Here is a 57,671-nt window from a genome sequence, read left to right as displayed (position 1 = left end):
GACCATCCACGACCGCGCCGACGGCGACCGTTTCCACCTGACCCAGTCCGATATCGCCGGCATGCTGGGCGTGCGCCGCGCCACCGTCAGCGAAGTCGGCGGCGAACTGGAGGACAAGGCTCTGATCCGGCGCGGACGCGGCTGGGTCGAGGTGCTGGATCGTCCGGCGCTGGAGGCCGCGTCATGCGGCTGTTACGACGTGATGCGCCGGGTAATGAAAGACCTTGGCGTGCCCCGTCCCCGCACCGGCCAGTCCTGAGACCGCAGCCTAGGCTGGGTCCTGAACCATCTGCATCCCCAGCCATTCGGCGATCAGGGCGGGCTTTTCAGAGCCTTCGATCTCGACGGTGACCTCGTGCTTGATCAGCCAGCGGGTCACGCCGCCGTCCGAGCCCTTGTTGTCGGCCGAGACCAGTTTGAACCGGCCCCGCACCTTGGACCCCGCCCGCACCGGCGACAGGAAACGCAGCTTGTCGAAGCCGTAGTTGACGCCCATCACCGTGCCGTCCAGCGGCGGATTGGCGTCATAGGTCATGGCCGACAGCAGCGACAGGGTCAGGAATCCGTGGGCGATGGTCCCGCCGAACGGGGTCTGTTTCGCCGCCTCGGGATCGACGTGGATGAACTGCCAGTCCTCGGTGGCGTCGGCGAAGGCGTCGATCCGCTTCTGATCGATCTCGATCCATTTAGAGAGCCCGACCTCGGTCCCGATCATGGCCGCCAGATCCGTCGCCTTGGTCATGTCTCTCTCCCTTGATTGCCCTGGAGCCTAACCGCCTTCCCCAAAGGCAGGCCAGCCCCGTCTGTGTCACGCCATCCCGGGGAAACGCCCCTCGATGATGTCGGCGAACAGGGCCGGATCGACATTGCCGCCCGACAGGACGATGGCCGTGGTCAGCCCCTTCGCCTCGATCTTTCCCGCCAGCAGGGCCGCCAGCGACACCGCCCCGCCCGGCTCGACCACCAGTTTCAGGACGCGGAAGGCGTAGCGCACAGCTTCGGCCACCTCGGCGTCGGTGACGGTAAGGATATCGGCCAGCCGCCGGTTGATCGGAAAGGTCAGTTCGCCCGGCCGGTCGGTCATCAGGGCGTCGCAGATGGTGCCGCCCGCCGGGGCATGGGTCAGGCGCTCGCCCTGAGCCAGCGAGATCTGGGTGTCGTTGTAGTCGGCGGGTTCGACCCCGTGACAGACGGTGTCCGGCGACAGCGCTGCCATCGACAGGTTGATTCCGGCCATCAGCCCGCCGCCCGAGGTGCCGCACAACAGCTGATCAATGGTTGATGGGCCCGCCTGTTCGACGATCTCCAGCCCGGTCGTGCCCTGGCCCTCGATGACGAAGGGATCGTCGAAGGGGCGGACCAGGACCGAGCCCTTCGAGGCCGCGATCTCCTCGCCGATGGCCTCGCGGCTCTCGGTGTAGCGGTCATAGAGGCGGACCTCGCCGCCAAAGCCGATGACCCCCTCGACCTTCACCTTGGGACTGTCGGCGGGCATGACGATGATGGCCGATGTCCCGACCATGCGGGCCGCCGCGGCGACCGCCTGGGCGTGGTTGCCCGACGAATAAGCCACGACGCCACGCGATTTCTCAGCCTCGGTCAGGCGGCTGATGCGGTTATAGGCGCCGCGGAATTTAAAGGCCCCGGCGTGCTGCAGGTTTTCCGCCTTCATCAGCACCCGCCCGCCCAGCCGGTCGTTCAGGGCCGGGCTCTCGATCAGGGGGGTGCGCACGGCGACGCCGGCGATCTGGCGCGCCGCATCGCGGACGCCGTCGAAGGATGCAGTGTGGGTCATGGGCAGGGTTTAGCTGTCCACCCTGCTTTCGTCATCCTCCGGCGAGCCCCGCGAGACCGGGGGACCCAGCGGCGCGCGCGAGCGCGAACCTGTCGCGGATTCCGACGTCGGGCATTATCAATGAACAGATCGCCTTCGGCGCCGCTGGGTCTCCCGGTCTGCGCCGCAAGCGCGGCTTGCCGGAGGATGACGAAAGATAGGAGGCATTTGGCTTCCCCGCCGTCACCGTCCTACACATTGGGAATGACGAAACTGATCCTCGCCATCGACCAGGGCACGACCTCCAGCCGGGCCATCGCCTTCGAGGTTTGTGAAGACAAATCGCTGAAGTCGGTCGCCATCTCGCAGATCGAACTGGCTCAGCATTTCCCCCATTCCGGCTGGGTCGAGCATGACGCCGCCGAGATCTGGTCCGCCACCCTGCAGACCTGTCGCGAGGTGGTCAGGAAGGCCGGCGGGATCAACCGTTTCGCCGCCATCGGCATCACCAACCAGCGCGAGACCGCCGTCCTGTGGGACAGGGCGACCGGCGAGCCCCTGCACCGCGCCATCGTCTGGCAGGACCGGCGTACGGCGGATGTCTCCGCCCGGATGATGCAAGACGGCCACGAGCCCAGGGTCCAGGCGGCGACCGGCCTGATCCTCGACCCCTATTTCTCGGCGACGAAGTTCGCCTGGCTGCTGGATGCGGTGCCGGGCGCACGGGACCGGGCGGCCAGGGGCGAGGTGCTGCTGGGGACCATCGATTCCTGGCTGGTGTGGAAGCTGACAAACGGCGCCAGCCACGTCACCGACGCCACCAACGCCAGCCGCACCTCCCTGATGGACCTGAAGACCGTGGCCTGGCGCGACGATCTGCTGGACCTGTTCAAGGTGCCCAAGGCCGCCCTGCCCCGCATCGTCGGCTGCGCCGAGGTGAGCGGCCACAGCGATCCCGCCCTGTTCGGCGCAGCCCTGCCCATCGCCGGATCGGCGGGCGACCAGCAGTCGGCCCTGGTCGGGCACGGCGCGCTCAACCCCGGCGACGCCAAGATCACCTATGGTACGGGCGCCTTCCTGGTCGCCAATGTGGGGGCCGAGCCGGTGGCCTCGTCGAGCCGGTTGCTCGGCACGCTCGGGTATTCCGTCAACGGTGTCGCCGCCTATGCGCTGGAGGGGTCGATCTTCTCGGCGGGGTCGGCGATTCAATGGTTGAGGGACGGGGTCGGGATGATCTCGGATTCGCGCCAGTCCGAGGCGATGGCCCAGGGGCTGAAGGACAATGGCGGCGTCTATCTGGTGCCCGGCTTCACCGGCCTGGGCGCTCCCTGGTGGGAGCCGGATGCGCGCGGCGCCGTGATCGGCCTGACGCGGGATTCGGGCCCCGCTCACTTCGTCCGCGCGGCGCTGGAGGCCCTGGCCTATCAGACGCGCGACCTGCTGGACGCCCTGGCGGCGGATGGGGCGCCGCGGCTCAAGGTGCTGAAGGTCGACGGCGGGGTCACGGCCAACGCCTTCGCCATGCAGTTCGTCGCCGACATCTGTCAGGTCACGGTCGAGCGCCCCGCCTTCCAGGAGATGACCGCCCTAGGCGCAGCCAAGCTGGCGGCCCTGGGTGTCGGCCTGATCGAGGATCTCGACGCCCACGTGACCGAGGCCCCCGCCGTGTGGACGCCGCGGATGGATGCGGCCGAGCGCGACCGCCTGCTGAAGGGCTGGCGCAAGGCGGTCCAGGCCGCCATCGTCGCCGCCAACTGAGAGCGTCCAAAGACGCCGCGAGGAAACGACATGACCACCGATCCGAACAGCGCCGCCCCAGACACGGGCGCCCCAGACACCGACGCTCAGGCCGCGTTTGCAGGCACGCGCGAGGTCGATCCCCGCTACGCCCTGGACGAGGCGGCGCTGGGTGCATGGCTGTCTGAAAACGTCGCGGGCTATGAAGGCCCCCTGACCATCCGCCAGTTCAAGGGCGGTCAGTCGAACCCGACCTATGAACTGGTCACGCCGGGCAAGGCCTATGTCCTGCGCCGCAAGCCGCCGGGCGTGCTGCTGCCCTCGGCCCACGCCGTGGATCGCGAGTTCACCGTCATCTCGGCCCTGTCGAAACAGGGGTTCCCCGTGGCCCGGCCCCACGCCCTGTGCACCGACGAGACGGTCATCGGCTCGATGTTCTACGTCATGGATAAGGTCGAGGGCCGGGTCTTCTGGGACCTGAAACTGCCGGGTGTCGAACCCGCCGAACGCCGCGCTATCTATGAGGCCCAGACCGACGCCCTGGCCGCCCTGCACGCCTTTGATCCCGCCGCCATCGGCCTGGGCGACTATGGCAAGCCGGGCAATTATTTCGCGCGTCAGGTCGGGCGCTGGACCAAGCAGTACCGCGCCTCGGAAATCGACCCGATCCCGGCCATGGACCGGCTGATCGACTTCCTGCCCCAGAGCCTGCCGCCCGAGGGACCGACCCGGATCGTCCACGGCGATTTCCGGCTCGACAACCTGATCATGGATGCGACCCGGCCGCAGGTGAGCGCTGTTCTGGACTGGGAGCTATCGACGCTGGGCGATCCGATGGCCGACTTCTCCTATCTGCTGATCGGCTGGGTGCTGCCGGCCAGCCTCAGGAACGGCTTGGCCGGGGCCGATCTGAAGGCCCTGGGCATCCCAACCTTGGCCGAGACCGCCGAACGCTATGCCCAGAAGGCCGGCATCGCCACGCCGGGGAACCTGGACTGGATGATGGCCTACAACCTGTTCCGCCTGGCGGCCATCTGCCAGGGCATCGCCGGACGGGTGCGCGACGGCACGGCCGCCTCGGCCCATGCGAAATCCATGGCCGCCCAGGTCGGCCCCCTGTCCGACGCCGCCTGGGGATTCGCCAAGACGGCGGGGGCTTAAAGTCCTCCCCCATCGGGGGAGGGGGACCACGAAGTGGTGGAGGGGGCCAAACCCAGCCGCCGGGAGTGGGGCTAGCCCCCTCCGTCACGGCGCGGAGAGGCGCCGCGCCACCTCCCCCGATGGGGGAGGATCTGACGACTGATCAGCCGGTTCACCGACCAGCGTAAACGGCGCCCAAAAGGCGGGGTGCCTCCATTCTGGGCGGGCGCGGACGGCGCGCATTCCGGCCTGGAGCGCGCGGGCCCGGTCGCCGATGTCGGCGCCGCCCCGCGTCGGCTGATCCAGATCGGCGAAGGCGGCGGTGATCAGGGCGGTGGTCGCGGCGTCCGACACCTCCCAATGCGACACCAGAACCGACCGCGCCCCGGCATAGAAGAAGGCGCGGGCCAGGCCCGACAGCCCCTCCCCGTCCGGCCGTCCATCCGACGCCGCCGTGTTGCAGGCCGACAGGACCACGAAATCGGCGTCCAGCCGCAGCTGCGCCACCTCCGAGGCCCCCAGATAGCCGTCGTCGGCCTCGGTCGCCTGATCGGGCGGGGTCATGACCAGGCCGGGCTCGGGCACGGTCGGCCCGGCCATCAGGCCGTGGGTCGAAAAGACGATGAAGCGGGCGCGCGACAGGGCCTGGGCGTCCCCCTGGCGCACGGCGCTCTCGGTGGCGGCGGCGCCGATGCGGATCAGGGCGGTGGGATAGCGGGCCTGAAGCGATTGCAGCTCGGCCAGCGAGCCGGGCAGAGACGGCAGGGCCCGCAGCCGTTCGACATCGGCCAGGCGGCCGGCGGGAAACAGGCCGGATGCATCGGGCGCGCTGCGCGATCCCGCCTCAGGCGCGCCCGCCAGGACCGGCGCTCCGAAGGCGGCCAGATCAAGTGTTGACGCCGCCGCCAGGGTGGCGGGCTTTCGGACCGGATGGGCCAGGTCGGGACAGGCGGGACTGCGCTCGGCCGGATCGACCACCAGATAACAGCGCAGGGCCTTCAGGCTCGAGACAGACGGCAGGGTCGCCAGCGCATAGCGGTCGATCAACCAGCCCGACTGCGCGCCTGCATCCGCATCTTCCGGTGAGGTTCGCAACACGGCCAGCGGCAGGGTGGTCAGGGGGCCGGTCACCACGGTGATCAGGGTGGACTTTCCCGCAAACACGGCCTCCACCGGCTGGATCAGTCGGGCGTAGAGTTGATGGGCGCGGGCGCGGTCGAAGACGGGGCCGACGCGACCGGCGTAGAGCAACGGGTTGCGCCCCGGATCGGCCCGCGTCCGGCGCGCGGCGGCTGTGGTCAGGGAGGCGCGCAGAGCCTCGACCGTCGCCGCCATCTCGGCCTCGCCCAGGCCCTCGGCCCGCGCCCATTCGACCCGGTCGCGCGAGACGGCCCAGACATAGGTCGCCTCGGCGTTGACCAGAACCAGCAGCAGACCCTCGTCCGGCTTCAGCAGGCCTTGCGTCTCGGCGACCGACAGGGCGCGCGGGCTGGTCAGTTCGGAATAGGCCGGAAACCGCGCCTCGATGTCGGCGTCCACCGCCTTCAGCCGGGCCAGAACCGCTTCGTATTCGGTGCGGGCGGCGGTGCGGCGGGCCAGGCCAGCTGCGTCGTCCACGGCGTAGAGCCGTTCCAACTCGCGCTCCAGCCGGTCGCGGTCGGCGATCAGGGTCTCGTGCGTCTCGGCCAGCCGCCCAAGGGCGTCGTCGCCCTGGGCGAAGCGGGCGGAGACCTTGGACAGGGCGTCGGCGGCGTCGGAGGCGATGGCCCACTGCGCCGCCTCGAACGCCTCGTCACGCAGGGCCTGGGGCGTCTCGGCGGTCTGGGCGAGGCTCATGCCGGGAACCGCCCCGACCAGCAGAGCCAGGGCGACGACCCCTGCGCTCAGAACCGACAACCGCATCAGTTGCTGAGGATCTGGACCTTGGTCCAGATCGCGCCCCGGTTGACGATGTCGATCCGCATCGGGCCGGGCCGGGCGCGGGCCACCGTGCAGACCGGGTAGTGGTCGCCGAAGCCATCCTGACAGACCAGGGCGCCGCCGGGTTCACGCACCACCATGTCGATATTGGTGTCGCCGTCGCCGATGGCTGCGACGCGCAGAACCTCGCCGCCGCGCGCCTCGACCTCGAAGCCATAGGTCTCGCGCGCCTTCAGCTCGCGCACCATGAAGATCGGCCCCTGACCGAAAGGCGAGGAGCGCACGCCGCGCACTTCGGCATCCGCTGTCTGGCCGCCGTTCGAGTTCTGGTCGCGCAGATAGGCGATGGCGTCCAGCGCTGCCTGATCGCCCATCGACAGCGCGGCCGCCTCGTCCAGCAGGGAGGCGGGGGTCAGGATGGGGTCCGCGGCGTCGGCGCCGTTCTCGGGCGCCCGCCGCACCGGCACCTCGGCCAGGATGCGCGCCGCCATGATCAGGGCCCCGGCGTCCTGATGCGACCGACCCCAGGCCGCGACATTGGCCGCAGTGACGACCTGGGCCACGCCCTCGGCCTCGGGCGACACGGCGGCGGGAGCCGTGGCCGGGTCGGAAATCTGCGCCGTCGCGGCCCCGACCGCCAGCAGGCTCGCGACCATAACCAGCCCGCACCCGAACCTTGTGGCTTTGGTCATGCTGTCCCCGCGTCCCCAAGGCGCCCGCATCGCGCGCGCGGCGTCGCGTGACACTGTGGACCCGTTCGGGATTTGGCGAAACTGACTGAACGTGATTGGCCGAACGGAGGTTGTCGCGGCAGCTCACACCCTTCGCTCAAGCAGCGAGCGACCGCGTCGTGAGCGATAGCGCGGCGGCAAAGCCGCCCCTTCTTACAAGGACGCCGCGCTGATGATGCGGCGGTCGGCCTTGGCCTGGACCATGACGACGACGGATTCGTTCGCCGAGCGGGCGTCCGGCAGGGCGTAGAGCACCGGCCGGCCGGTCCAGTCGCCCAGTTTCGTCAGGTCGCTGACCACATTAACGTGGCGCACCGACTGGCCGCGATTGTCGCCCCCGTTGACGCTGACCACCTGGGGGCCGGGCCGATAGGTCACGGCCCAGACCTCTGCGCCCCCGGCCGGCGGGCGGCCCGAACCCACGCCGACACGGTCGCCAGTCTCGCGGAACTCGATCTGGGGCGGGAAGACGCGACGGGCCGCTTCTTCGTCCACGGCGGTCTGGACGGCGGGCGGGGCGGACGCCGAGACCTGGCGGTGGCCGTCGATGACGATCTGGGGCGTATAGACGTTCCTCAGCCGCAGGGCCGACAGATAGGCGCGCTGGCGCTCGGCGAACTCGGGCCGGGCGAAGGTGTCGGGCCAGCCCAGATAGTCCCAGTAATCGACCGCATAGGTCAGCGCGATCACGCCGCGTTCCTGGGCCAGGCCCTCGACGATGCGGTTGGCGTCGGGGCATCCGGCGCAGCCCTGGGCGGTGAACAGTTCGACCACCACGGGCTCGGCGCGCACATTGGCCACGCGCGGCCGCGCCCCGGCCGGCTGGGCGGTGGATCCCACCGCCGCCGCACCGGCCAGCAACACCGCCGCCCCGATCAACACGCCCCTGAGTTTCATGAGCGCCACCGTAGCGGGGCCATGGGCCGAACGCCCCTCATATCTGCGTGAGGCGAACGCTCTCAGGCCGCTGTCAGGCCTGCATGGTCCAGCCCTCGACACCCATGGCCGCCTGTTTGACGGCTTCGGAACGGGTCGGGTGAGCGTGGCAGGTGCGGGCGATGTCTTCCGACGAGCCGCCGAAGGCCATGGCGATGCAGGCCTCGCCGATCAGTTCGCCCGCCGAAGGACCGAAGATGTGGACGCCCAGGACCTTGTCGGTCCTGGCGTCGGCCAGGACCTTCACGAAGCCCTCGGTCTCGTGGTTGATCTTGGCGCGCGAGTTGGCGGCGAAGGGGAATTTGCCCTTCTTGAAATCGACGCCGGCGGCTTTCAGCTGTTCCTCGGTCTTGCCGACCCAGGCCACTTCGGGGCCGGTGTAAATGACGCTGGGAACCAGGTCGTAGTCGACGTGGCCGGCCTTGCCCGCGATGTATTCGATCACGGCGACGGCTTCTTCTTCCGCCTTGTGGGCCAGCATCGGACCGTGGGTCACGTCGCCGATGACCCAGACGCCGGGCGTCTTGGTCTTGAGGTGGTCGTTGTCGAGGAAGCCACGCTTGTCGGTCTCGATGCCGACGGTCTCGAGGCCCAGACCGGCCGTGTAGGGACGACGGCCGATGGCGACCAGAACGACGTCGCCCTTCAGGGTTTCCGCAGCGCCGCCGGCGGCGGGCTCAAGCGTCAGCTCGACGCCGTCCTTGCCGGCCTTCGCGGCGGTGACCTTGGTCCCCATCTTGAAGGTCATGCCCTGCTTGGTCAGGCCGCGCTGGAAGGCGGTGGCGACCTCGGCGTCCATGCCGGCGCCGACCTTGTCGAGGAACTCGACGACCGTGACCTGGGCGCCCAGACGACGCCAGACCGAGCCCAGCTCAAGCCCGATGACGCCCGCGCCGACCACGATCAGGTGCTTGGGAATGGCCGACAGCGACAGGGCGCCGGTGGAATCGATGACCTTACCGTCGACGAAATCGACGCCCGGCAGGGGTGTGGGCTCCGAGCCCGTGGCGATGACGATGTCCTTGGCGCCCACGGTGGTGACGGTTCCGTCGGCGGCGGTGACCTCAACCTTGCCGGCGCCAGCGATGGCGCCCTTGCCCTTGATCCAGACGGCCTTGTTCTTCTTGAACAGGAACTCGATGCCCTTGGTCAGGCCGGTGACGCTCTCGTCCTTCTGCTTCATCATCTGAGGCAGGTTGACCTTTGCAGCGCCGATCTCGATGCCGAGGGTCGAGAATTCGGTGTTGGCGATGTCGAACAGTTCCGAGGCGTGCAGCAGGGCCTTTGACGGCATGCAACCCACGTTCAGGCAGGTGCCGCCCAGGGTGTCGCGCATCTCGACGCAGGCCACGCTCAGGCCCAGCTGGCCCGCACGGATCGCGGCGTTATAGCCACCGGGACCACCGCCGATGATGACGACGTCGTATTGGGCGGTGGCTTCGGCCATGGGGCATCCTCAGGGTGTGGCGGCGCGCAGGGAGACGCGCGGCCTGTCTAACGACCCGGTCATCAGGGTCAATCGTGCGGCCTATATAGTGAAGCCCCTATCAGGCGGCGAGATGGCCGGGCGTGCGTTTTCTGGCCCGGCGACGACTGATGGCCACAATCAGGACGCCGACCAGCAGCAGGAGCCCCAGCACTAGCCAGGTCGGATCGATCGACAGGCCCGCAGGCGCGACCGCCTCTGCCGACCGTGCGGCGATGTCGGCGCCCATCGGCCCCATGTCCGAACCCGTAGCCGACCCCTGCCGGTCGATGGCCAGACGCAGGGCCGCATCGGCCAGGAACCCCAGGAAGTAGGCTATGGCCGCCTTCGGATTGCCCGCCCCCAGCATCAGCGCGGCGACCACATAGAGGACGGCGGCGACGATCCACAGCCAGGCTCCGGACAGGTCGACGGATTCGACGGCGGCACGGGCGCTGGGGCCAGCGGTCTCGGTCGGTCCTGAGAGGAATGGCGACAGGACCGGCCAGGCCAACCACCCGGCGTAGGCCAGGACGGCCAGGACAAGGATGATACGCAGGATCTTCATCGCAGGAACTCCCATCGGTAGATTAACCTAACAGGGGTTTGGGAAGGGCGCGAGAGGCCGTCGTTTTGGCAGTCAGCATATCTCTAGTTGCTGGATAGGATATTTAAGTGGGCGCCGCCGCCGTGAGGGCTCATCGTGGGGCCATGAGCTCATCACCCTCAAGGCGACCTGACAAACAGGCCGCAAGCGGCCCCCGGATCGCCATCATCGGCGCCGGCTTCAGCGGCCTGCTGACCGCCGTCCACCTGTCGCGGCGACTACCGGAAGCCCGGCTATGGCTGATCGAAAAGGCGTCGCGGTTCGCCGAGGGCGCCGCCTACGCCACGCGCCACGCCGACCATGTGCTGAATGTCCGGTTGGGCAACATGAGCGCCTTTCCCGACGACCCTGACCATCTGTCGCGCTGGCTGGCGACCCAGCCGAACTGGTCGGCCCAGGGGCTGTTCATCACGCGCGGGGACTATGGCCGCTATCTGCGGTCGATCCTGGCCGAAGCCCTGGCCGAGGCGTCGGACGGCTCGGCCTCGCGCCTGACCCTGGTCCATGAGGAGGTCGTCGGCCTGGTCCGCGAACCCGCGGGATGGAGCGTGAGCCTGGGGTCCGGCGACGCCCTTGCGGTCGACATCGCCGTCCTGGCCCTCGGCAATCTGGAGCCGGCGCAACCGGCGGGGATCAGCGACGCGGTCGCGGCATCCGACCGCTATGTCGCCGATCCCTGGCGCGGTGCGACCCTGGAGGACCGCGCCCGCAAGGTGCTGCTGATCGGGTCCAGCCTGACCATGGTCGATGTCGCCCTGGCCCATGCCCGACCGGACCGCAGCTTCACAGCCCTGTCGCGCCGCGGCCTGGCGCCGCGTGCGCACAAGGCGGCGGATCTGGCCCTGCCGTCCCAAACCTATCGCGGATCGCCCGTCGCGGTGCTGAGACAGGCGCGCAAGGCGGCGCTGACCTCGGACTGGCGCGCCGTCACCGACGATCTGCGTAAGTCAGCGCGTGATCTGTGGCGGGCGTGGAGCGCGGGCGAGCGGCGGCGCTTCCTGATCCATTTGCGCCCGATCTGGGACGTCCACCGGCACCGGCTCGCCCCCGGCGTCGCCAACCGGATGCATGCGATGATCGCCTCGGGCGAACTGTCGATCGAAGCGGGGCGGATCGTCGAAACCCGGATCATCGAAACGGTGGGCGGGGGCGAAAGGCTCTCGGTCAGCTGGCGACCGCGCGGTCGAGCACGCAGCCGAACCCTGTCGGTGGACGCGGTCATCAACTGCACCGGCCCTCTGGGCGATGTGGCGGAGAGCCGGATTCCGCTGATCCAGGGCCTGCTGGCGACAGGTTCGGCCCGCGCCGACACCAATGGCCTGGGCCTGGACGTGGACGACGACTGCCGGGTGCGCGATGCGGATGGGGCCGGCCAAGACGAGCTCTACGCCATCGGGCCGATGACGCGGGGCGCCTTCTGGGAGGTGACCTCGGTTCCCGACATCCGCATCCAGGCCGCCGACCTGGCGGCGACGATCGCCCTGACTTCGCTCTAGGCGGCGACCGGTGGCAGGGTCACCGCGACTTCAGAGCCTTCGCCAGGCGTGCTGTCGATCGACAGGGTTCCGCCGGACTGACGGGCGAAGGCCTGGGCCTGGGCCAGACCCAGGCCGGCGGCGTGGGCCTTGGTGGTGAAGAAGGCTTCGCGGGCGCGGGCCAGGGTGTCGGAATCCATGCCGGGACCGCTGTCGCGGACGCTGAGGCGCGCGCCTTCGGCGATGGCCTCCAGGCGGACGGCGACCGAGCCTGACCCGCCCACGGCCTCGACCGCATTGGACACCAGGGCCGTGACCGCGCCTTCGAAAGCCACGGGATCGAGACGCACGGCCACCGGGGTGGAAGGCCCCTCGATCAGCAGGTCCACGCCGGGACCGGCCAGGGCGCGCAGGTTGATCTCCATGGCCCGCAACAGCACCCCGGCGTCGAGCGGCGGCTGGTCGGCCGCGCCTTCGTTCTGGGCGTCCGAGAAGGCCGACAGACGACGCGTCATGACCTCGCCGCGGCGACCAGCGGCCAGGGCCGCCTCGCCCAGACGGCGCACGCGAGACGGGTCGTCGGCCTGCTTCAGCATCATGTCGAGGGCGCTGGTCATGACGCCCAGCAGGGCGTTGAAGTCCTGGGCCACGCCGCCGGTCACGCGACCGACGCTTTCCAGCCGACGCGCCGCGTCTGCATCCATGCGCGCCTCGGCGTCGGCGCGGGCCACCTGGGCCTGGGCCTCGGCCAGTTGGCGACGGGCCAGATCGGCTTCGGCCAGGGCGGTGTCGGCGTCGGCGCGGGCGTCCACAAGCTCGCGGCTCAGGGCCTCCATCCGGGGATCCACCGTCGGCGCATCCGCGATCACGGGTTCGCCTTGAACTTCCGGTTCGGGCTCGGCAATCGGCTCCTCGTACAGATCGCCGGCCAGCAGCAGGGCGTCTGGAGCGTCGTCGTCCAGGCTCAGGGGCAGGATGCGCCAGGCCAGGGTCTGGCCGTCGGGCGTGCGGGCGATCAGGGGCTCGGCCTCGCCTGGGCGGGCGGCCAGGGCGGCGCGCAGGGTCTGGCGGCCCTCGACGCGCGCGTCCTCGGCCAGGAACTGATCGGCGAAATCGGCGCCGACGACGCCCTGGGTCCGGCCCAGGCCGTCCAGGGCCGTGCGGTTGGCCTCGCGCACCACCCCGTGGGCGGACACGACGACCAGGGCGCTGGTGGCGACCTCGAACACGCGGCGGGTCAGGTCGTCGGCGGGGGCGATGGGAGCCGGCGCTTCGGGCATGACCGGCTCTGGGATGACCAGGCCGTCGGTCTCGACCAGGACCGTCGTCGAGCCGATGACCGTGCCGTAGTCGTCCTCGATCGGCATGGCGGTGGCCGAGACGATCATCTTGCGACGCGTCGCCGGGTTGGCGATGACATGGTGGAAACCCTTGACCGTCTGCCCTCTCAGCGCACGGGCGCTGGGCAGCATGTCGGCCGGGATCGCGCGGCCATCAGGATAGGTGATGCCCCAGGTCGCCGAGTGGAAACGCAGGCCCAAGAGCTCGGCGTCGCGGCGGCCCAGCAGTTGGTGGGCGGCGCGGTTGGCGAAGACGAACTTGCCCTTGCTGTCCGTCTCCACGATGGCGACAGGCACGGAGTTCAGCGTCTGGAACAGGCGTTTGTCGGCGGACTCGGCGACCTTCTGCACCAGATCCAGCTCGCCCGAGGCGCCCACATGGCGCACGCGATTGCGAATGGCGTACCAGATGGCGACAGCCGCAACGACATGACCCGCGACCGCCAGGGTCGCGAAAATCGCCGTCCAGTTGACCTCGCCTTCCAGAAACATGGTTCGACCGTCCCAATTCGGCGCAGGGGCGCGCCACTCCCGATAGCCCTTGCAAAAGGCGAACCGAAGAGGCTGGATTCCCCAGACGCGAGAATTATGACGCCGGTCGCACGGTGTTCAAGTGGGGCCAAGGCAAAGGGGCCGGACGTTTCCGCCCGGCCCCATCACTCGCAGGATCGTCGCCTTGGATCAGAAGTTCAGCTTCACGCCGAACTTGGCCGTCCAGGAATATTCCTCGTACTGCAGCAGGCGCTGGCCCAGGGCCTGGTTCTGATAGGCGGTGTAGGTGGCGTCGTTCAGGTTCACCAGTTCGGCGAACAGCTGGACCTGTTCGGTCACGCGGTATTTGGCGCTGAGGTCGACCTGGAAGTGGGGCTTGATATAGCGATCCTCGTCCACGTCTCCGCCCAGTTCGTCGAGGTATGACGAGCGATAGGCGCCGGCGGCGCGCAGGCTGAGGGGCCCACGCTCGTAGCCCAGCACCGCGTTGAAGGTGTGCTCGGCCGAGGTCGGCAGGGGCACGGTCCGGCCCAGGACGTCGCCCTCGGCATGGGTGTAGGTGTAGTTCAGGTTGATCAGCATCCCGTCGAAGGGCGCGGGCAGGAAGGTCAGGACCTGGCCGTAGCTCAGCTCGACGCCGAACACGTCGGCCTCGTCGCCGTTGATGGGGATGATGGCCTCGCTGTAGGCGATGCCGTTGAACACGCCATCCTCGAACTCGGCGTCGACGATGAAGTCCTCGATACGCTTGAAGAAGACGCCGCCCTGGATCACCGCCTGAGGCGCGAAATAGTATTCCAGCGTCGCGTCCAGGTTCCACGCCTTGTAGGGATCCAGGTCCGGATTGCCGAACTCGCCCTCGCGATCGCCGTCCTCGTTTTCCTCGATCAGGAAGCGGGGCGCCATCTTGCCGAAGCTGGGGCGGACCACCGAGCGGAAGGCGCCGAAGCGGGCGACCACATCTTCGGAGACATTGTAGCGAACGTTCAGGCTGGGCAGCCAGTCGGTGTAGCTGCGGCTGTACGACACCGGGGTGATGGTCAGGGTCTCGGCGTCCTCGTTCAGATCCAGCCGCGAACCCGCCAGATCGACCTCGGTCTGTTCGACGCGCACGCCGCCGATGATGCGCAAGGGCCCGTTGTCGAAGCGCAGCTGGCCGTAACCGGCATAGACGTCTTCGCCGGCGGTGTAGCTTTCCGCGCTGGTGGCGAAGGCGCTGTCCAGGTCGGCGCGTTCGAAGGATCCGATATTGGTGGAGATGAAGTCGCGCACGGCGTCTAGGTCGGGAACACCGCCCAGGTCCGCCAAGCCATAGCTGGGCTGGCCCAGGACGTCGGCCAGGGTGAAGTCGCCGTCGAAGCCGTCATAGATGTCGAAGGCGAAGTTCAGGCTCTTGTCGCGCTGGCGAGCCTTGCCGCCGAACTTGAACTCCATCGCGCCGCCGGCGGCTGCGAAGTCATAGGCGGCGTCGAACTTGACCGAGACTTCCTCGTCCTTGGCGTCCTCGCGCGTGGTGCGCTCCAGGGCGTCGAACTCGTACTGGCTGGCGTCGTCGAACAGGGCCTGGCCGAAGTCGATGCTGTAGGCCGGACGGCGCAGGTCGCTGTAGTCGACCGTCACGCCCAGCTCGCCCGCATCCTCGAAATCGCGACGGAAGACCAGCGGGTCGTAGGAGTTGCGCTCGGTCTGCGAGGCTTGCGAGAAAGCCAGGTCGTAGGTGAACCGCCAGGCGCCGACCTCGGTGCGGCCGCCGGCCGAGATGGTGCGGACGTTCTGGGTCTCGCCCCGGTCCTTGATATCGCGCTCGACGCGGATACGGCCGTCGCCGGAATCGAAGCTGGCGATCGTGCCCGAGATTTCTGACGGCTCATCGAAGCCGAACACCAGGCGGGTGCGCAGTTCGGTATCGTCGAAGGTCGAATAGAGGCCGCGCAGATAGAGCTGCGTCGATTCATTCAGCGCATAGTCCAGCGTCAGGGTCGCGCCATAGCGTTCGCGCGTGACGTCATAGTCGCGGTATTCCAGGTCCTCGGCGTATTCGCCGCCGTCCTGCCAGCCGTCCACCTCGACATTGTCGGTCGAGAATTCGCGGTTGTAGTAGCTGAGGCCGCCGGCCATGCCGAAGCGGTCGTTGAAGCGGTGGACGAAGTCGACGCTGCCCTTGGGCGAGGTCTTGCCGTTCAGGTCGTTGTACGAGCCCTCGATCGAGGCGGTGTAGAGGTTGCGGCGGCGATCCAGCGAGCTGGTGGTGGCGATGTCGATCGAACCGCCGATGGTGTCGCCGTCCATGTCGGGCGTCAGCGACTTCTTGATCTCGATGGATTCGATCAGCTCGGACGGAATGACGTCCAAGGCCACGGCCCGCTCGTCGCCGCCGGTGGCCAGGACGCGGTTGCCGTTGATCGAGGCCGAGTTGAGGTTCGGATCCAGGCCCCGGACCGAGACGAAGCGGCCTTCGCCCTGGTCGTTCAGGACGTTGATGCCGGGCGCGCGGCGCAGGGCCTCGGCGACGTTCTGATCCGGGAACTGGCCGATGGCGTCGCGGGTCAGGACGGTCTGAACCGTGTCCGACGAGCGCTGGCGGGCGATGGCGCTGAGGAAGTTGGCGCGTTGACCGACGACCAGAACTTCCGAGACCGAGGTGGCGTCAGCAGACCCGGCGACCGTCAGGGGCGACAGGGCGAAATCGGCCGAGGCCACGCCCGTCTCGGAGACGGCGACCCGGCGGCTCTCCTCGCGGGCGCCGGGAAAGCGGACGCGCACCGTATAGTCGCCGGCCGGCACGCCGGTGAAGCGATAGCCGCCGTCGGCGCCGACCGTAGCGGTCTGACCCAGTTCGACCAGGGCGACTTCGGCGCCCTGAAGCGTGCGCGTGCCCGAGGCGTCGGCGACGGAGCCGCGCACGTCGCCGGCGAAGGCGGGGTTTGCAAAGCCGAGAGCCAGCGGCGCGAGGGCTACGCCCAGCAACAGCGAGAGTTTCATGTGTCAGTTCCCCTTGGACCCGGCTTTGCCGTCGGTCGATTGGGGCCGCTTAGAGGCAGGCGGCGACGCGCGAACGACGGTTTGACGACGCCGGCCTTGCGGTTTGGCCACAGGTCGATGACGGCTCGTCCGAAGGCGGATCAACCCGACCGGCTTGAAGCCTGCCTGCGTCAGGACGTCACAGCGACGCTGGACGGACTTTCGAACGGGGTGCTAGGCAAGCGCATTGTCCGGTGGACGGACTGTAGAGTGTCGCCATGTTGACCCTGCTGCTGATGCTGGCCCAGGCTGCGTCCGGACCGACCGCGGGACTGGAACCCGCCTTTCGCAACACCATCGTCTCCACCTATCCCGACGGCCGCACGGCGCGGTTGTGGCTGGAGCCGGGCGGAACCTATCGCGGCGAGGGACGACGGGGCGGAGCGACCTCCGGGTCCTGGGTCATCGACGGCGCCAACATCTGCCTGAGCCAGCGCCGCCCCCTGCCCTTGCCGATCCGCTACTGCACCCCCGTAATGCGCGGCGACGTCGGCGCCCGCTGGACCGCCAAGGCCGTGACCGGCGAGACCATCACGGTGCAGCTTGTGGCGGGTCGTTAGCGGCTTCGCAGACGTCGCCCTCCAAGCAGCGGTTGCCCTGAGAGGGGTTTGCGGGCGTAATCGGCAATGGCTCGCCTATGTCGATTCCCGATTCGCGGCCGACGAGTGCTATTCTTCTTCCATGCGGCGCGGATTTCCTCACCAGGCAGAGTTCCACCGTTGCCCGGCGTCGTGGTCGGTCTGGACGATCCATGCAGGCTGAAATCCGGAAACTGACGATACGACAGGGTCCCCCGCGTCGCCTGAACACGGTCGTGGTGATGGCGGGCGGCCTGGGCCGACGCCTGGGCGACCTGACGCGGCATCTGCCAAAACCGCTTATCCCCGTCGCCGGACAGCCGGTGATCGAACGCATCATCCACAGGCTCAAGGACCAGGGCTTTTTCAACTATGTCCTGACCACCCACCACCTCGCCGAAAAGATCCGGGACCATTGTCGCGATGGATCGGCCTGGGGCATTCATATCCGCTATGCCCACGAGGCGACGCCACTGGGCACCGCCGGCGGCCTGGCGCTGATCGGGTCCACGGGCGACGATCCCATACTGGTGTGCAACGCCGATGTTCTCACCGACATCGACCATGTGACCCTGCTGTCGCAGCATGAGCTCACCCGCGCCGACATGACGGTGGTGACGATGCCGCACCAGGTAGAGATCCCGTTCGGCGTCATTTCCACCGACCATCAGGGACAGGTCACGTCGGTGACCGAAAAGCCCGTCTTCGCCTACCGGGTCAGCGCAGGCATCTATGTCATCAATCCCGAGCTGCTGAGCCTGATTGGCCCCAGCGAGCGTATCGACATGCCCCAGGTCATGGATCGCGCCCAACTCGCCGGATATCGGGTCTGCGCCTATGAACACGACGGCTACTGGATCGATGTCGGTCAGCCTGCAGATCTGCAGCGCGCCAGCGAGGGCTTGGCCGAGATGACGGCCTGACCCGCCCGTCGGTCAGACGGGGTCCATCAGCCAGGCGCTGGACGGGATATTGATCAGGGTGTCCTCGATCCGCCGCGCCACGGTCAGGTCACCCCACACGTGGCAATGCGCAAGATATGGCAGATCCGGCATCAGACCCCAGACCGGGCGCGCCTGAATGCCGGCGGTCTTCAGCGCCTCGAGGGTCGCGTCGCGCTGTCCGCGATCCTGAACACGAATAGCCTGCAGCCAGTAGTTGGAGGTGACGCCTGCGGGTTCATGAACGAAGCTCACCCCGGGGATGTCCCGGAACAGCGCGTCATAATGATCGGCCAGGGCTCGCTTGGCCGCCAGCACCCCGTCCAGTGGCTCCATCTGCGCCAGACCCAATGCAGCATTGAGGTTTGGCAGGCGATAGTTGAACCCCATCTCGTCATGCAGAAACGACCAGTCCTGGCTGACGCGGGCGGTGGTGGTCAGATGCCTCAGACGGACGGCGAGGGCCTCGTCATTGGTGACGATGCAGCCGCCTCCGCCGGTCGTGACGATCTTGTTGCCGTTGAAGCTGATGGCGGCGGCGCGGCCGAATGAGCCCGCCGCCCGGCCGTTTCGCATGGACCCGAGGCTTTCGGCCGCGTCCTCCAGAACGATCACGCCGACGGCTTGGCAGAAGGCGTTCAGGGCCTCGACATCGATGACGTGGCCGAAGATATGCACCGGCAGGCAGACGCGGACGCGGCGATTTCCATGCCACGCCTGGCCGTCCGTGATGCGGCACTGGCCGAGAAAGGCCGCCACGGCGGGGACGGAAAGCCCCAGGGTCTCTTCGTCGGCGTCAAGAAACAGGGGCTCGGCGCCGGTGTAGAGGATGGCGTTCACCGTCGCGACAAAGGTCAGGGCCGGGCACAGAACCAGATCCCCCGGCCCGATATCGAGCGCATGGAGCAGGGCATGGAGCGCCGCCGTGCCGTTCACCGTGGCGATACCGAACTGGCAACCCGAGCGTCGCGCCACCTCATTTTCGAACAGCGTCACATAGGCGCCCACCGACGACACGAAGGTGCTGTCGAGACAGTCGAGGACATAGGCGCGCTCATTGCCCGAAAACACCGGGGTGTGGAGCGGCACATCGCCCACGAGACCGCGCTGGTCTCGCAGGAAGCGGATCAGGGCGTTGGCGGCGGGCGTGGACATGGGGGCGCTCAGACGTTGTACCGACCGGCCTTGTAGAGCCGCAGATGTTCGGGGTTGGTGAACCATTCGACGGTTTCGCGCAGGCCCTGCCTCAAGCCGTCGACGCCGCCGTATGCGGGAGTCCAGTCCAGCAGCGCCCTGGCCCGGCTGTTGTCGGCCCACAGCCGCTCGACCTCGCTGGCGGTCGGGCGAATGCGCGCCTCGTCGGTCGAGATCTGCGGCTCCACGCCGATGATCTCGCAGATTTCTCGCGCCAGGTCGCCGATCGACACCTCGAAGTCCGAACCGAGGTTGAGGGTCGCTCCGGCCGGCGCTCTGTCCATCGCCACCATCATGCCGGCAGCCGTGTCCTTGACGAAGCTAAAGTCTCGCGTCGGCGTCAGCGACCCCAGTTGGATCACGCCCGCATTGGCGATGGCCTGACTGATGATGGTGGGAATGACCGCGCGGGCGGATTGGCGCGGGCCATAGGTGTTGAAGGGGCGGCAGATGAAGACGTCCGTGCCGAACGAGCGGTGGAATGCCAGGGCCATCTGGTCGGCGCCCGTCTTGGAGGCCGCATAGGGACTTTGCGCCTCCAGCGGGTGGGTTTCCGAGATCGGGACCTGCTGGGCGGTGCCATAGACCTCGGACGTCGAGGTGTGCAGCATCCGGGCCCCTTGGGCGCGGGCGGCCTCGAGCATGTTCAACGTGCCGATGACGTTGGTCTCGACGTAGGATCGCGGCGCCGCATAGGAATAGGGAATGGCGATCAGGGCGGCCAGGTGGAAGACCGCATCGCACCCCTTCACCGCCGCCATACAGGTGGCCAAGTCTCGCACATCCCCCGCCTGGGTCTCGAAATGACCGCGCACGTCGGCGTCGCAGCTGTCCAGCCAGCCGTCCGAATTGAACGAGTTATAGAGCGTCATGGCCCGGACCTCGTGCCCGGCGCGAACCAGGGCCTCGGTCAGGTGCGAGCCGATGAACCCATCCGCCCCCGTGACGACAACCTTGCTGCTCATCCCATCCCCTCGTTCGCGTCCGCGCGCGTTTGTCGCCGCAGGCTGCGCCGGTCTTTGTGCCTATAGCATTCCGTCCTATCCATGCGCCCATGATCGGAACCGAACGCTGCATCGCCATCATCCCCGCACGCGGAGGATCAGGGAGCGTGCCGCTCAAGAACCTGCACCCGCTGGCCGGCCGCCCCCTGTTGGAATGGCCGATCCGGGTGGCCCTGGCCACGCCGGAGATCGACCGGGTGATCGTCTCCACCGACCATGCCGGGATCGCCGACATCGCGATCAAGGCCGGCGCGGAAGTGGATCGCCGTCCTGACCACCTGGCGAGCGACACCGCCTTGGTCGCCGACACCCTGCGCGACCTGATCGCCCGCCTGCGCGAGCAGGGCGAGACCGCGCGCTATGTCGTGCTGCTGGAGCCAACCTCGCCGTTCCGGTTGCCGGATGATGTCACGGCCTGCCTGACGCTGCTGCATGACGGCCAGCTGGATTCGGTGGCGACCTTCATGGAGGCCCGCCTGAACCCGCATCGCGCCTGGACGATCGAACACGGCCTGCCCCGGCCCTTCGTTCCCGGCGCCGTGCCCTGGCTGCCCCGTCAGGCCCTGCCGCCCGCCCACCAGTTGAACGGCGCCGTCTATGCCTTCGTCGCCGACGGCCTGAAGCCGGACACGCCGGCGGTGCTGTTCGGCAAGGCGGGCGCCGTCCCCATGGCCTCGGCGAGGTCGTTCGATATCGACGACGCCAATGATTTCGCCGTGGCCGAGGCCCTGTTGGCGGCCGGCGCCGTGCCGCTGGGCGATTTCGCATGACCCTGCGGTTGGGCGTCATCGGGTTTTCCGAAGGCAATGGCCACCCCTTCTCCTTCTCCGCCATCGTCAACGGCTATGACGACGCGGCGTTCGGCCTTTGCGGCTGGGACGGCATCCACGCCTATCTGCGAGCCCGGCCACCCGAAGCGTTCGGCTTCGACGGGGTCAGGGTCACATCCTGCTGGATGGCGGACCCGGCGATGGCCAGAACCCTGGCCCAGGCGTGCGGGATCGAAACCGTCTGCACGACGCCCCAGGCCATGATCGGGAGCGTGGATGCGGTCATGATCCTGCGCGACGACGCCCAGAGCCACTGGCCGATGGCCCAGCCCTTCCTGGACGCAGGCCTGCCCGTCTTCGTCGACAAGCCCCTGTGCCTGGACGTCGAGACCCTGGCGCGGTTCGAGCCGCATCTGCGATCCGGGCGCCTGATGTCCTGCGCCGGGCTGAGGTTCGCCGGGGAACTGGACGGCTGGCGCACGCATCCGGCCCCGTTCGGCGAGCTGCGTCTGGTCCGGGGCGCCGTCGTGCTCGATTGGGCGCGGTATGGCATCCATATGCTGGAAGCCGCGATGGGCGCCCTGCCCGGCCTGAGACCCGTCGCCATCCAGCGCCACGTCGCGGCGCACGACAGTTTCGCCATCCGGCTGGACGGCGGCGGGCTTTTCCTGATCGACGCCCTGGGCGCCACGGCCAAGACCTTCCGGCTAGATGTGTTCGGGACCCAGGCGAATGGCTCCGTCGAGATCAGCGACAATTTCACCGCCTTCCGGCGCGTGCTGGAGGCCTTCATCGGCCAGGTCCGCACCGGGCGACCGGCCATCGACCCGGATGAGACGCTTCTGGTGCTGCGCACGGTGATCGCGGGTCTGGGCGCGCGCGCCGGCGAAGGCGAGGTCCTGATCGACTAGGTCAGGTCGCGAAAGCGCTTGCGTCTCAGGGTCGTGAAGTCGATCCCCTCCAGTATGGCGACGATTCGCGCCCCGGCATGGCCGTCGCCCATCGGGCTGACCTGATTGCGGACGGATTGGCGGAACTCGTCGCTGAGACCCTTGGCGATGGCGACGCCTATGGCCCGCCCGTCCAGAGGCGCGTCGAGCACGCTGGGCGCCCGCAGGCGACCGGCCTGACGATCACCGATGTTGATGGATGCGACGCCATGCATCGGCGCCTCGATGACGCCGCTGGAAGAGTTTCCGACCACCGCCGCGGCCGCCGACAGGGCCCAGGCGTAGCGCTGACGCCCCAGAGACTCCATGGCGAAGACCCGGTCCGGCTGGCTCGAGGCGTGATCGGCGATGGCCCGACGGATCGCCTGATGGCCTTGGTCGGCGTTGGGCAGGGTGTAGAGGATCTTGAGCGCGGGAAAGCCGTCGAGCGCCTGTCGCAGCACCGCCATCTGATGTTCCGGGCGTTCCGTTCCGAGGGTTTCGGGATGAAAGGTCGTCAGCAGATAGCCCGGGGTCAGATCCAGGCCGAGCGCCTCGCCCACCTGCGCCACCGTGCGGACGCCCTCTGCACGCAGGTTGTCCAGCCCGGTCGAACCGACGGTGAAGACCCGATCCGGATCCTCGCCCATCTGGATGATGCGGTGTCGATAGGGTTCGGCTGCGGTGAAATGCAGGGCCGCCAGCTTGGTGATGGCGTGGCGGATGGCGTCATCGACGGCGCCTTCGGTCAGATGGCCGCCCTCCAGGTGGATGATCGGGATGCGCAGGGCCGTCGCGGCCGCCGCCGCGCCCAGCAACTCGGTCCTGTCGCCCAGCAGGACGACGGCATCCAGGGCGCAGGCGTCGAAGGCCTGGGCGCAGCCCTCGACCGCCGCCGCTATCGTCCGCGCCACCGACAGAGCGTCGTCGCCCGGCTGCTGAATCGGAACGCGGGCGGCGATCAGCTGACCGTCACGTTCGATCTCGCTGACCGTCATCCCGTGGTCCGGCGACAGATGGGCGCCGCTGACGATCAGTGCCGTCTCGAAGCGCGGCGCGGCCCTCAAGGCCGCGATGACCGGATACAGCAAGCCGTATTCCGCGCGGGTCGCGGTGAAGACGCCGATGCGAACCCGGTCCTGCGTCATGACCGACCGACGAAACCGCCGGCCTCGACATCCCGGCTCGCCACCGCACCGGCGGCGACCACGGCGTCCGGTCCAATGCGAACGCCCTGAAGCACGATGGCCCCGGCCCCGACATAGGCGCCGACCCCGATCGCGACCTCGCCGCACAGCAGGGCGCCGGGTCCGATCATGGCGTGATCGGCGATGACCGTGTCGTGGTCGATGCGGGCGCCGGTGTTGACGAGGACGTTGCGGCCCAGCCGCACATTGGGCTGCAGGATCGCACCGGCGATCACCTGGGAGCCGTCGGCCAGCGCGACATCGGGCGCCATGATCACGCCGCGCCCGATCAGAGGCGGAAAGCGAAAGCATCGCGCGATATAGGTCTCATAGACCCTGCGCCGCAGCGCCGTTCCCGGCACGCCCCGGCGAGGGATCCCGCCCAGTCCCAGCGCCGCCTCGCCCCCTTGCGGAAACAGGCGGAAGGCGGCCGCGTCATCGCCGATGTACGACAGGCCGACCGCAGACGAAGGCTCGCTCGCCACTATGCCCAGGCAGGTCCGCCCCATGACCCCAAGCGTGTCGAGCACGACGCGGGCATGGCCGCCGCCGCCAATCAGCAGAACCTCCCCGGTCGGGACCCCGGTCACGGCTGTATCGGCTCATCAGCGGCATAGGCGCGGCCGGCGGGCTGTCCCAGATGCTCGAACAGGGCGATCGGGGCCAGCCCGCTGCCGGCGCGCTTTGTGGTCAGGTTCAGCTCGGTGAACGGCTCCCCCTTGGCGATGTCCACCGCCGCGACCAGGCTCTTGCGAGCGATGGCCATGTTGGGAATCTCGGACGGCTGCGGGCGCTTGACGCCATCCCCCAGTGCCCGCCCTATCCGGTGGACGCCCTCCACCAGGGCCTTCAACTCCGCCGGCTCGACCGAGGCCCTGTGATCCGGCCCCTGCATGTCCCGTGACAGGGTGAAATGCTTTTCGATGACCGTGGCCCCGCGCGCGGCGGCGGCCAGGGCGATGTCGATGCCCGTGGTGTGATCCGAATAACCGGGTCGAACGCCGAGCTCAGCGGCATAGGCGTCCATCACCCGCAGGTTCACCGCATCATCAGGCGCCGGATATTCCGTCGTACACTGCATGACCGTGACCTGCGCCAGGGCCGCGCGCGCCTGGGACGACGCATGGACCTCGGCGAAGGCGGCGCGTGAGGGATGCGCCGTGGCCGGGGCCAGCAGACCGAATGCGACGACGGAAAGAGCCTCCTCCACCTCGGCCAGCGTCGCCATCCCCGTCGACAGGATCATCGGCAGGCCCATGCGCGCAAGCGCCAGCAACATGGGCGCGTTGGTCAGTTCGCCCGAACCGACCTTGATCCGCCGGATACCCACCGTATCCACCAGGAACCGGGCCGACTGGATATCGAACGGCGTGGACAGGAACTCCAGGCCCAGCGCCCGGCAGGCATCAGACAGGACGCGATGGTCGGCGTCCGACAGTTGCAGCGCCTGAAGCATCTCCAGCTGGGTGGCCCCGGCGTCGAAATTGCGCCTCTGATACGCGGCGGTGGCGGTTCCGGCGGTGACCAGTCTTCGGGCGTCGAACGTCTGGAATTTGACGATGTCGGCGCCCGCCGCCGCCGCCGCCGCGACCAGACGCAGCGCCAGATCGATGTCCCCGTTGTGATTGACCCCGGCCTCGGCGATCACCAGACAATCGCGCTCGCCAGACGGTCTGTCGGGCAGTCTATCGGGCAGGGTCACCATGCGGTCCACCCGCCGTCGACGGCGATGACCTGGCCGGTGATATAGGCGGACATGTCGGACGCCAGGAACAAGGCCACGCCTTGGAAATCCTGGGGCGACGCCATCCGCCCCAGAGGCGTGCGCGCCACATAACGGGACTGGAAATCCTCATCCTGGCCGCGCGCGACCCCGCCGGGCGCGAAGGCGTTGACGCGAATCTCGGGCGCCAGAGTGGTGGACAGCCAGCGCGTCAACTGCATCAGGCCGCCCTTGGACGCGGCATAGCCGGCCGGATTGCCCATCGGCGTGCCGTCATAGAGCGACCAGTCTGGCCCGACGAGGCCATAGATCGAACCGACGTTGATGACCGACCCCCGCCCCGAGGCCCGCAAGGCCGGCGCCAGCTTCTGGGTGATGCGGAAGGGCGCCGTCAGGTTGATGTCCAGCGCCTGCCTGAACAGATCCAGAGACTGGGTCTCGAACGCGGTGCTCCAGCCCTGATCCGCCGAAGTGCCCACAAAGGCCGCGTTGTGGACCAGCACATCCAGGCTCGGCGCGACCGCCAGGACCGCATCCAGCGCCTTGTCCAGCGCGGGCCAGTCGGCCAGGTCGCAGGCGATCTGCACGACGCCGTCCGGGGCCGGTTTGTCGAACGCCAGGTCCAGCAGGATGACGCGCGCGCCGGCCCGCAGATAGGTCTGCGACATCGCCGTGCCGATATGGCCGGCGCCGCCGGTGATGACGCAGGTCCGATCCGTCAGGTCCCAAAGATCGGCCAAATCCCTTGGTCCTTGCCCTGTGAGGTTGGTGATGCGCAGGAACCGGCGTGCGGTCCAGGGCGAGCGACGATCATACTCAAGCCAGGGCGCCGGCCGAAGGAAAAAGATATGCGGCGCCTACCAGGCGGCCCAGCCGCCATCGACGCAGATGTTCTGGCCCGTCATGTAGCTTGACGCGTCCGAACACAGCAGGGCGGCGGCCCCCTTGATCTCGTGGGGCGACCCGATGCGACCCATGGGCGTCTTGGCGCTGAGCCGTTCGATGAACGCCTGGGCCTCGGCTATGGTCGAGGGATAGGGAAAGGGGCCGGGACTGATGCAGTTGGCGCGAATTCCGTCCGGCGACAGGAAGCTGGCCAGATAGCGGGTGAACTGCAGCACCCCGGCCTTGGCGGCGCCGTAGCTGGGCGGATTGGCATAGCGCTCGCCATCATAGAGCCGATAGTCCGGGGCGACATGGCCGTACATCGACGCGATATTGAGGATGACGCCCCGGGTCTGCTTGAGCGCCGGAAGAGCCGCCTTGACCACCCTGAAGACGCCGTTCAGCGACATATCGATGTCATAGACCCAGTCGGCCTCGTCGATCGACTCCAGGCTGTTCTTGGCGCCCGACCAGGCGCAGTTGACCAGGATGTGCATGGGCCCATCGGCCGAAAAGGCGTCGATACAGGCGCGCACCGACGCCGCATCCATCATGTCGATGGCCAGTGCGGCATGATCGCCAGGATGGCGCCCGCCCAGGTCTTCGACAAAGCCTCGGCATTTTTCCAGGTCGCGACTGGCGACGACGACGCTCGCGCCCAACTCGGCCAGCACCTCGCTGATCTGGGATCCCAGCAGCCCGGCGCCGCCGATCACCAGGGCGCGGCGACCGGACAGCGACAGCAGAGCCGACAATGGGGGCGAGGGCGTAATCATGGCTCCATCCATGCGACTGATTCGATCACAATATCAGAGCCTTGAGCCTAACCTCGCCGCGCCGGTGCTTGGGTCGAACGCGACGGGATCAGCGAGACAACCGGGCCGCAGCGAGCGCGATCACGGCGACATCACCTATGAGCGGGAGCAGGCTGGACTCCTGTTTGGTGGGCACCAGAACCCGATCACCGGGCGCGACCATTCCGCCTGTTCGGAGCTGCCCATCCTGCCTGAACACCAGAATACGTCGACGGTCCGCACGAGGCGAAAACCCGCCAGCGTCGTCAATGTAGGCGCTCAGTCGGCGATTTTCCGTCGCGATCATGGATTGCGGAGCCAAGACTTCGCCCGAGATGCTGACGATCTGGGAATGTCGCGGAATGACGATGACGTCCCCGGATTCCAGCAAGACCGAACCCGGATCGCGTCCGTTCAAGGACAGGATGCCCAACGGTTCGATCTGGCGGGCGCTTTCAATATAGCGACTGACGAAGGTCGCCTGGCTGGCCCGCGCAGAGGCCTCGCCTGACGAACGAGCCGGAGCCATCAGGGTGGTGCGCTCCAGACGGTCGAGCCCTTCATTCAGAAGCTGTTTCTGAATAACGCGAACGCTGTCGCGACGGAGGTGAAGCGACTCCATGTCGGCGTCGGGATCGACGGCGACCTGCTGCAGCAACGAACCGACCGTCGTGCCACGCGGGACGCTGAAGACGGAACCGCCACTGTGGGCACCTTCCAGCCGAACGAGGACGGATGGCGCCCGGGAATCTGTTTCAAACTGCACGCGGTCGCCGTCAACCAGGGTGAAGTCTGCAAACTCCGCCAGGGTGAGATAGGCCGAGTAGGCCAGACCGTCGCGGACACCGACGATGGCGACATGGCTCGCGCCGGGACGGGGACGAGCGTAGCGCATGATCTCTGCGCCCAGGCCGGTCTGACCCAGCAGTTCGAACGAATAGGCCGACCGAACATCGCCTACGACGGCGATCACGGAGCCCTGTTCCTCGACCACGATGGCGTCGCCATTGTGCAGGGAAACGTCCGGCAGAGCGCCCGCACGCAGGAACTCATAGAGGTCGGCGTTTGCCAGGGCCTGGCCGTTGCGCACGATGCGAAGGCGACGATAGCTGCCGCGATCGGGATCGATCCCGCCTGCTCTCTGCAGAAACACGATCAACGCCTCATCCGACGCGCCCTGATAGGCGCCGGGCCGGATCACCGGGCCGGTGACGAGGATCTGGCTGGTCGCTGCACTGGTCGCGGTGGCGTAGATTTGTACGCCGCTGGAATAGACTCGCCGGCTTGCAGCCTCGATCACGGCCGGAGCCCGCGCGGCGGTGACGCCGGCCACCCGCACGGGCCCGACACCGGGCACCACGACATTTCCTTGAGGGTCAACCACGAGCTCCTGCTCCTCGTTGACAAGCCCCCACAGAGTGACCCTCAGCTTGTCGCCGGGGCGCATGATATGGCTCGGATCAATGGCGCTATCAGCCGTCGAGGCGCTCGAGGTCGCATTTGCGGCTGAGCGGAACATATCCGACCCCAGGGGCGGCGGCCGCGACGCATTCGAGGCCTGCTGCAGCACAAGCTGTTCAGGCCCCACGGGCGCCGGCCGCTCGGTCTCCACCGTGGGCGCAAGCTGGCTCTGCTGGGCGAAAGTCTGCGTCGCGCACAGCCAGAGACCGGCAGAGGCGAAGAGCGCGGTGATCAACGGACGGCGGATCATTCTACGTGGTCCCGGATGATGGAGTAGACGAGAGCGCCGATACCCCAAAGCATGGAAGCGCCGATCAAGACGGCAAGAATATTGGCCAATCGCGGCCACCAGTCCGACGTCTGCGGAAGTTGCGGCGGCACGTAGGAAATGACGTATTTGCGGTCGATGATCTGCTGGCGCCGAGCCTGCTCGGCTGCGGCCACGGCCCCGAGCAACTGCTGCTGGGCGGTCTGGTAGTCGAGCAACAGGCTTTGCGCCTCGATCTCGGTTGAGGCCGCTCGCTCGCCCGGCGCAGACATGGCGCGATTGACCGCGCGATCCCGCTCGGCTTCGAGAGCGACGATCTCGCGCTCGAGTCCGGTCAGCTGCGGCGCGCCTTCCTGGAACGTCTGCCGCCGCGTGGCGAGGTCGGCTCGCTTCTGCGCCAGCTGGCCTTCGATCTGACCGACGAGCGCGATGGCCTGCTGCGCGGGCGTGGTGGCGCCGACCCCCGAAAACTGGCGGCCCTGATAGCCCGTCAGGGCATCGCGAGCGGCGTCATAGGCCTGACGCTTGACCAGGATTTCCTGATCGGAAGCGGCGATCAGGTCATCAAGCGCACGCCTGGGCAGGGTGTTGACCAGGTTTTCGCTCAACTGCAGCACGCCGCGAGCCAGGCGCTGGGAATCCTCGGCCGAATAGGCGCTGACGCGAATCTTGGCGCCGGAGGTGGCGGGGTCGGTGATGATCTCGATCTTGTGCCGCCAGAATGCGGTCGCCGAACGCAAGGATGCATTCGGAGACAGCCGAGCGGTGGGGTCCAGACTGAACTTGTTGAAAGCTTCGTCAAAGCCGTACTGCTGACGCAGCGACAGGACCATGGCGTCGGAACGAATGTAATTCTCGACCACCTTGGCGTCTGCCGCATTGGACGTGGGCGCAACCAATCCCAGGGTGCTCAATGCGTCCATCTGAGACGACTGCGCGCCCCGCACGGCGAAAGCGCCCTCGGAATGATACTGAGGCGGCGCGATGAAGAGCAGATAGAGCGTGAAAAGCAGCGTCGGGCCCAGCACCAGTATGATCGCCGACCGGATCAGGCGCGCACGCTGGATCGCTCCGCGTTTGCGGGTCGTGCTGGCTGAGACATCAAGAGTGCTCATTGAGCCCGCCGCCTTGCTAATACTTCCATGTAGAACTCCTCCGCCGCGTCGAGGTCCTGGAAAGGCACGACATGACCGTCGTCGATGACCACCGCCGTCGTGCAGAATTCCCTGATCGTCGACATGCTGTGAGACGTCATGATCAGGTCAGATCGTGATCGGCGATCAGCGAATGCATCCCGACACTTCCGCCTGAATGCCGCGTCCCCGACACTGAGGCCCTCGTCGATAATATAGACTTGAAAATCGATAGCCATGCTCAGGCCGAATAGCAATCGCGCCCGCATTCCTGACGAATAGGTGTTGATCGGTTCGTAGAAATAGGGACCGAGTTCCGAAAAGTCTCTAACGAAATCCGTGGTCTCTGCGATGTCGAGTTCGTAGATTCGGCACACGAACTTGAGGTTCTGGGCGCCTGTCAGATTTCCGCTGAATGCCCCCGTGAGACCGAGGGGCGACGAAACCGTCACATCCTTCACGATCTTGCCTCTGGTCGGGCGCTCCACCCCTGAGATCAAGCGCAAAAGTGTCGACTTTCCTGCCCCGTTCAGACCAAGGACCGCCGTGTTCGCACCCCGATAGAGGGCAAGATTGGTCGGCCGAATGATCGGCCGCAGCCCGTGGCGCGTATGATAGGATTTTTCCACCGCGAGGAGCTCAATCACTAGTCACGCTCCCGGTCGAGGCCGCTCATCTGGAACACCCATTCCACGAAAAGGCCGAGCGCGAGACAGACCACCGCGAACGCAATGGGGTAGCTATAGTTGACGTGCGGGCTCTCAAAACCCGGTATGGCGGCGTCCCGGATCCATTCGATGACCTGGGCCACCGGGTTGTAGGACGCATAATGCCGCCAGCGAGGCGGCAGGGTTTCCAATGTGAACCAGACTCCCGAGGTGAAGAAGAGAAACCGGCCCAGCACGCCCATCAGATCTGACCATTGGGAAACGACGCGGCCGATCTGCGCGCTGAGGAAAGCCGCGCCATAGCAGAGGAGCGCCAAGGTCCCCAGGGCGCACAGCAGTTCCAGCGGGTTCGATATCCACGCGCTGATCGGAAGGCCTTTGAACGCCTTCATGAAAAGCATGATGATGAGGAAAACTAGGAAGTTGGTGAGCAGTTCGAGCAACACCCGCGCAGTGATGACTTCAAGGCCCGTGACCTGTGGATAGCGCATCAGGGCGCGATTGCTGCGGATGGCGTTGGCGCCCCGGCTAATCGAATGACGGAACATCATGACGGGAATGATGCCGGTCAGGAAGAAGACCACAAGGCTCTCGCCGACTTGGGGGCTGCGGCCGACGCCCTTGAAAATGAGCAGGATCGCCGACAGCATGATCAGGGGCTGGATCATCGCCCAGGCATAGCCGGCCGACCGTTGGCCATACCGGGTGACCGCCTCGCGAAGAAGCAGGGCGTGAATGGTGATCAAGGACAGGCGAGCCGCGCGATATGTCGGCGACTGACGGGCTTCCAGCGCCCAACGAACCAATGATCGGTACAGGTTTGACGGCCCGTCCAACGCGCTGCGACCTCCCGCTCCCGACGACGTAGGGATCACACGATCCTCTCTGAGGCTGCCTCGTTCACAAGGCCCTAATGCACCGGCTTCCAGGCCCCGGCAAGTCGGCTGATGCTGCGCCTCAAGACGCCCGTCGTCGATGCGCCCAGACGCAGCCCTTTAGGTCGGCCCCATGGCGGTTGCGGGCGATCCGTAAAAGAGGCTACCGATTGATCAACCAACCGCCCGACCTTGAGGAAAGATTATTGGCCAGTTCGAGACAGGGGCTGAAAAAGGTGATCGCGAGGCTCCGCCGCAGCCTCCTCGCGCCGCAATCGCCCGACCGCGTCCCGGCCGAATCCGAGCAGCAGACCTGGACGGCAGTGACCGCCCGCACAGAGTTCGCTCGAACCCAGATTCCCGAGGACGCCCAGGCGGTCGAGATTTCGAGCGAGGTCAGATCAGCGAGGCGGCCCGCCTCGCAGGCGCTGATCGGCCGCCTGCGTTTTCTGGACAAGGCGGGAAACATCCTGGCTGCACGCTCGCCTGGACTTCTGGAGTCGGAACCGGGCAGCTATCACTTCCTTCCGCTTGAGCACGCGCACGCTGGCGTCTTTCGCTTCGTCTGCCTGGTTCCCAGAGGAGCGGTGCAGGTCGAGTACGCCCTGCATCTGCGCCGTTCCTCCGAGCGGTTCGGCTTCACCTTGCGCGGGCTGACCTTGCGGCCGATCCGCTCCAGCATCGTTCTGGACACGGTCCGCGCGGACGCTTCCGCCGACCCGGCATGGCGGGCCGAGCGCGAGTTGCGAAGCGCCATCGCCCAGCGAGCGGACAGCCTTCTCAACACGACCTCGCCCCTGCGCGCTCAAGACAGCCCCTTTTGCGAAGCCGTCGTGGAGTATTTGATTCTCGATAGCCATGATGTGGCCCGGGCGGACCGACTGGCGGAACGGCGCCTGGGCGCGGGACGAGATCGAGAAGCCCTCACCCTTTCAGGCGTAAGCCAACACCCAGGCCTGCCGCTCGCCGCCGCTCGCCGGGATCTGCTGGCGCTGGCCGCCCACGTGGCCCGTCCGACCCCCGGGCGAAAAATCGGCCCAGGCCGCCTGCTCCTTGTTGCTGAAAAGACCGGATCCAGAGGCGGTGACGCCGCGATCAACGCCATGAACGGCGCGGGCTGGTCGATAGAGGCCTGCGGCCCTGGCGCCGCTTCGAAGACGGACCTGCCTGCGGATGCCGACCCCGCATCCGTGCGCGCCCTGGCTGACCGTATCGTCGCCAAAGGCCGAGGACGTGACGTCGGCCTCGTCTGGGCTCGCTGCCTGGGCGACGCTGTGGCCGCCGCCGATGCGGCGACCCGGCTCGGCGTCCCGTTCGTATATGAGGCCGACGATATCGCCACGGCCGTTGAGGTGGTGCGGGACACAGCCCAAGGCGAGACCGACGCTGGAAGGCTGAACGACTCGCTCAATCGCACGGTCCTCATGGCTGCGGACATCCTGTTGGCGCACACCCAAGCCGCCGCTGCCTGGCTCGCCGGACAGGGCGTGCAGGGCGACCGCATCCTGTTGGCGTCCGATGACGTCGCATTGACGCTGGAAGCTCTTCTGGAAGAGCCCGAAACATCCGGCGCGAGGCGGCGTCGCGCGCGAACCCCAACGTGACCTCCGCAACCGGACCAAGGTGGGAAGTGCAGACGGCAATGGCGACGGCTCAGTGCATCGCCCAGGCCTCGACCGAGTGGGCGGAGTTTGCGCGGTCGGACGACCTGCTGCGCGCTGTGCCCCTGGTCGATGATCTCGATGCGTTTGACAGGCCGGGCGACTTGTTACGACCGGAGCTCCGTCGGATGCGGCTCTGGCGAAACGAGGCGCTGCTGCGGCAGGGGCGAGTGCGTGAGGCTCGAGACGCCCTGGCCCGCACGGAACGCGACTATGGGGCTTGCTGGCGCACCCACCGCGCACGTGGCCTGCTGGACTACCACTCCGGCGCCCATGACACGGCGGCCCGCCATTTCAGCCAGGCCATCGCCTTGCTTGAGCCCGGCGTTTCCGCTCATCCGGAACTCGACGCCTTGGCCCACCTATGGGCGGATGCCCTGACCTTAGGCGGCCAGAGCCAACAAAGCAGGAAGGTCGTGGAACGGCTGTTTTCCGGCAGGGCGGTGTGGACCAGCGACAATCTGGCGGCCCTGCGCCGCACGGTGCGCACTGCAGAGGATCTCGGCGAATTTCGCGCCTTTATGGCCCCGCTGTTCGCACAGCAGGGAAGCGTATCGCGCGCAGCCCTCTATCACGACTCCATGGTCTGCCGCGAGTTGGGGCGATACGAAGAGGCGGAAGAGGTAGCCCGACACAGATTCCTCACCAGCCTGCCTCTTCTGGCGTTCGGGGGGCGGCGCCAGCGGCCCAAGGCGCAGTCATCCAACTGGACGCAGCACGCACGGATCACGCTGATCGATCTGAATGCGGCGTTGAGATCCGCCGGGGTGTAGATGTTCCTGATCAGTGGGACGCTCCTGGGCTGCGTCAGGGAGAACGACATTCTCGGACACGACAAGGATATTGACGTCGGCGTCTTCGAAAAGCCGGGACTGGACAAGCGCGCGGTGGCGAATGTCTTGGCCACCTACGGGTGCTTCTCAATCAAGCCATACCCGACGGACACCCTGATCAGGGCCCAGCACGCCAGTGGAGTGCTGATCGACGTCTTCTGGCACCGGCTGGAGGACGGCCGAGTCATCCATGAGGGACTTAAGAGTAAATGGTGGAATACCGCCTTTGATCTTGTGGAACACTCGTTTCTGGGAGAGCAGTTCCTGACGCCGTCGAACCACGACCTCTATCTCACGGAAAACTATGGCCAGTGGCGTAGACCGGTCACGGATTTTGAAACATTCGCAGACACGCCGAACATGATCTTGACCAATGTCGGTGAGATCATGTGGTACTATTACATAAAGCTGACCGAGTATTATTACTCGGGAAATCTGCCTGCTTTTACAAAGGTCGCCAAAGGAGTTCTGCTCCACCGGCCCGCCGATAAGCAGGTGGCCGAAATCCTCAACCGGCTGATCGACGACGCCGCCTAGACAGGCGGCGGCGAACACAGACGCTGGGCCTCTTTGGCGAACCGCCCCTGCACCGTGGCCTCGACATCGACGAAATAAGCCAAGGCCTTTTCCCGGCCTATGGCCAGTGGATCATCGCCGCGCAAGATCACCTGCTCGATCAGGTCGCGCAGTTCCTCCGGCGTCGAGAACTGATAGGCGAACTGGTCATAAGGTATCTGGGACGGCGACATCTTGATGTCGACCGCGCTTGGCAGAAACAGGAAGATCGGCCTCAAGGTGACGAGGAAATCGGAAATCACGCTGGAGATGTCGGAGACCAGGAAGGCCGAGCCTTCGAAGCACTCTGATACGGGCAGGCTTCTGGGTGATACAACAAGACTAGGTTCTGACCGGGTCGCTGCGGCGGCGACATCCTCGTCCGCCGCCGTCGGAGCCATGCGCCTGCCCGCGTAGGCCTGTTCGAGGCTGGGTTCCAGATAGATCGGGTCGCTACTCTGGGTCCCAGCAAGGGGGTGAAACTTCACCCGCGGACGCAAGCCTGTCGCGGCTTCAGCCACCAGCAGAAGATCGACGCCCATAGGCAGAGACGAATAGTTCTGCGAGTCCTGGTAGCCTTCCCAGGTCGGCAGATAGAGAAACTGCTGACAGTCGGCGGGGGCGGCGTTTTCGATCACACTCCTGGTGCCCGGGCGACCGATGGTCTTGAAATCGATAGAGTCCGTTCGGAATCCGACAGCGGCGAAGCGGTCGATATGGGCCTGACCTGCAGTCCAGACCTCGTCGTAGACTCTGAAGAACCTGTGGCAGCTCGCCGCCTTGTCGCTGTCGCCATGTCCGAGGAAGACGTGCTTGAGATGGTTTAGACGAACGAAATGGATCACATTCCCTGTGTTGGAAACGTAGAATACGGCCTTCAGGTTCGGACATTGGTGCACGAAGCGTTCCGCGTCGCGCGAGTCACGAATATATACGCAGTCCAGATCGAAGCGCTTCTTGACCGATTCAAACAACGGCCTCGACCGGATGACGATGATGACATCAGGGCCAAGAGCGTCACGAAGATGATGGATCCAGAGGTCTAGGTGAAACTCGGAGCCCGGGCCGTCGCTGACGTGCAAGATAGCGGTCGCGTAAGCCATCCTCGCCCGGTTCAAAGCCAACTCCAGCCCCGCCGGTCGAAACTGAGCTGCTGCGACAGGCGACTTCACCTTAGGCTTGTGAGCCGGCAACGCCTTGACTGCAGATGTGGCGAGGGGGGCGGCGCCATGACGCGCGTCGCCAGAACGCAAAACCCGCGTGCGAAACCGCGCAATCTGCTTTCTGATACTCATGCGATCAGTTCACGTGCTTGATTAGGCCGCTTTGAGGATGGCGGAGCAACTGCTCAACCGCATCCGCCAATCGCGCCGGCTTCATACGCAGGGCAGGGTTTTCGTCCGGAAAGGCTTTTTGGCGCATGGGTGTGTCAGCACGGCGCGGCACAAGGCAGCTGACCACAATCCCATCTTCGGCCCATTCCTCGGCCAGCGCCTGGGTCAAATTCACGACCGCCGCTTTGGATGCGGAATAAGCCGCGGTGTCTCGGCGTCCCCTGAAATAACTGCTGGAGGAACATAGCATCAAATGCCCACCCGACTTGGTCAGATGATCGTAGCTCGCGCGCGCGACATGAATCGAGCCCATCAGATTGGTGGAAATCACTTCGTCGATCGCCAGGAAATCCGCGGCATCGAGGCGACCAACGTGCAGAGTGCCTGCGAAGTTCGCGATCAAGTCAATCTTACCAGCCTCCACCGCCACTTCGTCGAAGCGTCGAATGACAGAAGCCTGATCGCGTACGTCGACCCCGGTCGCTCTTGATCCTCCAAACACCCGCCAACCGAGAGACTCCAGCCTCTCGCGAACCACACGTCCCAAGCCTGAGGCATCGCCCAGCACGACCGCAACGGGCGAGTCATAAATCTTCTCCAGTCCCTCGTGCTGAGTCTGCCCTAGGTAAAGGAGCTGTTCCGCTAGGAACATATCTATCGGATGGGTGATTTTGATGTTCCGCTCCGAACCTTGAACGGCTGCGATACGCGCTTCGGGCCGATGGGCAAGAAGTACGCCGCAGTCATCAGTGAAGCGTGACAGACCCTCGTCATCCATGGCCTCGTAGGCGGATCGGAGGTCGTCCGTCCAGAAGCCCTGCGGGGTCTGACCGCGGCGCAGGCTGGTCCGGTCGGGAATGCGGGAGAGAACGTCCCCGCCATCACCAAGCTGCACAATGGTGTCGGCGGTTTCGATGACGACATCAGCCCCGTCGTGCCCGTCGAGGGCCGAAATAGTCCGCGTGATGATGTCCGCCGTGACGAAGGGCCGAACCCCATCGTGAAATAGAACCTTGTGTCGTCCAGCCGGAAGGGCGGCAAGCGCCGCTCGGGTCGATGCTGGGCGGGTGGAGCCGCCTTGCACCAGAGTGATCGGCTTCACCCTGCGATAGGGCGCAACCACGGCTTCGGTCTGATCGAAAAATCCTTCGGGATAAGTCACAACCAGTTGCGTGATTTCAGCATGGGCGCTGAGCGTTTCGATGGCGTAGTCCATGATCGGGCGGCCCGCCAGCGGATTGAACTGCTTGGGCTTATCGAGGCCGAACCGGAGGCCTCGCCCTCCGGCAAGAATCACGCCGATCGTCATTCGTTTCTCACGCTTGCTGCTTAGGTAGGGGACCCCGACTGATTAATCGGGCCCAGGCTCACCGGAGGGATTACCTGTCGATAATCCTTCTTATTCCAATGCAAGTCTGATGCAATCGGAACGTGCTGCTTGCGCAAAGTGGGGCGGGCTAGCTATGCAACGGTTCCTTCAACAGCCCTTCGTGGCGATTATCCGGATTGACGTGACCCCCTGAAACTCCTCCAGGAATAGCTAGAGTCCGCCCCTCGAAAGGACGGACAGAATGAAGCGATCACGGTTCACGGAAGAGCAGATCATCGGAATCTTGCGCGAGCAGGAGGCCGGTGTTCCGGTGGCAGACTTGTGCAGGAAGCACGGGCTGAGCTCGCCGACCTTCTACAAGTGGAAGGCTAAGTATGGCGGCATGGACGTGTCGGAGGCCCGACGTCTGAAGGCGTTGGAAGAGGAGAACGCCAAGTTGAAGCGGATGCTGGCGGACTCGATGCTGGACAACGTCGCGCTGAAGGATCTGCTGGGAAAAAAGTGGTGACGCCCGCTGCGCATCGAGCGGCGGCGGCGCACCTGCAATCAGCCTACGCGATGAGCGAGCGGCGGGCTTGTCGGGTGCTGGGCGTGGATCGGACGAGCGTGCGCTATCAGGCGACACGAGCGGACGACGGCGCCCTGCGGGATCGGCTGAAGGCCCTCGCCCAGGAGCGCCGCCGGTTCGGTTATCGCCGTCTGCATGTGATGCTTCGGCGCGAGGGGCATGCGGTCAACAGGAAGCGGGTCCAGCGGATCTACCGCGAGGAGAATCTGACGGTGCGCCGGCGCGGCGGGCGCAAACGCGCCATGGGCACGCGGCGTCCGCTGGAGATTCCTCTGGTCGCGAACCAGCGCTGGTCGCTGGACTTCGTCTCCGACCAGATGACGGACGGGCGGCGCTTCCGCATCCTGACGGTGATCGACAACTGCACCCGCGAATGCCTCGGGCTCGTCGCCGACACGTCTCTGTCGGGCCGACGGGTGGCGCGCGAGCTCGACGCCATCATCTTGGGGCGGGGACGGCCGGACACGATCATCAGCGACAACGGCACGGAATATACGTCCACCGCCATCCTCGCCTGGGCCGACGACACCGGGGTGGGCTGGCACTACATCGCGCCCGGCAAGCCCCAGCAGAACGGCTTCAACGAGAGCTTCAATGGTCGGCTGCGCGACGAACTGTTGAACGAGACGCTGTTCCGCTCCCTGCCGCACGCCCGTGTCGTGCTCGAAGCCTGGCGGCGCGATTACAACGAAACCCGGCCGCACTCGAAGCTGGGATGGCTGACGCCCAAGGCCTACGCACAGGCGCTCACCGGACACAGCGGCCGGTCTGCTGCGCTGGTTGATGGCTGCTCAGACCGGCCTATTGCCAACCCCGCCAACACCAGTTCAGATCACCAAAGGACTCTCGTTATGGCTGGATGAGAAACGGGGGTCACGTCAGGATGCACAAATGATCCGTGTGGTGACATTCGGGACCTTTGATCTGTTTCATGTGGGCCATCTGCGGATTCTGGAACGCGCTCGGGCGATGGGCGACCATCTCTCGGTCGGCGTTTCATCCGATGCGTTGAACTTCGCGAAAAAGCAGGCGGCGCCCGCCATTACCGAAGGCGCTCGCCTAGATATCGTGCGAGCGCTTCGTTGCGTCGATGAGGTCTTTGTTGAGCACGACCTGGCGCTGAAGCGCCAGTATCTTATTCAACGTCGCGCCGACATTCTTGTCATGGGGGATGACTGGTCTGGGCATTTCGATCATCTCGGCGACATCTGCCGCGTTGTCTACCTCCCTCGCACGGGAGGGATATCGACGACGGCGCTCAAGGATTTGCTGCGAGACGGCTCCAGCATAATTGTCACCGGTCGCTGACGCGATCAGGCCCTGAGGGTAACCTCCCCCGACGCCAACCTTGCGACCATCGCGCGCTCCGCTTCTCCCTCCGGCCCGGGATAGGCTTTGAGAGATCTGCGCTGAGACGGAGCCGGATGGTTGCCGTGCCGAATTTCACGAAACCGATGGCAGTGATCGAAATAGGAAAGCGCATTCTCGAAGAGTTCACTCGAACCCTTGAAGTCGGTCACACCTGCGTAGAGCGACGTTCGGCGCGACAGACGCGCCTCCCGGAGCGGATCATGTGCGATCGTCGCAATAAAAGCGTCCAGCGATTGCGCCTCGTAGTCCCAAATATAGGCGTACTTGCCGATACTTAGGCTAGCGACGTAGGAATGCAGCCACTGATGGCTTCTGGCGATCGGTATGATGATCGGTTTGCCCGTGAAAACGTATTCGGACACCACACCAGAGATATCGGCGATGATGAAATCGGACCAGTTGTACTGCTTGGCCTTGGACTTCAAGGTCTGCTGCACCATGGATCGCGGAAACTGAACGGCGGCGTCCTTGTAGGCCATGGAGCGCTTGCCGAATCCTGGGTGCGGGCGAAAGACAACATCGCCCCCATCAGCCTGGCGCCACGCCGCGATCTGTGGCCCGGCTCTCAACAGGGAACTGAAATTTGCCTGTTCGCTGTAACCTTCGAACGTTGGTGCGTAGAGAGCTTTGGTAAAGGTCGCTTTTTGATCGGCCGCCTTCACCCCTTTGATGACAGTATTTCCGATAGGAATCATTCGGTCGGTACTGATCTGTATTCCCGCACGAATGTACCGGGCCATCGAGTTCTCGTCAGCAACAAGAACGAAGTCATAAGCAGAGGGAAGCCGACTGAAGCTAGAATGTTTGTCGGAGTCTCCATGGTGGCCGCAGACATGGATGCCCTTCGGGAAAGAGCGCAGATAACCGAAATTCTCGTTCTTGTCCGTGACGTAGATAAATGTCTTCAGCGACGGTGCAACATTTACAAAAGTGCCGACTTTGAAGCCCGTTTTGGCCGTATAGGAAGGAGTTGTGGGCATTTTCGCCACCGGCCCCTCCTTCTTCAAGGCACGGGACAAGGTCACGAACCGTCTCCGACTGGCGGCGATATAGGGCTGCCACAGATCGAGTTGTGAATAGGCAAGCTCTTTGCCCCATACAAATGCGACCTGGGGATCATGAAGCGCGAAAGACAAAAGTTGCCCCCGTGTGTCCCAGTCGACCGGGAGGTCAATGCTTCCGCCCGTGCGCGAACTGACCATCAGGGCGCGCATGGGCGCCTCATAGTGGTTCCACAGGGCCTGAATCATATCAGGATCATGGATTTCGATGGTCACCTACGGCCTCCCTTGCACTTTCATTCGCCAACGCTGCCTTCCAAGCGGCTACACCATGTGCGCGAGGCCGCTTTCGACGCGGATCTCGGTCAACGGCTCTTGGCGACCTGTGCTTGAAGCTTATTGACCCGGCGTGAGAGCTTCTTGAGGGCGACATTGGTTTCCGCGCGGATACGCACAAGCTGCCCCATGGTCGGATCCTGATTCACGCCCTTCGCGGGCGGGGCCAGCGATGTCGCTGCAAGACGGCTCTCGAACGCAGGCGCCCGCGTTGGATCGTCGTAGCTGAACGGTAGATCGTTGCGCTTCATGAAGCTGCGATAGGCTGCGAAGCGCTCGCCATGGCCGGAAATCATCTTCGAGAAGTCGGCCCCTCGGGCCAGGTCCGCGACATCGGTGGTTGAGTTCAGCTCATCCACCCGACGCCACGGGATATTGAACAGTTCCCCCAACTCACGCGTGCGGGAATCGGTTGCCACCATAAGACAGGGCGTGCCCCCCAGGATGGCGGAAATGTTTCCGTGCAGTCGGGTGCCGAACGAGAAATCGCACCCCCCCAACTCTTCAAACCAACTGTTGGGATCGACGTAGAAGCGCGCCCTGCCCCCGGCGCTGAGAGCGCGAATGGCCTCGGGAGAAATGCCGTCATACTCGGTGCCCCGCCCCGCGCCGTCGCCCCAGAGCATGGTTGTGAGTGAGCGACCTTCTTGGCAAACCAGGATCGAGTTTGGATACTTTTTTACGTGCGCATCAGCGATCGCCAGCATCGTGTCTAGGCCATCGCGAAACGTCCCCGTCTTGTGGCTGGACGTAACGTTGATCGAAATCTTCGACGCCGTCGTTATCTTTCTGACAGGCTTCGGAACCGGCAGATCAGCTCCGTACATAAACATGGAAGGGCACCCGATGACCTCGATCGAGCCGCTCGGGAAGCCCAATTTCTTGAGGAAGCCGGCCGTGCACTCTCCGCGTACGCCGATCGAAGCAGATCGGTCCAGGACCGCCGTCACGAACCGCTTTGTCACAGCCTCGATTGGAGCGAGATTGTCGAGGTTGTAATCCAGGTCCGTCTGCGCCCCGATGCCGGCGACGACCACGGGGATTTTGAGCTTTTCGATGAGCTCGCAATAGGCCTCTAGCGGCTGTTGCCACTTGTTCCGAAACGCATTGGCCATCGGCAGGACCAAGGCGTCGTACTTCTCGTTAATGATTTCGGCCTGGCGCGGCTTGGCCGCGTACCCGTGGCGACCGATGGTGACGCCATCGGCCGACAGCGTCTTATAGACGGACTGGGCGAAAAGCATATTTCCCGAGTTCGTACCAGTGACGTTGCGCCGGTCCGATTCGAAAAGATCGAGGGTTGCAAAAGGGCTCTTGCCCATTCGCATACAGATTCTTTTGGCCATTTCGCAATTTCCCGGGCAGCCACATCCTAGAAGCACGGCGCTCCCTGCTTCACAATGCGGTCGCCGCACCTATGTTAAGTCGAGTGGAAGACGGTTGCCGCCAAGCGTAGCGAGACCCGCTGGTGAAAACCTCAAGCGGCTTCCCTAAAGCGAGCGTCGGTCAGAGACGCACGAACACGCGCATCATGCGCGGCCAGTTTCTCGTCGTCATACAAAATGTGGGCGAGGCCATTCTTCTCCAGGAAACGCGCGTAGATATCTAGCCGTTTCCCATGGTTTGCGTTGAGGTTGGTGAAGTCCGACCGATCATAAACGTCCTGAGCGTCGAAGCCATCCATTTCGGTCAGTATCGAATGCGGTATCTCGAAATAGCGCGCCAGTTCGAGCGTCCGAGAGTCGTGAGCGATCACATGCGCCGGAGTATCGGCTAGGAGTGAGACCACGTTACCGTGAATACGCGTACCGACTGTGAAGGATTGCTCTCGCATGAAGTCCATCCACGGCATGACATCAAAGAAAAACTTCACCTGACCTTGGCGACGCAGGTTGGGGACCGGACTCTTTAGCAAATCCGGAGCACCTGGCAGCGGAAGCTGGTTCAGATAAATCTCCTTCATAAGGAGTCGGACCTGAGGAATGAACGTAACGCCCTTGGAATGCTCGTTGAAGTAGCCCGTGATCTGCTTAAGCTGCGGTTTGGCGATGTTCGATAGATTGAGCGCGATCTTGTCGAGACCGCCAGGCTTCTTGCTGACCGCCATTCTCCGACCGTTATAGAACATCGACGGACATCCGATGACATCAACCTGATCCTGGCCGAACCCGAGGCTGAGCAGATAATCACGGGTATATTCGCCGCGCACGCTGATCGAGGCTGATCGGTCCAGGATGGCGGAGACGAATTCGTAGACCTCGGTGCGAATAGGTTCGAGCTGATCGAAGCTTCCGGTCAGGCTGGTTTGGGCGCCGACGCCGGTGACGATGCAGGGTATCTTGAGCTTCCGGATCGTTCGGGTCATTCGCGCGATAGAGTCGCCATACGAGACACGGAAAGAGTTACAGAGCGGAATGATGAAGGCGTCGTAGCGTTCGTTCAGTCGGTCGGCTTCGTCCACGAAAGCGTCGTCGCCTGAGAGCCTGTAATCGTCGACGGTCAGCGTCGTATCCGGGGCGCTCAGAGCCTTGTAGGTTGAGTGGGCAAAAACGAGGTTCCCGGCGTTTTTGGTGCCATCCTTGGCGAGGGCCTTATAGACATCGCGAATCTGGGCTGTCGGTATCGATCCGTCGCACCAATTGTCAAACGGGGCCTTGCTGGCCCTGATGAGCAGGTTTTTCATCAACAACACTCGGTAGTTCGGGAAATGTTCCGGAAACATAGAGGCGAGGGCCGAGCCTGGCAACGTGGGCGCCCACTCTCCTTAGCCTATGCCCCCAGTTCTCGGCCGATCACTTGAAGGATAATCTGGCCGAAAGCCGCGTTCATGTGAGACACGTCGGTCCCGGCGTAGCCTGCCCCAGTGAGCTTAAATGCAGCCGCAGAATGCTCCGGCAGGGCTAAGCCGTTCCGCCCGATCGCTTCAGGCGGCTGCGACGCGAAACGATAATTGAACGCCGAAGCCAGAGACTGGCACTCAGTGAAAGTGACCTCGTTGATCCACGCAACGGCAGAGGCCGCGACGGCGCCCTTCTTCAGCCATCGGTAGCGAGCGCGATCGGCCAGGGTCTGGCTGGGAATGGGAGCCGGTATCACAAGCACCGGCCGCTTCTGATCGGCTAGAAGCTCCATCACGTGAAAGGCTGTCGATTGCCGCATACGTTCGCGCACTTCCACTCGAAATGCGGCTTCGGAAATAAGCCGGGCCTTTCGGTTCATTCGAAGGGCCGCAGGCTGGAACTCGCAAAACAGGCTCAATGCCCGGTGGGTGCGCAAGCCCATGCCCAGAACAACGAAGGCGTCATAGTCACTATAGTCGATGCTGGCCTTGCCGCCCGAGGTGAACGATAGCCAATGCTTGAGGTTGGGATCGATCGTATGAAGCCCCCTTCCCCGAGGAAGACGAACTAGGCCGCGCATCTTGGTAGCTGGCGCACCGAAGAAGGTCGGCGCCCAGGCTGGCGGCGCTTCAGTCGCCGCCAGCTTGATCATGTTTATATGCGAGTTCGAGAGGATGGCGACCCTCAAGAGAAGGCCTCCAGCATAGCTTCCTCGCAAACGACATCGTCCGCCGAGGGAAGCTTCTTTCGCTTCGCCTTACCCTTGATCCGTGGCGCCACGACCGCCTCGATCGGCGGATGCTGGTCAAAAAAGACGCGCATCACGGACAACACGCCCTGAGCTTCGACACTTCTGAGGTTTGGCGAGTAGAAGAATCCGCGCGAGAAGGGCGAGGCTATGACCTCGTAGGAGGGGAAGTAATCGATGTCGGCATGATCGTCGGCGAGTTCGCCCGCCACGGCCCGAAGCACCGACTTCGAGTAGGTTGTCGCCGCCAGTATATGCTGATCCGTCGCCGTCGCGGTCAAAGGCACCGGGGACACGGTCAACAGGAACTTCACCTCAGGATTGTGCGCCTTGATCAGATCCCTGAAGGCCAAGAAGGCGGCCCTGATTTCCGCGCCTCGGAAATTCTTGAAACTGTGGATGTCAGGGTCGAATGCTCCCGCGATCGTTCCTGGCGCCGTCGGATAGGTCGTGCCCGTTTGTGTGTGCACCCAACCCTCGGTCAAGCCGAAGGTGAAGATGAACAGGTCCATGGTCTCGAAGAGCCGGCGGACAGAGGCCAGATGCTCGGCGCGATGGGCAAGGACTTCCTCACGGCTGTCCAGGCCCTGCGGCTCGACCGAAGGGCGCATCGCATCATAGAAACGCCCCCCCTTCTCCCAAACGGGGTCTGCAGGGGTGAAGAGGCCAAAGGCTTCGCGCGCGACCTGCAGAAGTTGTTCGGCCAGATAGATATTTCCATAGCGCGCGGAATAGATTCGCCAGCCAAACTCGCGCGCCGCGCTGTCGGACATCAGGCTGGGAGCGGGCTCGACGTCCATGACCTGATAGTTGGCGTTGCGAAGATGCCCGCCGATGTGCTGGGCGAAGCAACTGCCAGCCGTCGCAATCTTCATGCCGGCGGTAATGTCGTACTTTCTACGGTACAGGCCCGATATACTCAGGGGATGCTGTTCGCTGACGCCGGTGCGCCAGAACCGCTCGGGGGGCAGGCCCTCGTAGGGGCTGTGTGAAGGTGCTTTCAAGAACTCTGTTCCCCTGCAACAGCGGGCAAACGCGCCGACCCTGCAGCAACGCGCGCGGATCGGAGCCGATCAATCACGTCCAGATTCCACAAACATCAATCACAAGCCCCACGGGGCGCGGGGCGCTTCTGAACTCACGGTGTGCGACAAGACCGACCACGATCGGCGCCGCCAGAGCCATGGCGGCATCGACCATGACCAGATCTCGATGATCGGTCAGCATCGCCTCATAGGGATCGGCGCAGACGACACGACCGGGGAACTCGCGACCTAAGGTCCTGGCGATCTCCAGTGACGGGCTTTCGCGATAGTCATCCACATCAGGCTTGAAGGTCAGACCAAGACAGGCGACCCGGGCGTCCGGCCGTGCGGCCAACGCCGCGCGGATCTGATCCATCACGAAATGCGGCTTGCTGTCATTGACCTCGCGCGCGGTGCGGATCAGGCGAGCCTGCTCCGGCGCCTGGGCGACAATGAACCAGGGATCAACGGCGATGCAGTGGCCGCCTACACCCGGGCCGGGCTTGAGAATATTGACCCGAGGATGGTGGTTGGCCAGGGCGATGACCTCCCAGACGTCCAGGCCGATCTTCTCGCAGATCAACGACAGTTCGTTGGCGAAGGCGATATTGACGTCTCGGAACGAATTCTCGACCAGCTTGACCATCTCTGCAGACCGATCGTCGGTCAGCAACAACTCGCCGCGGGTCAGTGAACGGTAGAGCTTGGCCGCCCGCAGGGCTGCCCGAGGCGTTGCGCCGCCCAGAACTCGGGCGTTGGCCGCCAGTTCCTGAAGTGTCTTGCCGGGAATGACCCGCTCCGGCGAATAGACGACATCAATGTCGATATCTGCGTCGGCTCGGCCAGGCTCGGGAAAGCGGAGATCGGGGCGGGCCGCCGCCATGCGCGCGATCACCTGGCGGGTCGCTCCTACAGGCGAGGTGGACTCCAGGACGACGATGGCGCCCGACTCCAGAACGGCGGCGATCGCGTCCGTCGCCGCGAACACATGGGCCAGGTCCGGCTGATGATCTCCGTCATGAGATGTCGGCGTCGGCACGGCGATCAGATAGGCGTCGGCTGCAGGCATATCGACGGATGCGCTGAGGCGCCCACCCTCGATGGCCGAGTTCAAAAGCTCGTCCAGGCCGGGTTCGACGATATGGCAGGATGCCGAATTGACCGCTGTCACCACGCTGGAATTGACATCGACGCCCACGACATGATGACCGGCCTGCGCCAGGGCCACGGCGGTCGGCAGGCCGATGTACCCCAGGCCCACGACAGCAATCCGCTGGGGCTCCGAGGATTCCTGCTGGAAGTCAGCGTAGACTGTTAGCGACATTACGCAGTTCCTGAACAATCCGGGCCGAGGCGAAACCGTCGCCATAGGGATTGATAGCATAAGGGCGAGCGGGCTGATCCAGCGCATTTCTGACGCTGGCGACGATGCGGCCAGGGTCGGTGCCGACTAGTTGCGCGACTCCGGCTTCGATGGCTTCCGGCCGCTCGGTCACGTTACGCATGACCAGCAAAGGTTTACCAAGCGAAGGCGCCTCCTCCTGAACACCGCCTGAATCTGTCAGAATAACGGACGCACGAGACATTAGGTATACGAACGACGGATAATCAACCGGGTCAATGAGATACACGTCCGGCGCGTCCCCCAGCAAGGCCTTGACCGGTTCGAGAACGTTTGGATTCAGGTGGACAGGATAGACGATCTGGACGTCGTCTTGGCTCAGACGCCTTAAAGCCAGGCAGATGTCGCGGAACCCCTGGCCGAAATTCTCCCGACGATGCCCCGTTACAAGAACCAGCGGTTTGTTGGGGTCGAGATAGGCAAACTGAGTATCCAGCGCCCCGCGGGCCGCCGTGCCCGGAGAGATTCGCTCCACAGCGTCGAGCAAGGCGTCGACGACGGTGTTGCCAGTCACGAGAATCTTTTCCGGTGGAACCCCCTCCGCAATCAGATTCTGGCGGGCGCCCTCGGTAGGAGAGAAGAGGCGCATGCCGACCATATCAACCAGCTTGCGATTGAATTCTTCAGGCCAGGGCTGATCCATTCGACCACTACGAAGCCCCGCTTCGACATGGGCGATGGGAATGCGTCGATGGAAGGCCGCCACGGCCGCCGCCGCCGCCGTTGTCGTGTCGCCGTGAACAAGCAGAAGATCAGGGGTGCGGCGGGCCAGCAGTTGATCGACCCCGGCGACGATCTTGCCGAAGGTCTCGTTGAGCGACTGATCATGGGTCATCACCCCCAGATCCACATCGGTCTCGATCCCGAAGAAGTCCAACACCTGATCCAGCATTCTGCGGTGCTGGCCAGTCGACCAGACTTGGCACTCTAGGCCGTCAGCCCCCTGGATCGCCTTGATAACTGGAGCCATTTTTATGGCTTCAGGTCGGGTTCCAAAGATAGCGGCAACCTGCAACGGGGCGTCCTGTCCAACCCGCAATCGGCGGAAAACGTCGCCGCGTTGGATACCTGCAATCCCACTGTCACGTAACCTGAATCTGGGTCGTGGTTGCTTTTCCAGACGAGGTGTTGCCGATCAGGCAGTCCAAAGCTGATCCAGTTCCGCAGCTTCCCAAGGCCGGATCAGATGGCACCGCAACTCCGCCGTCATCCGCTCCTCCTCCGAGGCCAAGGGCAGGATCGCAGCCGCGGCGGCGGCGGCTTCGGCGGATTTCCATTGTCGCCGGACCGAACGAACCTCAAATCCGGCTCGCATCATCAGCATCATCCAGGAACTCGGCGTCAGAACGCCGTAACCAGGCCCCCTGGAGTCATCCGATGCCAGGTCGGGACAGCCCACGACGACCAGGAAATCTCCGCCGGGCCGCAGGAGGTCGTAGAGGCGACGCAGGACGTCCTCGACTTCGGCAAGCTCGAACATCGTCTCGAAGTTGTGACACAGGATCAGATCGAACGAGGCGCCGTCGAGAGCATGGATATAGCGGACGTCATTGTGCAACTCGATCCGGCTGCCCGCCCCTTCAGGGCCAAGGGCGACAGCGCCGCCTTGGCCGTTCCAGTAATCGACATGGTCCAACCCGACGGCGCTCCGGGCCGGGCCTTGGTCGGGCGAAGCCTGAAAGCGACCCTGCAGGAGGCGCCCGTCCCCACACCCGATCTCAAGAATGTCGGCGTCCTCGGTCAGAGACTGAAAAGGCGCAAATAGGGTTTCCCACCGGGCCTCGGCCCTGGCCTCGGCAGTGTCGATATCCGGATCGACCAGCCTTTCGGGAAAAACGACGTCGCGCGCATCGTTCATCAGCCTGCGCGCCTTGCGAAGCAGTCGCCTCATCGAACATCCCCGGCCGTGCCCAGTATCAGGATCATGCCACCTGTCTGAAGCTCAAGACGATCGAAAACAGCCAGACGCTGCTCATGCATGGTGGCGATGTCATCGGGTAGCCGAGCTTCGCCGACACCGGACTGACCGATGCAGTTCAAGCCGACGGATCGCGCGAGCAACAGCCAGGTGGAGACTGACAGGGGGGTGATGAGAGATCGACGCACCCCGGCGTCGCCAGAGGCTATGGATTCGGGAAACAGCAAGCCGTCGTAGGGCCCGACAGGCCCCTCCTTGCCCTGGCTGTGAAGCGGCGCCGCCAGCGCTCCGACCGACAGAACCACCCGGCCCGTGGCTGACAAATGGCTGGCCGCCCATTTCAGACGATCGTGAATGGGCCCGAGCCCACCGGCGCTGACGCCGGCGTGAAGGATGACCAGGTCGAACCCACCTTCGCCCCTCACGCCAAAATCCGAGGACAGGGTCACGGCCGCCTCGGGTGGAATCTGGCCGCCCCATATCCGCGCGGCGGCACGGCTGGAGCCGAGCACGAGGATGCGCCCGTCGGGCGCGACCCCCATCGCGCTCAGTGTCTCGGCAAGGGAGATTGCGCCGACTTGGGGGCTTGTCGCGACCTCAGCCAGGCTGCCGCCACCCTCGACCGAGGAAACGGCGGCCGAAGCGGCCGGGGTGCGCACACGGCGGAGCCGCTTGGCCGCTGCCGGCTTGGATGCAGCCGCGGTCAATGCCGGACGGGGCGCTTTCAAGATTTTGCCCCGAGCGCGCGCCTATAGGTATTGTCGTAGCGGCGAATGCTGGAAACCCGCAGCCGGCGGGGTCCTCGACGGTGCTCCAAAACTCCTTCGAAGACTGGGTCCGGCGCCAGCCATCCTGTCACCGAGTCTCGATCAAACAGAGAGTTCCAACTCGCTAGCTGAGGGCCTGCGTCCGCCAGAGCCGACAGCATCCGCGCGAGAAGCTGTTTTTGAATGGCGCTGAGACCTTCCGCGACGTAGAATTTCCTGAGCGACCGCTTCCAGTTCGCCCTGTACCATGAAGGCAAGGCGCGACGGACCGTCAGGTTCCAGGATCGCGCCTGAAGGCGGTCTTTCACCGTGCGGACATGAAGAAGTCTGAGCGCGTCGATTTCCATGATGGCCAGCCGCTGGGACCCGCTCAGTTGCAGATCGGCGGCAAGCGTCTGTTCAGCAGATCCCGCCGCAAGTGCATCACTGTTGCTGAGCGTATGGCGTACGACCCGATCACGAGAATGGGCCGGGGTCGAAAGAAAGGTCGTGACGGGAAAGGCGACGAGATTGGCTCGCGGGGCGAAAGGGGAGGTTCGCCAAGACGCCCATGAGGCCAGGTCGGACTGGGCTGCGCGGGAGATCACGATCCCCGCGACCCCTGCCGCAGCGAGGGCTTCACCCCAGGCGGCCCGCGTCGGACCTGCCCCCAACATCACGCCCAGGGGGCCGCTGTCTTGGCCCGCCAGCCTGGCCCAGGAGGTCATTATGGTCTCGAGACGCGCGGGGATGGAAACGTCGGGCTGAAGAATATTCCCGGCGCCGATGTGGATGCCGATCCGGTGGCCCCCATCGACCAGCCGCCTGACCAGGCCCGCCGTCCGATCTTCGCCAAGGACAGAACCCTGCTCGACATCAATGAAGAACCACCCGGTCAAGCCGGCTTCCTCCAGCAGTGCAGCGGCCTGCTCCACGGCGCCGCCGCCCTGGCCGTCGAACCACTGGGTCGTCAGCACGCTCTCGCCGGTCGGCTCATTGGCCAGTTCAGGCTTGGCGACAACGGGGACGGATATGATCATGGCGTTGGCGTGAGGCGCCGCCATTGGCAAGCTCAGCTTGAACCCCGCCGGCTGGACAGGCTTGTTGGAGACCTGTCGTTGAGGCCTCAAGCTGTCTGGGATCTCCACCATTTTCTGAGCACGGGCCTGAGATGCAGACACCGCTTCAGGCGTTACGCGCGCCCAGCGTGAGCGACGAAGCCCGGACGGCAGGCGGGCGCGTATGATCCAGTCGACGAGGCGCCCCTCCAATTGGCCTGCAGGCAGGAGAAAGCGAGACCGGGGGCCGTCGGTGTCTATCAGCACCTGACCGGTCGCTGCATCACGGACGGTGAACCTGTACGACAGCGCCCCGTCGATCCTACGGCGCGCCATGACGTCAGGGTCCTTCGCCTCGAATTTATCCCCCACGCGGGGGACGATGGTGAATGGCTGACTGTTCACATAGGGTGCGCCGCTCTCTTCCGCAGGCCGCGCATCGACGCGATAGCTGAGCTGGTCCGGCGTCAGGCGAAGATCCGTGGGCAGCCGGCACTCCCGGCGAAAACCTTCATAGATGACCCGCCTGGCGCCCGTGTCTTCGTTGCGGACCGTGACTCGGTACTGCGTGTCTCGCCCCCAGGCTGACCACCTCAAATTGGGTTCAGCGGGCCGCCTTCGAATGGTCCTCACGTCGACGTTCCTTCACCCACAGTCGTCCTCAACGACGCAGCCGAGCCATGCAAGCCACATTGCTGGCGCTTCATCTTTGAAAGCTCCAGAGCGACTATATTACAACGAAATCCGATTGATGGGATTACCCGCTTAGCCGCTCGGCGTAGGCCTGAACAACGGATTTGGCGGCTGCGTCCCAGGTGAACTGATCCTTGACGTCCGCACGACCCTGTTTGGCCACCCCACGAACCGCACGCGTATCCTGAAGCACCCGCTCAAGCGTGCTGGTAAGGCTGTCGACCTCGCCGCGAGCGAACAGGAAGCCGTTGCGTCCATCCACGATGGATTCGCGGATGGCCGAAACGTCCGAAGCGACGACCGGCAGGCCCATCGCCATCGCCTCAAGCGGCTTAAGCGGCGGGACAAGTTCGGTCACCCGTGAGGGCAGGCGAGGATAGACCGCCACATCCATGAGGGAATACCACCGCGCGACGTCGGCGTGAGGTACGCGACCCGGCATGATGATGTGGTGTTGCATCCCCAGGCTTCGCGCCACCTCTCTGACCTCCTGCCAGGCGGGCCCATCGCCCACCAGAAGACCACAGACATCCGCGCCGTTCTTCCGCAGGCGCGAGAGCGCCGTGACCAGATCGATCAGGCCTTCGTAGCTGGTCATCGACCCCACGAAGCCCAGCACCTTGCTGTCGCCCAGCAGTATCTCCTTGGCCAATTCCTGATCGCGCGGCCGAGGCTTGAAGGAATCCGCATCGACGCAATTTGGAACCACCACGATGCGGTCGGCTGAAACGCCTCGCTCGATCAGTTCGCGCCGCAGACCCTGCGAGATCGTGATGACGAGGTCGGCTTGCTGCGCCACGGCGGTCTCGCGCTGCTTCTGCCAGCCGAAACGCTCGCTCGCTTCGAACCGCGGATTCTTCGCAGCCTGCGTCAGTTCCCACAGCCCCCGGACCTCATAAACAAATGGCAGGCCCGCCTGGCGCGCGGCGATGAGGGCCGGCGTTGCATTCAGGTAGTTCGACGCCGCGTGAACCACGCCCGGCCTCACCGTCTCCAACTGGCGATAGATCGACTGGGAAGCCTCCGCACAATACTTGTCGAACGGAACTCCGTTTGACCGTGGGCCAGGCAACAGGCTGTAATCTATGCCGTTCACCGTCTGCGTGACGCCCGCAGGCATCCGGTGGATGTCGTTGCGATCCTGCGGGTAGCCCGGCCTTGTCACGACATGGACGGTCCAGCCATGGCCGCCGATGGCTTTCACCAGAGCCTGGGTGCGAGATGTGTAGCCTGTCGTATGATAGGGGGATGAACTGGCGGCGACGTAAAGCACTGAACGAGGATTGATGGGCTGAAACTTGGGGTTTGGGTTTCTCGGACTTATCGCCAAGCCGCGCTCTTGAACGCGGACCGCGCCGGCGACCATTACCGCCTTCTGCTGGGCGGGCAGGTTGAGCCCCCGGCGCTGTGTCTTCAATCGCTGATAGATTCGATGCGGCTCGTCGATTGCGCCGTCGTCCAGCAGCATTCCCGCAAAGATCGCGCTTCGGGCCGCCGAGGTGTCCAGCCTTGCGGCATGGCGCATCAGGTTGATCGCCTTCTCCCCGTCTGCAGGTCGAATAATCTTGGCGAGTTCGGTCAGCACCTCTCCCCGATAATGGGCCGTCGCCTTTTCCGCCTCGACGACCGAGACGATCTGGTCGACGCTTGCGGAGTCGGACTCCAGCAGTATCTGGCGCAATAGGGTATTGATCGCCGGCGCGCCGACTCCATCCCCTTGAGTCCGATGACCCCTTCGCCGCCGGGAATCCATAATCAGATCCATCAGGGCGCTCGGCAGGCCGAGAAGCCCTCGCCAGCGCCTCGCGTTCAAAATGGCGGATCCCAGCCGATAGGACACGGTGTTTCGCAGACGCTCGTTCTCCGCCGACATGGCGAAAATCTGCATGCGAAGTCGGTAGAGTTCACTCACGTCGCGATTGAAATCAGCGCCTGGTTGCCTGATCGCCTCCGAGGCGACGTCCTGCGTCAAGAGCGACCTCCGGCCATCGCGTATGCGTCTCGACGCCGCGTCGTGAGATCGGTCGAGAGCTTAATCATGCGGCTTTAAAGGCCGGAATTCAGTCCAATTGCAAGGCAGGATCGAGCCGTTGGGCGTGACGGCGGCGCCATTCCTCGACATAGGCGATTCTGCGCGCAAGCCCCCCTTGCGAGAGTCCCGTGTCGGGCGCGCCCATCAAGGAGGAAACGCTCCAGCGTGCGACCACAAGGCAGGCGGGAATCTGAGCGACCGAAGCGCGTCCGAATCGGTCTGAAAGTCGCGCCAGAAACTCTGAATCTCCGCCAAGCCTCACCTCTTCAAATGGCCCGATGTGGGTCAGGGCGTCACGGCGCAGCATCAGCAGGATAGGATTCTTGCGAAGGAGCGGAAAGACACGGGGGTTGACGATCCCGCCCTCGTCACTGATGCGGAAATATCTGCAGAGCGAGCCTGCAGCGCTCTTCAACGGCGCGACCTGGCGTTCGATCCTGCGAGGATGCGCCCAGTCATCGGCGTCATGAAAGGCGATGAACTCGCCGACGGCCCGGTCGAGCCCGGAGTTTCGCGCGCCATATGCACCGGGAGTGCGTGAGTTGGTCAAGGGAACGACACGACGATCCAACGCCGCCAACCGCCCCATGCGGACCGCAGTATCGTCCGACGACCCGTCATCGACGATGAGAATCTCCAGGTTGGACCAGGTCTGTCGTCTGAGGGAGTTGACCGCGGTCTCGAGGGTGGCGGCAGCGTTCTTGGCTGCGATGATGATGGAGACCAGCGGTTGATCCGCCCTCACTGAGAGCGCCTCAGCCTCAAAGGCCCCAAGCGACAAGCTATCGTCGCTCTCGCTAAGCGGGGTCTCCAGATCATCGACGGCGAAAAGTCGGTTGAGGTGTTCGCGGGCGCGGCGGAAGCGCCCCAGAGCGGCGTCTGTCGCCGCCGACAACAGAAGCGTTTCACGCGTCAGGACCACACCACGAAGTTCTGCCTCAGCCTCTCCGAAGCGACCCATGGCCAGCAGGCATGCGGCGCGCGCCTCGAGAGCGTCTTCATCGAGAAGCTCCAACGCCCAGCCAGGATCGCTAGGCGCGACCACCCGCGCCAGCCGACGCCTGGCATCAAGATCCATCTCGCCCAGGAGACCCAGGTGGCGACGCGCCTCCTCGATCCGTCCAAGGCCAGCCAGACCCACGATCCGCGCAAACGGGAGCCTGGCCTCCGCAGCACTGGCGTACATACCCAGATCCACCAGGACGTCAGGATCGCTGGGCGCTGCCGCGAGCGCAGCCGCTCCCAGGCCCCGACGCGCCGCGGCCCGCGCAAGAGGGGTGCGAAGTGGCCAGGGAGCCCGACGCGCCTGACCCAGCAGGCCGTCGCTCAAACCCCGAATCTGAAGCGACACGGTCAGAACGTCAGCCGCGCGCGGGCGGACCTATCCAGCGGAGACGGCAAGTCGTCAGAAGTCAGGGTTCAAATCCTTGATTGAGGCGGATAGGCGAGCGTCGGGCAACGGATCCCGGACCTATCATTAGTGTGAGCGGGGCCTGGAGCAAACTGTCGAGCGGCGCCGTGGCGGACGCTGACAATGCACCCCAAACCGTCAACTTGTCATTCGCGGGATGTATGGTCACAACGGGGTGATGTTGTTCTGTGCAGCGCTGTTCACGACTCCCGCCGCCGCCGCCGCGTTCCGACAGGTATGCGATCACTTGGCGAACTCCGCCACGGACGGCGCCGTTATTCACACCGAGAACGGTCAACGCGGGGGGTACTACGCGCTCCTCACAGCAAAGCCGGGTGGAAATCGCGGCCTTCGCCGGACTCCGACGGGCGTGGTTCTTCAGCCCTACAATCGGTTCACCGGGGACGTCAGCCCCTATGTCCAACCCCTACCTCCCTACGGAGAGATACGGGTCGACATCGCTGCGGGCACGATCGAGGCGACCACGGATTTTGCGGGACTGGCCCGAATCTACTGGTACGCGACAGAGGACCTGGTGATCGTCACCAACCATCCGATCGCCCTGGCAGCCGCCCCTCGCATCGGATTCCAGCCGGACCTCTTCACCTTCGCCTCGGTCGCCGGCATCGGCTGGGCTCTGGGCGACACGACCTTTGACGCCCGCGTCAGTCATCTTCGCCCTTCAGCCCGACTGACGGCTGCAGTCCAGCCCGATAATCGGCTGCTCGTCCGGTTCCGCGATGCCGATCCCCTCAAGGATATTCTCGCCGGGTCCGGCAGCCTGTGGGATCGGGCCCGACGCTGGTTGACGCCTGCACACGCCGGCCTCGAAGCGCGTCAGGCCGAGGCGGCCAAGGCGCTGAGCTCGGTGGCGGGCGAGATCGCCGCCATGGCGGGTGACAACTTCAAGATCGCTCTGACTGGCGGCCGGGATTCACGGTTGCTGGCGGCGCTCTTCCTGTCTTCCGGCGCCCGGCCCAGGTTCAACACCACCAACCTGTTCGAAGATGAAACGAGGGTCGTGCAGGAACTTCTGTCCCGGGTCGGACGCCTGGACGATCTGAAAATATCAGAACCGATGAAGCGCCCGCGCCCGACCGAGGGCGCCTATTTCGAACGGGCCATGGCGCGCGCCTTGAGCACCAGCGGATTTGCCGCCTCGGCTGACATCGGTCGCGGCTCGGCGTTCAAGGGGCTGTCAGGCCGGCCCGACGGCCTTCTGCACATCTCGGGCGCGGCAGGCGAGATGGGCCACGGCCATTTTTATCCGAAGGCCCGAAAGCGTTTCAACACACTCCCGTCGACCCCCGACATGATCGCCCGCCTGGTCGCCCAGCTAGGCTATGCCGCTGCGGGCTCGGAGACGTCGGTCTCGCTCATCACCGACTATATCCGCACCTTCTTCGCAATCCATTCGCCGACGGCGCAGGAGCCCCTGCACGTCCTCGACCGGTTCTACCTCTATGAGCGATTTCGGCGTTGGTCGCATTCCAGCATCAGCGTGGTGACCGCCGCGCCCCTGGCCCACATAGGCTTCGCCGCCCAGACGTTGCGGACCGCCTCAACCGACCTTCGAAACAATGCATTCCACCATGCCCTGATCGCGCGCTGGATGCCGGAATGGTCGGATGTCCGATTCTTCAAGGGCGGCGGAGGCGTGAAGACCAATACACACAGCCTGTCGGTCGAGACCGCACGCAGCTTTGTGGACTACGCCGCATCCAAGCCTGAACTGGCCGAGCTCATCGACTGGGCGCGTCTGGAACACACTCTGGAACACTGGGACGCTGAGCCCCGCGCCAAGCGCGAAGCTCTGGTCAAGAACGCTCTGTGGCTGGGAACCATTCTCGATGCGTTCAAGTCTGTGGCCGAAGAAGGACGCCGGCGCGCGCTGGCGACGCCTCAGGCGGAGTGACCGCACCAGAAACAGACAAGGCCCCGGCGTCACCGCCGGGGCCTTGTTGTGTCTACGACTGGAGCGGGCGAAGAGATTCGAACTCTCGACCCCAACCTTGGCAAGGTTGTGCTCTACCACTGAGCTACGCCCGCATTCCTGTCGGAGGCGGGCCTATAGCGGAGACGCTCGCCGCCTCGCAAGAGGAAATGCGCAAAAATCTGCGCTCGGCGAGCTTTCTGTCCAATCTCAGCGCGGCGCCAGGCGGATAGCGCCGTCCAGGCGGATGCATTCGCCGTTGATATAGACGTTGCGGGCCAGCTCCAGCACCAGGGAGGCATAGTCGGCCGGGCGGCCCAGGCGGCTGGGGAAGGGGATGGCGGCGGCCAGGCTGTCCTGAACCTTCTGGTCCATGCCGGCCATCATCGGCGTCCACATGATGCCGGGCAGGATGGTGTTCACGCGCACGCCTTCCTGGGCCAGGTCGCGGGCGATGGGCAGGGTCATGGAATAGACGCCGCCCTTGGACGCCGCGTAGGCCGCCTGGCCGATCTGGCCGTCCTGGGCCGCCACGGATGCGGTGTTGACCACCAGGCCGCGCTCGCCGTCCTCCATGGGGTCCAGGGTCACCATGCCCGCCGCCGACTGCGACAGCACGCGGAACGTGCCGAACAGGTTGATGCGGATGGTGCGCTCGAACGTGGCCATGTCGTGGGCGCGGATCTCGCCGGTGTCGCGCTTGCGGCTGACGGTCTTCACGGCCGAGGCGATGCCGGCGCAGTTGACAGTCAGGCGTTCTTGGCCGTGGGCGGCGCGGGCCTTCGCGAAGGCGGCGGCGACCTGTTCGTCATCGGTCACGTCGACCTGGCAGAAGACGCCGCCCAGTTCCTTGGCGATGGCCTCGCCCTTTTCGGCGTTCATGTCGAACAGGGCCACCTTGGCGCCCGTGGCGGCGATGGCGCGGGCGGTGCCTTCGCCCAGGCCGGAAGCGCCGCCGGTGACGACTGCGGCGATGGAACTGTCGAGTTTCATGAGAGGCGACCCTATATTGTCTGAACCAATGGATGTTCCGAGGGGTTTAGCGGCGATGCCGACCCGATCACAACCCGTTACACCAGACGATGTTCTGGACCCCGCCAAGGCGCTCGTGCCCTCGGTGGTGCAGGTCAACGACCTGAGGGTGCGCAAGGGTTTCTGGCCCAAGATCGCCCGCACGGCGGCTCGCATCCCCTTCGCCGATCAGGTGCTGAGCGTCTACTTCGCCGCCCGCGACCCGGAGACGCCGACGGCGGCCAAAGGCATGATGCTGGGGGCGCTGGCCTATTTCGTCCTGCCGCTTGACGCCATCCCCGACATTTTCGCAGGCATCGGCTTCACCGACGACGCCGCCGTCTTCGCCGCCCTGATCGCCACCCTGGGTGCGAACATCAAGCGTCGGCACAGGGACCAGGCGGATGAGACGGTCGAGCGGTTGAAGACACGCTAAGCCCGGGCTCAGGCTTGCGTCTTGCCACGCAGGGCTCGCGTCCGCCTGGCGGCCCAGCGACGGACTCTGCGGATGCGTTGGGACCAATGATGACGCGACAGGTCTTTGCGATGCAGGACCGCAACGATCTGTTCTAGCATGATCTCGCCCATCGCGGCGTTCATGTGCTGGCTGTCGTCGCTGGAGAACGCCTTGCCGGTGACGCGTTCGCTGCCGACAGAGAACCGTTCGAGGGTCAGACCTTGGCGGCCGATCGTCGCTGGCGGCTGCGCGATATAATCGCAGCCTCGCGCATTGGCGAAGCGCTCCCAAGCCGATGTGGTGACGGCGTTGACCCAGGCCATGGCGCCTCGCCCCTTGGCTGAGCCCAACCATTCGAAA

51 protein-coding genes and 1 tRNA gene (2 of these 52 cut by a window edge) are annotated in these 57,671 nt (G+C 65.2%); 15 read left to right on the top strand and 37 right to left on the bottom strand.

Annotation, left to right across the window (positions count from 1 at the left end; translation table 11 throughout):
• Positions 1-259: the 3' end of a Crp/Fnr family transcriptional regulator gene (locus ACO05L_RS01900; RefSeq protein WP_421730493.1), read on the top strand. The gene continues 449 nt to the left of window position 1, outside the view; only the last 259 of its 708 coding nucleotides appear in the window; its start codon lies off the left edge, out of view; the stop codon is at positions 257-259.
• Positions 260-268: 9 nt separating this feature from the next.
• On the opposite strand, the gene ACO05L_RS01895 is transcribed toward ACO05L_RS01900, so the two are convergent.
• Together ACO05L_RS01895 and ACO05L_RS01890 are read right to left on the bottom strand one after the other, a co-directional pair.
• Positions 269-742, bottom strand: coding sequence for a MaoC family dehydratase (locus tag ACO05L_RS01895; protein WP_421730492.1), 474 nt, complete (start codon positions 740-742; stop codon positions 269-271).
• Between the two features lie 66 nt (positions 743-808).
• Positions 809-1,795 carry a threonine ammonia-lyase gene (locus tag ACO05L_RS01890; protein ID WP_421730491.1) on the bottom strand — a complete coding sequence of 329 codons (987 nt, stop codon included), beginning with the start codon at positions 1,793-1,795 and terminating at the stop codon, positions 809-811.
• A gap of 243 nt (positions 1,796-2,038) precedes the next feature.
• Here ACO05L_RS01890 and glpK point away from each other — a divergent pair, with 243 nt between their 5' ends.
• Both glpK and ACO05L_RS01880 read left to right on the top strand, forming a co-directional pair.
• Positions 2,039-3,532: a glycerol kinase GlpK gene (glpK, locus tag ACO05L_RS01885; RefSeq protein WP_421730490.1), complete on the top strand. Its 1,494-nt coding sequence runs from the start codon at positions 2,039-2,041 to the stop codon at positions 3,530-3,532.
• Positions 3,533-3,562: 30 nt separating this feature from the next.
• Complete coding sequence (locus ACO05L_RS01880) at positions 3,563-4,672, top strand: phosphotransferase family protein (protein ID WP_421730489.1); 1,110 nt, start codon at positions 3,563-3,565, stop codon at positions 4,670-4,672.
• Positions 4,673-4,756: 84 nt separating this feature from the next.
• Here the strand turns inward: ACO05L_RS01880 and ACO05L_RS01875 are convergent, their stop codons facing one another.
• From ACO05L_RS01875 to ACO05L_RS01855, 5 genes are all read right to left on the bottom strand, one after another.
• On the bottom strand, positions 4,757-6,553 hold the full coding sequence (locus ACO05L_RS01875; protein ID WP_421730488.1) for a CHAT domain-containing protein: 1,797 nt from the start codon (positions 6,551-6,553) through the stop codon (positions 4,757-4,759).
• Positions 6,553-7,263: a hypothetical protein gene (locus tag ACO05L_RS01870; protein ID WP_421730487.1), complete on the bottom strand. Its 711-nt coding sequence runs from the start codon at positions 7,261-7,263 to the stop codon at positions 6,553-6,555. Before ACO05L_RS01870 ends, ACO05L_RS01875 begins: the two co-directional genes overlap by 1 nt.
• A 192-nt stretch (positions 7,264-7,455) precedes the next feature.
• Positions 7,456-8,199 (bottom strand): DUF1223 domain-containing protein, encoded by a 744-nt coding sequence (locus ACO05L_RS01865; RefSeq protein ID WP_421730486.1) that lies wholly within the window; start codon positions 8,197-8,199, stop codon positions 7,456-7,458.
• 73 nt (positions 8,200-8,272) lie between these two features.
• Positions 8,273-9,685, bottom strand: coding sequence for a dihydrolipoyl dehydrogenase (gene lpdA / locus ACO05L_RS01860; RefSeq protein WP_421730485.1), 1,413 nt, complete (start codon positions 9,683-9,685; stop codon positions 8,273-8,275).
• 100 nt (positions 9,686-9,785) lie between these two features.
• Positions 9,786-10,271 (bottom strand): hypothetical protein, encoded by a 486-nt coding sequence (locus tag ACO05L_RS01855; RefSeq protein WP_421730484.1) that lies wholly within the window; start codon positions 10,269-10,271, stop codon positions 9,786-9,788.
• Positions 10,272-10,414: 143 nt separating this feature from the next.
• On the opposite strand from ACO05L_RS01855, the gene ACO05L_RS01850 reads away from it, so the two are divergent.
• Entirely contained in the window at positions 10,415-11,806 is a 1,392-nt protein-coding gene (locus tag ACO05L_RS01850; RefSeq protein WP_421730483.1) for an FAD/NAD(P)-binding protein, read from the top strand.
• Here ACO05L_RS01850 and ACO05L_RS01845 read toward each other — a convergent pair.
• Together ACO05L_RS01845 and ACO05L_RS01840 are read right to left on the bottom strand one after the other, a co-directional pair.
• Positions 11,803-13,617 carry an ATP-binding protein gene (locus tag ACO05L_RS01845; protein ID WP_421730482.1) on the bottom strand — a complete coding sequence of 605 codons (1,815 nt, stop codon included), beginning with the start codon at positions 13,615-13,617 and terminating at the stop codon, positions 11,803-11,805. The genes ACO05L_RS01850 and ACO05L_RS01845 overlap by 4 nt on opposite strands.
• 189 nt (positions 13,618-13,806) lie before the next feature.
• A complete protein-coding gene (locus ACO05L_RS01840; RefSeq protein ID WP_421730481.1) occupies positions 13,807-16,599 on the bottom strand; it encodes a TonB-dependent receptor in 2,793 nt (930 codons plus the stop codon).
• 257 nt (positions 16,600-16,856) lie between these two features.
• Here ACO05L_RS01840 and ACO05L_RS01835 point away from each other — a divergent pair, with 257 nt between their 5' ends.
• Positions 16,857-17,198, top strand: coding sequence for a hypothetical protein (locus ACO05L_RS01835; RefSeq protein WP_421730480.1), 342 nt, complete (start codon positions 16,857-16,859; stop codon positions 17,196-17,198).
• A 191-nt stretch (positions 17,199-17,389) separates the two neighbouring features.
• Positions 17,390-18,139, top strand: coding sequence for a sugar phosphate nucleotidyltransferase (locus tag ACO05L_RS01830; protein ID WP_421730479.1), 750 nt, complete (start codon positions 17,390-17,392; stop codon positions 18,137-18,139).
• A gap of 12 nt (positions 18,140-18,151) precedes the next feature.
• Here ACO05L_RS01830 and ACO05L_RS01825 read toward each other — a convergent pair whose 3' ends face one another.
• On the bottom strand, positions 18,152-19,312 hold the full coding sequence (locus ACO05L_RS01825) for a LegC family aminotransferase (protein WP_421730478.1): 1,161 nt from the start codon (positions 19,310-19,312) through the stop codon (positions 18,152-18,154).
• Between the two features lie 8 nt (positions 19,313-19,320).
• Positions 19,321-20,316, bottom strand: a complete 996-nt coding sequence (locus ACO05L_RS01820) for an SDR family NAD(P)-dependent oxidoreductase (RefSeq protein ID WP_421730477.1) — start codon at positions 20,314-20,316, stop codon at positions 19,321-19,323.
• 146 nt (positions 20,317-20,462) lie between these two features.
• On the opposite strand from ACO05L_RS01820, the gene ACO05L_RS01815 reads away from it, so the two are divergent.
• Together ACO05L_RS01815 and ACO05L_RS01810 are read left to right on the top strand one after the other, a co-directional pair.
• Complete coding sequence (locus tag ACO05L_RS01815; protein WP_421730476.1) at positions 20,463-21,125, top strand: cytidylyltransferase domain-containing protein; 663 nt, start codon at positions 20,463-20,465, stop codon at positions 21,123-21,125.
• A complete protein-coding gene (locus ACO05L_RS01810) occupies positions 21,122-22,036 on the top strand; it encodes a Gfo/Idh/MocA family oxidoreductase (protein ID WP_421730475.1) in 915 nt (304 codons plus the stop codon). Before ACO05L_RS01815 ends, ACO05L_RS01810 begins: the two co-directional genes overlap by 4 nt.
• Here ACO05L_RS01810 and neuC read toward each other — a convergent pair.
• From neuC to ACO05L_RS01765, 9 genes are all read right to left on the bottom strand, one after another.
• On the bottom strand, positions 22,033-23,202 hold the full coding sequence (gene neuC / locus ACO05L_RS01805; protein WP_421730474.1) for a UDP-N-acetylglucosamine 2-epimerase: 1,170 nt from the start codon (positions 23,200-23,202) through the stop codon (positions 22,033-22,035). The two genes, ACO05L_RS01810 and neuC, sit on opposite strands and share 4 nt — an antisense overlap.
• Positions 23,199-23,831, bottom strand: coding sequence for a hypothetical protein (locus ACO05L_RS01800; protein WP_421730473.1), 633 nt, complete (start codon positions 23,829-23,831; stop codon positions 23,199-23,201). Before ACO05L_RS01800 ends, neuC begins: the two co-directional genes overlap by 4 nt.
• Positions 23,828-24,946, bottom strand: a complete 1,119-nt coding sequence (gene neuB / locus ACO05L_RS01795; RefSeq protein ID WP_421730472.1) for an N-acetylneuraminate synthase — start codon at positions 24,944-24,946, stop codon at positions 23,828-23,830. The genes ACO05L_RS01800 and neuB overlap by 4 nt, the downstream gene beginning before the upstream one ends.
• Complete coding sequence (locus ACO05L_RS01790) at positions 24,940-25,704, bottom strand: SDR family oxidoreductase (protein WP_421730471.1); 765 nt, start codon at positions 25,702-25,704, stop codon at positions 24,940-24,942. The genes neuB and ACO05L_RS01790 overlap by 7 nt, the downstream gene beginning before the upstream one ends.
• 117 nt (positions 25,705-25,821) lie before the next feature.
• A complete protein-coding gene (locus ACO05L_RS01785) occupies positions 25,822-26,625 on the bottom strand; it encodes an SDR family oxidoreductase (RefSeq protein ID WP_421730470.1) in 804 nt (267 codons plus the stop codon).
• Positions 26,626-26,713: 88 nt separating this feature from the next.
• Positions 26,714-28,354 carry a polysaccharide biosynthesis/export family protein gene (locus ACO05L_RS01780; RefSeq protein WP_421730469.1) on the bottom strand — a complete coding sequence of 547 codons (1,641 nt, stop codon included), beginning with the start codon at positions 28,352-28,354 and terminating at the stop codon, positions 26,714-26,716.
• Entirely contained in the window at positions 28,351-29,400 is a 1,050-nt protein-coding gene (locus tag ACO05L_RS01775; protein ID WP_421730468.1) for a hypothetical protein, read from the bottom strand. The genes ACO05L_RS01780 and ACO05L_RS01775 overlap by 4 nt, the downstream gene beginning before the upstream one ends.
• An 83-nt stretch (positions 29,401-29,483) precedes the next feature.
• Positions 29,484-30,152 (bottom strand): ABC transporter ATP-binding protein, encoded by a 669-nt coding sequence (locus ACO05L_RS01770; protein WP_421730467.1) that lies wholly within the window; start codon positions 30,150-30,152, stop codon positions 29,484-29,486.
• Positions 30,152-30,919 (bottom strand): ABC transporter permease, encoded by a 768-nt coding sequence (locus ACO05L_RS01765; protein ID WP_421730466.1) that lies wholly within the window; start codon positions 30,917-30,919, stop codon positions 30,152-30,154. The genes ACO05L_RS01770 and ACO05L_RS01765 overlap by 1 nt, the downstream gene beginning before the upstream one ends.
• Positions 30,920-31,218: 299 nt before the next feature.
• On the opposite strand from ACO05L_RS01765, the gene ACO05L_RS01760 reads away from it, so the two are divergent.
• Genes ACO05L_RS01760 through ACO05L_RS01750 form a run of 3 tightly spaced genes read left to right on the top strand, consistent with a single transcriptional unit; the run spans position 31,219 to position 34,079 of the window.
• The gene (locus ACO05L_RS01760; protein WP_421730465.1) at positions 31,219-32,652 is read left to right on the top strand and encodes a hypothetical protein; all 1,434 of its coding nucleotides are present in this window, start codon (positions 31,219-31,221) and stop codon (positions 32,650-32,652) included.
• Between the two features lie 38 nt (positions 32,653-32,690).
• A complete protein-coding gene (locus ACO05L_RS01755; protein WP_421730464.1) occupies positions 32,691-33,482 on the top strand; it encodes a hypothetical protein in 792 nt (263 codons plus the stop codon).
• Positions 33,483-34,079, top strand: a complete 597-nt coding sequence (locus tag ACO05L_RS01750; protein WP_421730463.1) for a hypothetical protein — start codon at positions 33,483-33,485, stop codon at positions 34,077-34,079.
• Here ACO05L_RS01750 and ACO05L_RS01745 read toward each other — a convergent pair.
• Both ACO05L_RS01745 and ACO05L_RS01740 read right to left on the bottom strand, forming a co-directional pair.
• Positions 34,076-35,392 carry a hypothetical protein gene (locus ACO05L_RS01745; protein ID WP_421730462.1) on the bottom strand — a complete coding sequence of 439 codons (1,317 nt, stop codon included), beginning with the start codon at positions 35,390-35,392 and terminating at the stop codon, positions 34,076-34,078. The two genes, ACO05L_RS01750 and ACO05L_RS01745, sit on opposite strands and share 4 nt — an antisense overlap.
• A 4-nt stretch (positions 35,393-35,396) precedes the next feature.
• A complete protein-coding gene (locus ACO05L_RS01740) occupies positions 35,397-36,740 on the bottom strand; it encodes an SDR family NAD(P)-dependent oxidoreductase (protein WP_421730461.1) in 1,344 nt (447 codons plus the stop codon).
• A gap of 262 nt (positions 36,741-37,002) precedes the next feature.
• Here ACO05L_RS01740 and ACO05L_RS01735 point away from each other — a divergent pair.
• Positions 37,003-38,192, top strand: a protein-coding gene (locus tag ACO05L_RS01735; protein ID WP_421729385.1) for an IS3 family transposase whose coding sequence is annotated in 2 segments (ribosomal slippage) — positions 37,003-37,255 and positions 37,255-38,192 — 1,191 coding nt in all. Because the reading frame shifts where the segments join, the coding sequence is not laid out codon by codon here.
• A 28-nt stretch (positions 38,193-38,220) separates the two neighbouring features.
• The gene (locus ACO05L_RS01730) at positions 38,221-38,637 is read left to right on the top strand and encodes an adenylyltransferase/cytidyltransferase family protein (RefSeq protein WP_421730460.1); all 417 of its coding nucleotides are present in this window, start codon (positions 38,221-38,223) and stop codon (positions 38,635-38,637) included.
• 5 nt (positions 38,638-38,642) lie between these two features.
• On the opposite strand, the gene ACO05L_RS01725 is transcribed toward ACO05L_RS01730, so the two are convergent.
• The 12 genes from ACO05L_RS01725 to ACO05L_RS01670 form a co-directional block, all read right to left on the bottom strand.
• Positions 38,643-39,977: a CDP-glycerol glycerophosphotransferase family protein gene (locus ACO05L_RS01725; RefSeq protein ID WP_421730459.1), complete on the bottom strand. Its 1,335-nt coding sequence runs from the start codon at positions 39,975-39,977 to the stop codon at positions 38,643-38,645.
• An 89-nt stretch (positions 39,978-40,066) separates the two neighbouring features.
• Positions 40,067-41,383, bottom strand: a complete 1,317-nt coding sequence (locus tag ACO05L_RS01720) for a polysaccharide pyruvyl transferase family protein (RefSeq protein WP_421730458.1) — start codon at positions 41,381-41,383, stop codon at positions 40,067-40,069.
• Between the two features lie 131 nt (positions 41,384-41,514).
• Positions 41,515-42,720 carry a polysaccharide pyruvyl transferase family protein gene (locus ACO05L_RS01715; RefSeq protein WP_421730457.1) on the bottom strand — a complete coding sequence of 402 codons (1,206 nt, stop codon included), beginning with the start codon at positions 42,718-42,720 and terminating at the stop codon, positions 41,515-41,517.
• Positions 42,721-42,806: 86 nt separating this feature from the next.
• A complete protein-coding gene (locus ACO05L_RS01710; RefSeq protein ID WP_421730456.1) occupies positions 42,807-43,565 on the bottom strand; it encodes a hypothetical protein in 759 nt (252 codons plus the stop codon).
• Positions 43,562-44,500, bottom strand: coding sequence for a GSCFA domain-containing protein (locus tag ACO05L_RS01705; protein ID WP_421730455.1), 939 nt, complete (start codon positions 44,498-44,500; stop codon positions 43,562-43,564). Before ACO05L_RS01705 ends, ACO05L_RS01710 begins: the two co-directional genes overlap by 4 nt.
• Positions 44,501-44,702: 202 nt before the next feature.
• On the bottom strand, positions 44,703-45,974 hold the full coding sequence (wecC, locus tag ACO05L_RS01700) for a UDP-N-acetyl-D-mannosamine dehydrogenase (RefSeq protein ID WP_421730454.1): 1,272 nt from the start codon (positions 45,972-45,974) through the stop codon (positions 44,703-44,705).
• A complete protein-coding gene (gene wecB / locus ACO05L_RS01695; protein WP_421731718.1) occupies positions 45,952-47,022 on the bottom strand; it encodes a non-hydrolyzing UDP-N-acetylglucosamine 2-epimerase in 1,071 nt (356 codons plus the stop codon). The genes wecC and wecB overlap by 23 nt, the downstream gene beginning before the upstream one ends.
• 165 nt (positions 47,023-47,187) lie before the next feature.
• Complete coding sequence (locus tag ACO05L_RS01690) at positions 47,188-47,943, bottom strand: class I SAM-dependent methyltransferase (RefSeq protein ID WP_421730453.1); 756 nt, start codon at positions 47,941-47,943, stop codon at positions 47,188-47,190.
• A complete protein-coding gene (locus ACO05L_RS01685) occupies positions 47,940-48,698 on the bottom strand; it encodes a hypothetical protein (RefSeq protein WP_421730452.1) in 759 nt (252 codons plus the stop codon). The genes ACO05L_RS01690 and ACO05L_RS01685 overlap by 4 nt, the downstream gene beginning before the upstream one ends.
• Complete coding sequence (locus ACO05L_RS01680; RefSeq protein WP_421730451.1) at positions 48,695-49,780, bottom strand: hypothetical protein; 1,086 nt, start codon at positions 49,778-49,780, stop codon at positions 48,695-48,697. The genes ACO05L_RS01685 and ACO05L_RS01680 overlap by 4 nt, the downstream gene beginning before the upstream one ends.
• A 751-nt stretch (positions 49,781-50,531) precedes the next feature.
• Positions 50,532-52,439, bottom strand: coding sequence for a glycosyltransferase (locus tag ACO05L_RS01675; protein ID WP_421730450.1), 1,908 nt, complete (start codon positions 52,437-52,439; stop codon positions 50,532-50,534).
• Between the two features lie 88 nt (positions 52,440-52,527).
• A complete protein-coding gene (locus ACO05L_RS01670) occupies positions 52,528-53,829 on the bottom strand; it encodes a glycosyltransferase family 2 protein (RefSeq protein WP_421730449.1) in 1,302 nt (433 codons plus the stop codon).
• Positions 53,830-54,280: 451 nt separating this feature from the next.
• Between ACO05L_RS01670 and ACO05L_RS01665 the strand changes: the two genes are divergently transcribed.
• Positions 54,281-55,825, top strand: a complete 1,545-nt coding sequence (locus tag ACO05L_RS01665) for a hypothetical protein (protein WP_421730448.1) — start codon at positions 54,281-54,283, stop codon at positions 55,823-55,825.
• Between the two features lie 59 nt (positions 55,826-55,884).
• On the opposite strand, the gene ACO05L_RS01660 is transcribed toward ACO05L_RS01665, so the two are convergent.
• Positions 55,885-55,959, bottom strand: a tRNA-Gly gene (locus ACO05L_RS01660).
• 94 nt (positions 55,960-56,053) lie between these two features.
• Positions 56,054-56,836, bottom strand: a complete 783-nt coding sequence (locus ACO05L_RS01655; protein ID WP_421730447.1) for an SDR family NAD(P)-dependent oxidoreductase — start codon at positions 56,834-56,836, stop codon at positions 56,054-56,056.
• Between the two features lie 55 nt (positions 56,837-56,891).
• Between ACO05L_RS01655 and ACO05L_RS01650 the strand changes: the two genes are divergently transcribed.
• The gene (locus ACO05L_RS01650; RefSeq protein WP_421730446.1) at positions 56,892-57,290 is read left to right on the top strand and encodes a YkvA family protein; all 399 of its coding nucleotides are present in this window, start codon (positions 56,892-56,894) and stop codon (positions 57,288-57,290) included.
• A gap of 8 nt (positions 57,291-57,298) precedes the next feature.
• Here the strand turns inward: ACO05L_RS01650 and ACO05L_RS01645 are convergent, their stop codons facing one another.
• Positions 57,299-57,671 carry the 3' portion of a hypothetical protein gene (locus ACO05L_RS01645; protein ID WP_421730445.1) on the bottom strand. The gene runs 515 nt beyond the window's last position, so the window shows 373 of its 888 coding nt (coding positions 516-888); its start codon lies off the right edge, out of view; the stop codon is at positions 57,299-57,301.

The organism is Brevundimonas sp. (genome assembly GCF_965227765.1).
Classification (GTDB): Bacteria; Pseudomonadota; Alphaproteobacteria; order Caulobacterales; family Caulobacteraceae; genus Brevundimonas.
This window is presented reverse-complemented; position numbering and strand designations above follow the sequence as displayed.

Excerpts from the sequence above, each read along its gene's own strand:
- ACO05L_RS01870 (WP_421730487.1), bottom strand. The coding sequence starts at position 7,263 with ATGACCAAAGCCACAAGGTTCGGGTGCGGGCTGGTTATGGTCGCGAGC.
- glpK (WP_421730490.1), top strand. The coding sequence starts at position 2,039 with ATGACGAAACTGATCCTCGCCATCGACCAGGGCACGACCTCCAGCCGG.
- ACO05L_RS01780 (WP_421730469.1), bottom strand. The coding sequence starts at position 28,354 with ATGATCCGCCGTCCGTTGATCACCGCGCTCTTCGCCTCTGCCGGTCTC.
- ACO05L_RS01830 (WP_421730479.1), top strand. The coding sequence starts at position 17,390 with ATGCAGGCTGAAATCCGGAAACTGACGATACGACAGGGTCCCCCGCGT.
- ACO05L_RS01865 (WP_421730486.1), bottom strand. The coding sequence starts at position 8,199 with ATGAAACTCAGGGGCGTGTTGATCGGGGCGGCGGTGTTGCTGGCCGGT.
- ACO05L_RS01655 (WP_421730447.1), bottom strand. The coding sequence starts at position 56,836 with ATGAAACTCGACAGTTCCATCGCCGCAGTCGTCACCGGCGGCGCTTCC.
- ACO05L_RS01880 (WP_421730489.1), top strand. The coding sequence starts at position 3,563 with ATGACCACCGATCCGAACAGCGCCGCCCCAGACACGGGCGCCCCAGAC.
- ACO05L_RS01715 (WP_421730457.1), bottom strand. The coding sequence starts at position 42,720 with ATGAAAAACCTGCTCATCAGGGCCAGCAAGGCCCCGTTTGACAATTGG.
- ACO05L_RS01895 (WP_421730492.1), bottom strand. The coding sequence starts at position 742 with ATGACCAAGGCGACGGATCTGGCGGCCATGATCGGGACCGAGGTCGGG.
- ACO05L_RS01680 (WP_421730451.1), bottom strand. The coding sequence starts at position 49,780 with ATGGCGGCGCCTCACGCCAACGCCATGATCATATCCGTCCCCGTTGTC.
- ACO05L_RS01755 (WP_421730464.1), top strand. The coding sequence starts at position 32,691 with ATGGCGACGGCTCAGTGCATCGCCCAGGCCTCGACCGAGTGGGCGGAG.
- ACO05L_RS01650 (WP_421730446.1), top strand. The coding sequence starts at position 56,892 with ATGCCGACCCGATCACAACCCGTTACACCAGACGATGTTCTGGACCCC.
- ACO05L_RS01730 (WP_421730460.1), top strand. The coding sequence starts at position 38,221 with ATGATCCGTGTGGTGACATTCGGGACCTTTGATCTGTTTCATGTGGGC.
- ACO05L_RS01740 (WP_421730461.1), bottom strand. The coding sequence starts at position 36,740 with ATGACGATCGGCGTGATTCTTGCCGGAGGGCGAGGCCTCCGGTTCGGC.
- ACO05L_RS01785 (WP_421730470.1), bottom strand. The coding sequence starts at position 26,625 with ATGATTACGCCCTCGCCCCCATTGTCGGCTCTGCTGTCGCTGTCCGGT.
- neuC (WP_421730474.1), bottom strand. The coding sequence starts at position 23,202 with ATGACGCAGGACCGGGTTCGCATCGGCGTCTTCACCGCGACCCGCGCG.
- ACO05L_RS01890 (WP_421730491.1), bottom strand. The coding sequence starts at position 1,795 with ATGACCCACACTGCATCCTTCGACGGCGTCCGCGATGCGGCGCGCCAG.
- wecB (WP_421731718.1), bottom strand. The coding sequence starts at position 47,022 with ATGGCTCCAGTTATCAAGGCGATCCAGGGGGCTGACGGCCTAGAGTGC.
- lpdA (WP_421730485.1), bottom strand. The coding sequence starts at position 9,685 with ATGGCCGAAGCCACCGCCCAATACGACGTCGTCATCATCGGCGGTGGT.
- ACO05L_RS01850 (WP_421730483.1), top strand. The coding sequence starts at position 10,415 with ATGAGCTCATCACCCTCAAGGCGACCTGACAAACAGGCCGCAAGCGGC.
- ACO05L_RS01845 (WP_421730482.1), bottom strand. The coding sequence starts at position 13,617 with ATGTTTCTGGAAGGCGAGGTCAACTGGACGGCGATTTTCGCGACCCTG.
- ACO05L_RS01810 (WP_421730475.1), top strand. The coding sequence starts at position 21,122 with ATGACCCTGCGGTTGGGCGTCATCGGGTTTTCCGAAGGCAATGGCCAC.
- ACO05L_RS01840 (WP_421730481.1), bottom strand. The coding sequence starts at position 16,599 with ATGAAACTCTCGCTGTTGCTGGGCGTAGCCCTCGCGCCGCTGGCTCTC.
- ACO05L_RS01720 (WP_421730458.1), bottom strand. The coding sequence starts at position 41,383 with ATGGCCAAAAGAATCTGTATGCGAATGGGCAAGAGCCCTTTTGCAACC.
- wecC (WP_421730454.1), bottom strand. The coding sequence starts at position 45,974 with ATGTCGCTAACAGTCTACGCTGACTTCCAGCAGGAATCCTCGGAGCCC.
- ACO05L_RS01750 (WP_421730463.1), top strand. The coding sequence starts at position 33,483 with ATGTTCCTGATCAGTGGGACGCTCCTGGGCTGCGTCAGGGAGAACGAC.
- ACO05L_RS01705 (WP_421730455.1), bottom strand. The coding sequence starts at position 44,500 with ATGAAGATTGCGACGGCTGGCAGTTGCTTCGCCCAGCACATCGGCGGG.
- ACO05L_RS01825 (WP_421730478.1), bottom strand. The coding sequence starts at position 19,312 with ATGTCCACGCCCGCCGCCAACGCCCTGATCCGCTTCCTGCGAGACCAG.
- ACO05L_RS01745 (WP_421730462.1), bottom strand. The coding sequence starts at position 35,392 with ATGAGTATCAGAAAGCAGATTGCGCGGTTTCGCACGCGGGTTTTGCGT.
- ACO05L_RS01875 (WP_421730488.1), bottom strand. The coding sequence starts at position 6,553 with ATGCGGTTGTCGGTTCTGAGCGCAGGGGTCGTCGCCCTGGCTCTGCTG.
- ACO05L_RS01855 (WP_421730484.1), bottom strand. The coding sequence starts at position 10,271 with ATGAAGATCCTGCGTATCATCCTTGTCCTGGCCGTCCTGGCCTACGCC.
- ACO05L_RS01835 (WP_421730480.1), top strand. The coding sequence starts at position 16,857 with ATGTTGACCCTGCTGCTGATGCTGGCCCAGGCTGCGTCCGGACCGACC.
- neuB (WP_421730472.1), bottom strand. The coding sequence starts at position 24,946 with ATGGTGACCCTGCCCGATAGACTGCCCGACAGACCGTCTGGCGAGCGC.
- ACO05L_RS01820 (WP_421730477.1), bottom strand. The coding sequence starts at position 20,316 with ATGAGCAGCAAGGTTGTCGTCACGGGGGCGGATGGGTTCATCGGCTCG.
- ACO05L_RS01690 (WP_421730453.1), bottom strand. The coding sequence starts at position 47,943 with ATGAGGCGACTGCTTCGCAAGGCGCGCAGGCTGATGAACGATGCGCGC.